Source organism: Pseudomonas brassicacearum, from assembly GCF_009601685.2.
In the GTDB taxonomy this organism is placed as follows: domain Bacteria; phylum Pseudomonadota; class Gammaproteobacteria; order Pseudomonadales; family Pseudomonadaceae; genus Aquipseudomonas; species Aquipseudomonas kilonensis_B.
Genome location: NZ_CP045701.2, coordinates 114,377 through 170,249 on the forward strand (window position 1 = coordinate 114,377; position 55,873 = coordinate 170,249).

Annotated in this window: 53 protein-coding genes (2 of these 53 cut by a window edge); 25 read left to right on the forward strand and 28 right to left on the reverse strand. The window is 59.3% G+C overall.

Annotation, left to right across the window (positions count from 1 at the left end):
* Window positions 1-1,448, forward strand: partial view of a M10 family metallopeptidase C-terminal domain-containing protein gene (locus tag GFU70_RS00510; protein ID WP_153387449.1) — the 3' portion only. It extends 541 nt beyond the left edge of the window; the window shows 1,448 of its 1,989 coding nt (coding positions 542-1,989); its start codon lies off the left edge, out of view; its stop codon occupies window positions 1,446-1,448.
* A gap of 120 nt (window positions 1,449-1,568) precedes the next feature.
* On the opposite strand, the gene GFU70_RS00515 is transcribed toward GFU70_RS00510, so the two are convergent.
* On the reverse strand, window positions 1,569-2,162 hold the full coding sequence (locus GFU70_RS00515; protein WP_081264421.1) for a papain-like cysteine protease family protein: 594 nt from the start codon (window positions 2,160-2,162) through the stop codon (window positions 1,569-1,571).
* Window positions 2,163-2,831: 669 nt separating this feature from the next.
* On the opposite strand from GFU70_RS00515, the gene GFU70_RS00520 reads away from it, so the two are divergent.
* The gene (locus tag GFU70_RS00520; RefSeq protein WP_153387450.1) at window positions 2,832-3,227 is read left to right on the forward strand and encodes a hypothetical protein; all 396 of its coding nucleotides are present in this window, start codon (window positions 2,832-2,834) and stop codon (window positions 3,225-3,227) included.
* Entirely contained in the window at window positions 3,200-3,769 is a 570-nt protein-coding gene (locus tag GFU70_RS00525) for a hypothetical protein (protein ID WP_153387451.1), read from the forward strand. The genes GFU70_RS00520 and GFU70_RS00525 overlap by 28 nt, the downstream gene beginning before the upstream one ends.
* 259 nt (window positions 3,770-4,028) lie before the next feature.
* On the opposite strand, the gene GFU70_RS00530 is transcribed toward GFU70_RS00525, so the two are convergent.
* On the reverse strand, window positions 4,029-4,982 hold the full coding sequence (locus GFU70_RS00530) for a hypothetical protein (RefSeq protein ID WP_153387452.1): 954 nt from the start codon (window positions 4,980-4,982) through the stop codon (window positions 4,029-4,031).
* 531 nt (window positions 4,983-5,513) lie between these two features.
* Window positions 5,514-6,395 (reverse strand): hypothetical protein, encoded by an 882-nt coding sequence (locus tag GFU70_RS00535; protein WP_153387453.1) that lies wholly within the window; start codon window positions 6,393-6,395, stop codon window positions 5,514-5,516.
* A 709-nt stretch (window positions 6,396-7,104) separates the two neighbouring features.
* Here GFU70_RS00535 and GFU70_RS00540 point away from each other — a divergent pair.
* Together GFU70_RS00540 and GFU70_RS00545 are read left to right on the forward strand one after the other, a co-directional pair.
* A complete protein-coding gene (locus GFU70_RS00540; protein ID WP_058542476.1) occupies window positions 7,105-7,953 on the forward strand; it encodes an exonuclease domain-containing protein in 849 nt (282 codons plus the stop codon).
* Window positions 7,954-8,055: 102 nt separating this feature from the next.
* Window positions 8,056-8,640 (forward strand): hypothetical protein, encoded by a 585-nt coding sequence (locus GFU70_RS00545; RefSeq protein ID WP_058542475.1) that lies wholly within the window; start codon window positions 8,056-8,058, stop codon window positions 8,638-8,640.
* Window positions 8,641-8,873: 233 nt separating this feature from the next.
* On the opposite strand, the gene GFU70_RS00550 is transcribed toward GFU70_RS00545, so the two are convergent.
* Together GFU70_RS00550 and GFU70_RS00555 are read right to left on the reverse strand one after the other, a co-directional pair.
* Window positions 8,874-9,452: a hypothetical protein gene (locus tag GFU70_RS00550; protein ID WP_153387454.1), complete on the reverse strand. Its 579-nt coding sequence runs from the start codon at window positions 9,450-9,452 to the stop codon at window positions 8,874-8,876.
* 230 nt (window positions 9,453-9,682) lie between these two features.
* Window positions 9,683-10,123 (reverse strand): helix-turn-helix domain-containing protein, encoded by a 441-nt coding sequence (locus GFU70_RS00555; protein WP_058542487.1) that lies wholly within the window; start codon window positions 10,121-10,123, stop codon window positions 9,683-9,685.
* 79 nt (window positions 10,124-10,202) lie between these two features.
* Here GFU70_RS00555 and GFU70_RS00560 point away from each other — a divergent pair, with 79 nt between their 5' ends.
* The gene (locus GFU70_RS00560; RefSeq protein ID WP_058542472.1) at window positions 10,203-10,718 is read left to right on the forward strand and encodes a DUF2938 domain-containing protein; all 516 of its coding nucleotides are present in this window, start codon (window positions 10,203-10,205) and stop codon (window positions 10,716-10,718) included.
* A 112-nt stretch (window positions 10,719-10,830) separates the two neighbouring features.
* Here the strand turns inward: GFU70_RS00560 and GFU70_RS00565 are convergent, their stop codons facing one another.
* Window positions 10,831-11,193, reverse strand: coding sequence for a DUF6124 family protein (locus GFU70_RS00565; protein WP_153387455.1), 363 nt, complete (start codon window positions 11,191-11,193; stop codon window positions 10,831-10,833).
* Window positions 11,194-11,761: 568 nt separating this feature from the next.
* Here GFU70_RS00565 and GFU70_RS00570 point away from each other — a divergent pair.
* Together GFU70_RS00570 and GFU70_RS00575 are read left to right on the forward strand one after the other, a co-directional pair.
* A complete protein-coding gene (locus tag GFU70_RS00570) occupies window positions 11,762-12,412 on the forward strand; it encodes a DUF2459 domain-containing protein (RefSeq protein WP_153387456.1) in 651 nt (216 codons plus the stop codon).
* 191 nt (window positions 12,413-12,603) lie between these two features.
* The gene (locus tag GFU70_RS00575; protein ID WP_058543185.1) at window positions 12,604-13,596 is read left to right on the forward strand and encodes a hypothetical protein; all 993 of its coding nucleotides are present in this window, start codon (window positions 12,604-12,606) and stop codon (window positions 13,594-13,596) included.
* 415 nt (window positions 13,597-14,011) lie between these two features.
* Here the strand turns inward: GFU70_RS00575 and GFU70_RS00580 are convergent, their stop codons facing one another.
* The 5 genes from GFU70_RS00580 to GFU70_RS00600 are packed head-to-tail and all read right to left on the reverse strand — an operon-like array spanning window position 14,012 to window position 17,917.
* The gene (locus GFU70_RS00580) at window positions 14,012-14,647 is read right to left on the reverse strand and encodes an SCO family protein (RefSeq protein ID WP_058543184.1); all 636 of its coding nucleotides are present in this window, start codon (window positions 14,645-14,647) and stop codon (window positions 14,012-14,014) included.
* Window positions 14,644-15,543 carry a heme o synthase gene (cyoE, locus tag GFU70_RS00585; protein ID WP_058543183.1) on the reverse strand — a complete coding sequence of 300 codons (900 nt, stop codon included), beginning with the start codon at window positions 15,541-15,543 and terminating at the stop codon, window positions 14,644-14,646. Before cyoE ends, GFU70_RS00580 begins: the two co-directional genes overlap by 4 nt.
* Window positions 15,531-16,610, reverse strand: a complete 1,080-nt coding sequence (locus GFU70_RS00590; RefSeq protein WP_153387457.1) for a COX15/CtaA family protein — start codon at window positions 16,608-16,610, stop codon at window positions 15,531-15,533. Before GFU70_RS00590 ends, cyoE begins: the two co-directional genes overlap by 13 nt.
* A gap of 10 nt (window positions 16,611-16,620) precedes the next feature.
* The gene (locus tag GFU70_RS00595; RefSeq protein ID WP_058543187.1) at window positions 16,621-17,214 is read right to left on the reverse strand and encodes a hypothetical protein; all 594 of its coding nucleotides are present in this window, start codon (window positions 17,212-17,214) and stop codon (window positions 16,621-16,623) included.
* Window positions 17,180-17,917, reverse strand: a complete 738-nt coding sequence (locus GFU70_RS00600) for an SURF1 family protein (RefSeq protein WP_153387458.1) — start codon at window positions 17,915-17,917, stop codon at window positions 17,180-17,182. Before GFU70_RS00600 ends, GFU70_RS00595 begins: the two co-directional genes overlap by 35 nt.
* Before the next feature lie 70 nt (window positions 17,918-17,987).
* Between GFU70_RS00600 and GFU70_RS00605 the strand changes: the two genes are divergently transcribed.
* Window positions 17,988-18,191, forward strand: a complete 204-nt coding sequence (locus tag GFU70_RS00605) for a twin transmembrane helix small protein (protein WP_058543180.1) — start codon at window positions 17,988-17,990, stop codon at window positions 18,189-18,191.
* Window positions 18,192-18,198: 7 nt separating this feature from the next.
* Here the strand turns inward: GFU70_RS00605 and GFU70_RS00610 are convergent, their stop codons facing one another.
* The 4 genes from GFU70_RS00610 to coxB all read right to left on the reverse strand — a co-directional run bounded on the left by GFU70_RS00610 (window position 18,199) and on the right by coxB (window position 22,498).
* A complete protein-coding gene (locus tag GFU70_RS00610; RefSeq protein WP_153387459.1) occupies window positions 18,199-19,086 on the reverse strand; it encodes a cytochrome c oxidase subunit 3 in 888 nt (295 codons plus the stop codon).
* Window positions 19,087-19,110: 24 nt separating this feature from the next.
* Complete coding sequence (locus tag GFU70_RS00615; protein WP_116643486.1) at window positions 19,111-19,662, reverse strand: cytochrome c oxidase assembly protein; 552 nt, start codon at window positions 19,660-19,662, stop codon at window positions 19,111-19,113.
* 33 nt (window positions 19,663-19,695) lie between these two features.
* Window positions 19,696-21,288: a cytochrome c oxidase subunit I gene (gene ctaD, locus GFU70_RS00620; protein ID WP_116643485.1), complete on the reverse strand. Its 1,593-nt coding sequence runs from the start codon at window positions 21,286-21,288 to the stop codon at window positions 19,696-19,698.
* Between the two features lie 82 nt (window positions 21,289-21,370).
* A complete protein-coding gene (coxB, locus tag GFU70_RS00625; RefSeq protein ID WP_058544162.1) occupies window positions 21,371-22,498 on the reverse strand; it encodes a cytochrome c oxidase subunit II in 1,128 nt (375 codons plus the stop codon).
* Between the two features lie 374 nt (window positions 22,499-22,872).
* On the opposite strand from coxB, the gene GFU70_RS00630 reads away from it, so the two are divergent.
* Window positions 22,873-23,523 carry a hypothetical protein gene (locus GFU70_RS00630; protein ID WP_058544163.1) on the forward strand — a complete coding sequence of 217 codons (651 nt, stop codon included), beginning with the start codon at window positions 22,873-22,875 and terminating at the stop codon, window positions 23,521-23,523.
* A 129-nt stretch (window positions 23,524-23,652) separates the two neighbouring features.
* Here the strand turns inward: GFU70_RS00630 and GFU70_RS00635 are convergent, their stop codons facing one another.
* The 3 genes from GFU70_RS00635 to GFU70_RS00645 all read right to left on the reverse strand — a co-directional run bounded on the left by GFU70_RS00635 (window position 23,653) and on the right by GFU70_RS00645 (window position 27,267).
* A complete protein-coding gene (locus GFU70_RS00635) occupies window positions 23,653-25,182 on the reverse strand; it encodes a SulP family inorganic anion transporter (RefSeq protein WP_153387460.1) in 1,530 nt (509 codons plus the stop codon).
* Window positions 25,183-25,274: 92 nt separating this feature from the next.
* Window positions 25,275-26,006 carry a carbonic anhydrase gene (locus GFU70_RS00640; protein ID WP_058544165.1) on the reverse strand — a complete coding sequence of 244 codons (732 nt, stop codon included), beginning with the start codon at window positions 26,004-26,006 and terminating at the stop codon, window positions 25,275-25,277.
* 202 nt (window positions 26,007-26,208) lie between these two features.
* Window positions 26,209-27,267, reverse strand: coding sequence for a PA0069 family radical SAM protein (locus GFU70_RS00645; protein WP_058544166.1), 1,059 nt, complete (start codon window positions 27,265-27,267; stop codon window positions 26,209-26,211).
* 182 nt (window positions 27,268-27,449) lie between these two features.
* On the opposite strand from GFU70_RS00645, the gene GFU70_RS00650 reads away from it, so the two are divergent.
* Window positions 27,450-28,130 (forward strand): dual specificity protein phosphatase family protein, encoded by a 681-nt coding sequence (locus GFU70_RS00650; RefSeq protein ID WP_153387461.1) that lies wholly within the window; start codon window positions 27,450-27,452, stop codon window positions 28,128-28,130.
* A 3-nt stretch (window positions 28,131-28,133) separates the two neighbouring features.
* On the opposite strand, the gene GFU70_RS00655 is transcribed toward GFU70_RS00650, so the two are convergent.
* From GFU70_RS00655 to prlC, 3 genes are all read right to left on the reverse strand, one after another.
* Entirely contained in the window at window positions 28,134-30,122 is a 1,989-nt protein-coding gene (locus tag GFU70_RS00655; protein ID WP_153387462.1) for a M3 family metallopeptidase, read from the reverse strand.
* 111 nt (window positions 30,123-30,233) lie between these two features.
* Window positions 30,234-30,515 carry a YheV family putative zinc ribbon protein gene (locus tag GFU70_RS00660; RefSeq protein WP_046064694.1) on the reverse strand — a complete coding sequence of 94 codons (282 nt, stop codon included), beginning with the start codon at window positions 30,513-30,515 and terminating at the stop codon, window positions 30,234-30,236.
* Window positions 30,512-32,590, reverse strand: coding sequence for an oligopeptidase A (gene prlC / locus GFU70_RS00665; protein ID WP_193034270.1), 2,079 nt, complete (start codon window positions 32,588-32,590; stop codon window positions 30,512-30,514). Before prlC ends, GFU70_RS00660 begins: the two co-directional genes overlap by 4 nt.
* A 72-nt stretch (window positions 32,591-32,662) precedes the next feature.
* Between prlC and GFU70_RS00670 the strand changes: the two genes are divergently transcribed.
* Together GFU70_RS00670 and GFU70_RS00675 are read left to right on the forward strand one after the other, a co-directional pair.
* A complete protein-coding gene (locus GFU70_RS00670; RefSeq protein WP_153387463.1) occupies window positions 32,663-33,208 on the forward strand; it encodes a gamma carbonic anhydrase family protein in 546 nt (181 codons plus the stop codon).
* A 103-nt stretch (window positions 33,209-33,311) separates the two neighbouring features.
* Window positions 33,312-33,962 carry an HAD family hydrolase gene (locus GFU70_RS00675; RefSeq protein WP_116643481.1) on the forward strand — a complete coding sequence of 217 codons (651 nt, stop codon included), beginning with the start codon at window positions 33,312-33,314 and terminating at the stop codon, window positions 33,960-33,962.
* Between the two features lie 384 nt (window positions 33,963-34,346).
* Here the strand turns inward: GFU70_RS00675 and GFU70_RS00680 are convergent, their stop codons facing one another.
* From GFU70_RS00680 to aspA, 5 genes are all read right to left on the reverse strand, one after another.
* The gene (locus tag GFU70_RS00680; RefSeq protein ID WP_081264419.1) at window positions 34,347-34,805 is read right to left on the reverse strand and encodes an REP-associated tyrosine transposase; all 459 of its coding nucleotides are present in this window, start codon (window positions 34,803-34,805) and stop codon (window positions 34,347-34,349) included.
* 165 nt (window positions 34,806-34,970) lie between these two features.
* Window positions 34,971-35,963, reverse strand: a complete 993-nt coding sequence (locus tag GFU70_RS00685) for an AraC family transcriptional regulator (RefSeq protein WP_116643480.1) — start codon at window positions 35,961-35,963, stop codon at window positions 34,971-34,973.
* A 215-nt stretch (window positions 35,964-36,178) separates the two neighbouring features.
* Entirely contained in the window at window positions 36,179-37,183 is a 1,005-nt protein-coding gene (locus tag GFU70_RS00690; protein WP_153387464.1) for an asparaginase, read from the reverse strand.
* A gap of 132 nt (window positions 37,184-37,315) precedes the next feature.
* Window positions 37,316-38,767, reverse strand: coding sequence for an alanine/glycine:cation symporter family protein (locus GFU70_RS00695; RefSeq protein ID WP_058544173.1), 1,452 nt, complete (start codon window positions 38,765-38,767; stop codon window positions 37,316-37,318).
* Window positions 38,768-39,255: 488 nt separating this feature from the next.
* On the reverse strand, window positions 39,256-40,680 hold the full coding sequence (gene aspA / locus GFU70_RS00700) for an aspartate ammonia-lyase (protein ID WP_003196363.1): 1,425 nt from the start codon (window positions 40,678-40,680) through the stop codon (window positions 39,256-39,258).
* 179 nt (window positions 40,681-40,859) lie between these two features.
* On the opposite strand from aspA, the gene GFU70_RS00705 reads away from it, so the two are divergent.
* The 5 genes from GFU70_RS00705 to GFU70_RS00725 all read left to right on the forward strand — a co-directional run bounded on the left by GFU70_RS00705 (window position 40,860) and on the right by GFU70_RS00725 (window position 44,713).
* On the forward strand, window positions 40,860-41,777 hold the full coding sequence (locus tag GFU70_RS00705; protein ID WP_058544174.1) for a LysR substrate-binding domain-containing protein: 918 nt from the start codon (window positions 40,860-40,862) through the stop codon (window positions 41,775-41,777).
* 373 nt (window positions 41,778-42,150) lie between these two features.
* Window positions 42,151-42,642 (forward strand): 5-(carboxyamino)imidazole ribonucleotide mutase, encoded by a 492-nt coding sequence (gene purE / locus GFU70_RS00710; RefSeq protein ID WP_003196369.1) that lies wholly within the window; start codon window positions 42,151-42,153, stop codon window positions 42,640-42,642.
* Between the two features lie 12 nt (window positions 42,643-42,654).
* Entirely contained in the window at window positions 42,655-43,737 is a 1,083-nt protein-coding gene (locus tag GFU70_RS00715; RefSeq protein WP_058544175.1) for a 5-(carboxyamino)imidazole ribonucleotide synthase, read from the forward strand.
* A gap of 104 nt (window positions 43,738-43,841) precedes the next feature.
* Window positions 43,842-44,087 (forward strand): GlsB/YeaQ/YmgE family stress response membrane protein, encoded by a 246-nt coding sequence (locus tag GFU70_RS00720; protein WP_058544176.1) that lies wholly within the window; start codon window positions 43,842-43,844, stop codon window positions 44,085-44,087.
* Window positions 44,088-44,176: 89 nt separating this feature from the next.
* On the forward strand, window positions 44,177-44,713 hold the full coding sequence (locus tag GFU70_RS00725; protein WP_058544177.1) for a DUF3299 domain-containing protein: 537 nt from the start codon (window positions 44,177-44,179) through the stop codon (window positions 44,711-44,713).
* Window positions 44,714-44,831: 118 nt separating this feature from the next.
* Here GFU70_RS00725 and GFU70_RS00730 read toward each other — a convergent pair whose 3' ends face one another.
* Both GFU70_RS00730 and GFU70_RS00735 read right to left on the reverse strand, forming a co-directional pair.
* Window positions 44,832-45,731: a D-hexose-6-phosphate mutarotase gene (locus GFU70_RS00730; protein ID WP_058544178.1), complete on the reverse strand. Its 900-nt coding sequence runs from the start codon at window positions 45,729-45,731 to the stop codon at window positions 44,832-44,834.
* Between the two features lie 57 nt (window positions 45,732-45,788).
* The gene (locus tag GFU70_RS00735; RefSeq protein ID WP_003177184.1) at window positions 45,789-46,193 is read right to left on the reverse strand and encodes an acyl-CoA thioesterase; all 405 of its coding nucleotides are present in this window, start codon (window positions 46,191-46,193) and stop codon (window positions 45,789-45,791) included.
* A gap of 378 nt (window positions 46,194-46,571) precedes the next feature.
* Between GFU70_RS00735 and GFU70_RS00740 the strand changes: the two genes are divergently transcribed.
* From GFU70_RS00740 to GFU70_RS00770, 7 genes are all read left to right on the forward strand, one after another.
* A complete protein-coding gene (locus GFU70_RS00740) occupies window positions 46,572-47,870 on the forward strand; it encodes an MFS transporter (RefSeq protein ID WP_058544179.1) in 1,299 nt (432 codons plus the stop codon).
* Window positions 47,871-48,038: 168 nt separating this feature from the next.
* The gene (locus GFU70_RS00745; RefSeq protein WP_058544180.1) at window positions 48,039-49,037 is read left to right on the forward strand and encodes a phosphate ABC transporter substrate-binding protein PstS; all 999 of its coding nucleotides are present in this window, start codon (window positions 48,039-48,041) and stop codon (window positions 49,035-49,037) included.
* Between the two features lie 405 nt (window positions 49,038-49,442).
* A complete protein-coding gene (locus GFU70_RS00750) occupies window positions 49,443-51,476 on the forward strand; it encodes an ABC transporter permease subunit (RefSeq protein WP_175360682.1) in 2,034 nt (677 codons plus the stop codon).
* Window positions 51,477-51,491: 15 nt separating this feature from the next.
* Window positions 51,492-53,162, forward strand: coding sequence for a phosphate ABC transporter permease PstA (pstA, locus tag GFU70_RS00755; protein WP_058544182.1), 1,671 nt, complete (start codon window positions 51,492-51,494; stop codon window positions 53,160-53,162).
* Window positions 53,163-53,317: 155 nt separating this feature from the next.
* Window positions 53,318-54,151, forward strand: coding sequence for a phosphate ABC transporter ATP-binding protein PstB (gene pstB / locus GFU70_RS00760; RefSeq protein ID WP_058544183.1), 834 nt, complete (start codon window positions 53,318-53,320; stop codon window positions 54,149-54,151).
* A gap of 97 nt (window positions 54,152-54,248) precedes the next feature.
* Window positions 54,249-55,010 carry a phosphate signaling complex protein PhoU gene (phoU, locus tag GFU70_RS00765; RefSeq protein ID WP_003196388.1) on the forward strand — a complete coding sequence of 254 codons (762 nt, stop codon included), beginning with the start codon at window positions 54,249-54,251 and terminating at the stop codon, window positions 55,008-55,010.
* A gap of 168 nt (window positions 55,011-55,178) precedes the next feature.
* Window positions 55,179-55,873, forward strand: the 5' portion of a protein-coding gene (locus GFU70_RS00770) for a response regulator (protein WP_058544184.1). The gene runs 226 nt beyond the window's last position; 695 of the gene's 921 nt are visible here — the first part of the coding sequence; its start codon is at window positions 55,179-55,181; its stop codon lies off the right edge, out of view.

The window sequence follows — 55,873 nt, forward strand, 5'->3', positions numbered from 1 at the left end:
GGGCCTTGGTCTCGTCTTTTGGAGAGGCTGGGATCCTGTACCTACCAGCGACCATCGGCATTCACCCCAGTAGCACGTTCGACGTTTCGCTGCAGGGAGACGGGAAGGTATTGGTCACGGGGCAAGATACCCTGACCCGCCTCAACCCGGACGGTACGCTGGATAACAGCTTTGCGAACGGGGGCAACCTGGCCCTGGATGTTCACGCAGACGCCCTCGTCATCCAGGATGACGGCAAAATCCTGCTGGCAGGCGCCTCGGGCGGCGTGGCGAGCGTCATCCGACTCAATGCCGACGGCTCACTCGACACCGATTTCGGCGATCAGGGGCGGGTAAGTTGGGGCTCGGAAAGCGCTCCGTTCGCATTCGCCGACATGATCGTGCGGGCCGACGGCAAGCTATTGATTGGTGGAAGCCAAGGTACGAGCGCGGACGGCTATCTGGCCGCCTTGGTTCAGTTGAACCCCGACGGTAGTGTGGACCACAGCTTTGGCAATCCCGACGACGGCTATTACCACCTTGACGGTGGCGACGATGCTGACTTCTTGCTCGGTACCGCCTCGTTCGATGATGCGATCTTTGGCGGGGCCGGTAACGATCTGCTCGACGGCCAGCAAGGTCGTGACCTGCTGACGGGCGGTGCCGGGGCCGATACGTTCCGTTACCAGTCAGTCACAGACAGTTTCCGAACCGCAACCGCGGCCCATAGCGACCGAATCACTGACTTCGACCCCAGCACCGATACGCTCGACCTTTCCTCCCTGGGCTTCCTCGGGCTGGGCAACGGACATGACGGAACGCTGGCGATACGCGTCAATGAAGGCGGGACGCGGACCTACCTCAAAAGCTTCGAGGCCAACGCGGATGGGGAACGCTTCGAAGTGGTCTTCGACGGTAACTTGGGCCAAACGCTGAATGAAACCAACCTCCTGTTCCAGCAAGCCAGGTTGATGGGCACCGAAGGCGCCGATCGATTACAAGGCAACGCTCGAGGAGAAATCATCGAAGGGTTCGCGGGCGATGATCGCCTGTATGGAGCGCTAGGCAATGATGTATTGGTTGGCGCAGAGGGCCGGGATCTATTGGCGGGTGGCGGCAACAACGATGTGTTCCGCTTCGACGCACTGAGCGACAGCTACCGTACCGCCACCGAAAACCACACTGACCGCCTGATTGACTATGCCGTGGGTGAAGACACGATCGATTTGTCCGCCTTGGGCTTTACCCGACTGGGAAATGGTTACAACGGCACGTTGGACGTGATTTTCAATGAAGCCAAGAACCTGACTTACTTGAAGAACTACGAAACCGACGCCTCTGGGGCTCGATTTGAGTTGAGCTTGGTGGGGGACCATTCCGGTTACGGTAACTTGAACATCATCTTCGCCGAGCCTGCGGAAGAGGAGGCTATTCAATTGGTTGGAGTGGCTAACGACGTCTGGGTGTAAAACGCCGTCAGTGGTAGTCGCTGATGCTACCGCCTCACTGCAATGGGAAGTGTTCAACTATGCGGCCGACGCAGAACTTGGGGGCAACCCCGAATTCTGCTCGTGTCACATTTAGAAGTCTCAAGCGCTCTCAATATTGACAAGCCAGTGTCCAACTACTTTCGACACGTACTGCTGTCCGGTCATCAGATGGATGTCGCCGTCAAAAGGATCGATGTAGTAAACGCTGTTCAGTTCGTCTTGCTGTCCGGGTCTCGCAAGCACGTTGGCAACATAAGCGATTACCACGTGATCCATGGTCGGCGACAGGCGCAACTTCAGAATGACAGGACGCTTGGCTCGCAGCTCGGAAACAGTCAATTCAGGCGAAGGCGATCCCTTAGAAAATTTAGCTGATGATCGCCAAGGTACGCCTCCATGAGTGAATCCCCACGAATTGAGGAATGCTGACATCTCATCATCGGTTGCTGTTTCGATGGTCACATGCCCCTTCATGGCTGCGACGATTTCAGGCTGGCTCCACTCGATACCCCGATAGTCCAGTAGGGTCTGAATAACAGCTGCCCAGCACCAGACTGGCGTGAGTTGTTGTCTCGCGTGCTTTTTGAAGCCAGGCATGCCAACAGGCTCAGCATTAGCTATCGGAACAAATGCCGCTAGCATCGCGCCGACCCCTGCGATTATCACGTTCCTTCGTGTAAGTGAAGTACTCATATTCCCTATTCCTCAGACGTTGGCTGCGAGAAGTGTTGCGCGGGGGCGGATAACAGAGGGGCGCTGCTTCTATCGCAGCCCATCATTTCTCTGTATAGCAGTTCTGCGGCCGGTCGTTGGGGTTGATCTCAGGGATTAAAAATTGTCGAAATCTGCGCAGCCTTCCTCGGCCGCTGTCATTTTCGAAGCCAAACAAGCGTGAAGACGGTTTATCTAGCAGCGCTTTCCAGGAGCACTCGGTTTGGACCATTCAATGGACGTTGTCAGGCCATCGGTATTCCTCGTGAATTAAGCATGCCGCCATTGGAACCATTCGGTTGGAGCAGCCCAAGCCCTTAAGCTTTTGTCGACCGACTGGACAGGGGCGCTCACTGGCTGAATTTGGTCGATTGCGGTCGCTAACGAACGACAGCAATCGGCCAAAAGCGGACGGTTGCGTTATATTCACTCTAGAGGAGGCACATGGAGGGTTATGTCCAACCTATCGATTCTCAGTCGGCTGGAGGACTCGCTGGCAGCCTACAGCAGTGGATCGTTGGCTCGCGGTGTCTTCGTAGCCCTCCTTAGCAACAGCATTTGTGCGCTGGAAGGTGTAGCGCTAAGCAGAGGCAACTTTTAGCCACTACTTGACAACTAACCATGAGCAAAAAATTTCTTGGATAACTACATATGCCAACAGTAACCACATCAAGACTTCCTGCCCCCACATCTTGGGAAGAATTCGAAGATATTTGCAAAACTTCGTTTGGGCTCAGGTGGAACAATCCCAATTTGTCGAGGCATGGCCGGCAAGGGCAACAGCAAGACGGCGTAGATATCTATGGACACGATAGCCTACAATATTTTGTCGGTGTGCAATGCAAAAATACGACTAGGACAATTACCGAGCAACTCATCACAAGTGAGTGCTCGAAAGCGGAAAAGTTTACACCCGCGATACAAGCGCTTTACATTGCAACCACCGCGGAGCGCGATGTTCATATTCAAGCTTTTGCAAGAAAATTGTCCAGCGAGAGGCTGGCGAAAAAAAATTTCCTGTGGAAGTGGTGTTTTGGGCAGATGTGACATCCGATTTGGCAAAAGATGCCACTGCGGTGCGCCAGCATTTTCCTCAGTTTTTTAATCAAAACTCTGTAACGCAGGCAGATTTGATTCGCAGCAAGGATGTGTCAAATCTGATGGCCGTTCTGCGAGTGCTTGATTTGACCTCCATCGCGGACCATTTCCACTATGGAGCGAAATACATACATTGCTCAGTTCTCGAACAGTATAATCAACTCGTCGACGTACAAAACAGAGCAACGTTTAAAGTTCACGATCAAGCATTGTCTGTCGCACTTACGAAGATGACGGGTGAGTGGCAACAGTTGTATGCATTAATTCAGAGTGCTCCTTATAATTTTATCCCTCAGCGCAATGAACTTAGCTTTATTATGCCTTTAGATTTTTGCAGAAATAAGGAAGAAAATGATTTGTACGACGAAATTGATCTGCAAATCGAACGATTCTTAATCGAGGTAGGGGTGTTTTGTCGGGTTATTAATGAGACCTACCATGAGGTGAACTTGGATGACACCAGCATGATCGCCAGACGTCTTTACAATTGAATGGTAGATTTTTATTGTTGGGCCTGGACCGGGCCCTGCAAGTTATAAATTTTTGGCGTTGTAGAGTTAAGAGGGACAAGTGAGCATCAAGGCCAATGACAGTGGCAGCTCCTTTCGCCCAATAGCGGTCGCTGGCCAAAGGCCGAAATCGGCCAGAAGCAGCCATTGACTGCTGCCTATGCGACTCCTCAATGGGCTACCCCAGCTCCGGTAGACATCCCTGGTTTACACCTGCTGTACCTGGGCTCCCTCTAGATACTTAAAGTATCTTCTTGTTGGAGGTTTCATCATACCAATCACATGGTCTAGGCCACTCTACTCTTTTCTGAGAAAGCTCAGAGATGAGAGCATTTACCAGGGGCTTTCCACCAGGGAATGGGATGTATAAACCAACCACACGAGGGTACTTTCCAACATCAGACGAATACAAAAGAGTCTTAATAGAGGCAACAGCAACTATCGCATTCTGCGCAGTAGTTCTATTAAGCTCACTTTGAACCGGCAATGCACCAGTTATCGATTTTCCACTCACGCCAAGAGTTTGAACGATCAAAGTTCCACTTAAGCGTTTATCCTCCGCCTCTGCACCGATAACACCAATACCAGAGATGTTTGCCTTGGACTCCAAAACACGAACATCAGCAATAGCGCGCAGCCCGACACCAACATAAATCGGGACATTATATTTAGTGTAGCCACTATCCCCTGGATCAGTCCTAGACACCCGATACTGCTCAGAGCCTGAAGCATATCTAAAGAAGCTTGGCAACTCAGCTAGAGGCACCTCAACTCTCTTACCTTCTCGAGTCAACATCGTCTTGGATATCCAGAACTCTTGATTTACCGTGTCGGCATTAATGTAGTCCACTGTCACACGATAACTTTCCGCTTTACCTCCAACCTTACCTGCGCCATATGAGACATTGCCTTTACTATCAAATTGCTCAACAAGCATCCTGACTGAGTTGTCTGGAAGTGATCCCATTATTTCTCTGTAAACAGGCTTCCCATCAAGAAGGAAGCCTTTTTCTACCGGAAAATTTGAATGAAGCTCCTCCCTCTTACAGCTATCTCCCGGCACAGTTTGAACCGAGAACGGATCAACTGGAATGTATGTATACCCCGACGATAACTCCCCAAGAGTTTGAGGTCGCATAGATTGACAACCAGTCAAAAAGCTAAATCCAAGTAATAACGCAAGCATCTTTTCCATTTGATGTTTCCTTGTCGTAGCCGCAGGCACATTGCCACTACACTTATAGACGACTGGCAGCGATCTTTCCAATTCGAAAATTGCTCCGCAGCATTACTAGCAGCGGTGCTTTTACTCATGACCTAGCTTCTGCCCACCCTTGGCGGCGAGCAGACGACCATCTTCTGAGCTACATATGAACCGCCAGGCCGACCTTTTTTCACAACGAACCAGCATGACCATCACCAACGGGGCCGCCCGCAGCGGCATCGAGACGGTCAGTTGCGCCTGGCACCAGTTTGGAACTGGTGAATCGCTCCTCATTTTGTAGTCAACTAAGGGCCGCTTTTGGCCGATTCTGGCCGTGGCTGACTCTCCTATCTGCTGGTGAATGCCAATCGTCAAAATCGTCAAGATAACAACGCAGGTGTAGATAAGGGCGCCGGTACCTTGCTAGGAGCTTCAGTTTTGCCTAAAAAAGCAGCACATCTTCCGAGTAATATGAAGGCACTAAAACCCAGCATTAGCTCCTTGCGACCTCATATTACCCAACTAGCATTTTTCGTCGCAAAATGGATAACTTCTAGTTGATATACTGCAGCATGGTCTACTAGGCAGTTTCAACCCTGTGTCGGATGATAAGCAAGAGAAAGATGGAGAAGCTCTAACGGAGTTGCACTGCGAATCATTACTTGCCTGGTCCTGAGATTTTTCTAGGGAATAAATGGCAGGCCTTGCTGTATAGTCTGAAAATGCAAGGACTATAGGTGGTTCGCCAAGGTATGAATTGACTTTCTCTTTACTTAGACTCGGCGGTATAAACAAGATGCGTGTGGATTCTGTTTTAGCGATACCATCGGCCTGAACTGTAACTCCAATCGTAACCCATTGACCCGCCGCAAGGCTAGAGGGGCTCAGCCAGGTCACAGAGCTTTCGTCATCGTCTAGCAGTATTCCGGCCGAAGCCGTCCATTTATATGAGTCTGGCTTTACCGACTCATCCAACGTAGCCTTGAACTCGATGGTTTCATCTGGAACTGCTACAGGTTTGCTAAAAGTAATATCTATTGTTTTAAAATTAGGTTGCCTGAAATCGGACGCGTTAATGATAGCAAATGAGGCAAACGCGATTGCTGCCACTGAGAATGTAAGAGTAGCCATTCCGTATGCTTTGTGATACCTCGGCCAGTTGGTTTTGTTTCTTAGTGCGATACATCGACTGTTGGCGTCGGCAACGAGGAATGCGATCGTAGCAAATAGAAGTGATAGCGCACTTAATCCAGCACTTGTTGCTATCAGCCAAAATGCGTCATGCGGCAGTTTAAAGTTATTAATGAAGCCCGGAAGTAATAGCAGCAATCCTCCGGAAATGCCAACTACCGTTTTAGCCCGTTTATCGGCAGCTTCTGCAAATGCCACTGTGTCTTGGTTCATGATTGCTCTCCTCAAAGTCAATCGATGCAAAAACGCCCTTACAACCGTAGCTGAGCTAACCAATATTTGCGTCTCCCTTCGGCGCTTGGGCTGGGCGGCCCGCGACCGATGGTCGCTACGCAGTCGGGCGCTGAACCGAGCTACACCTCAGGTTCTCACCCGTGCGTTACCGAAAGTGTTGGTACTGATTGCGGAAGCCGAATCCGACCTAACATCAGAACCTCGCTATTTGAGCTTATCGGATGCGCAGGAAGTCGCCTCGGATTTCCTAGACCCTCGATGTCGGCTTTCGGCCGATTCTGTTGAAAAAGTCGATCATGGTTTCCACGGCAGAAAAGTACGCGTCCGAGATTGAAATCTTTACTTTTGGCAGAGGTTTCCAGACGCAGATTTCACGCAGCAGCGTGCAAAAATGGCGTTCTCACTAGGCAATGGCCAAGCAGTTTTGGATAACCGACTTTTTCAACAGAATCGGCCAAAAGTGGACGGTGGACACGGTGATGGCATATGGGTAGGGTCACTGATGCTGCTTCCGACTCTAGAAGGTAGCAGGGCTTGCCGTCATCTATGTCGCGTTTCCCCCTGAGCAATGTCGCGTATGCCGCGACCACCTCTGAGCTAGACAAGGACTTACAGGACGACAAGGAACGTTATTCGACACGCCATCGCGACAAGAAACGCGATATGGCATGTCGCCTAAGGAGGCACCATGGATTTCGTAGTCATTGACGTTGAAACCGCCAATCCCGACCTCGCTAGCATCTGCCAAGTTGGCATCGCCGTTTTCTCAAACGGACAATTCTCAGAGTCATGGAGCACGCTCGTTAATCCAAATGACTACTTTGATTCTCACAACGTTTCAGTTCATGGCATAAATGAGGAAATGGTTACATCGGCACCGCATTGGATAGAAGTACATGATCGCCTGAAAGCTAATTTCTCTAATCAAATATTAGCTAGCCATACGCCATTCGACAGAACTGCAATTCGTAGGGCCTGTGAAAAGTCTTCAACAACCTCACTAGATTGCCAGTGGCTTGATACGGCGCGAGTTGTTAGGCGCACTTGGCCTATTTTTTCGCAGTCTGGTTATGGGCTTGCAAATGTTGCCGCTCACTTCGGCATAAGCTTCAAGCATCACGACGCAGAAGAGGATGCGCGTGCTGCGGGTGAAATATTGCTTAGAGCAATTCAGGAAACTGGTTCAAGTGCTGCCGATTGGTGCTCTTTGGCATTGCGACCAACTGCTTCATTATCATCCTCCGAGGTTCGCACCACCAATCCAGACGGCCCATTATTCGGTAATGTGGTTGTGTTCACCGGAGCACTTTCAATACCGCGCCAAGAAGCTGCAAATGTTGCAGCGTTAGCAGGCTGCGATGTCGCAACTGGCGTCACGAAACATACCACTCTGCTTGTTGTCGGCGACCAAGACATTCGCATGCTGGCTGGCGCAGAAAAGAGCGCTAAGCATAGAAAGGCCGAAGAGCTTATGGCTAAAGGCCAGAAAATTCGCATACTCGGAGAAAGCGACTTTGGCCTCTTCATTGGTGCGTAGTCGTCATTAGCCATATGGCGCATAACAAGTTACTCAAGGATCGACGTTTTGGAATGCGCCAATACGTGCCCTTAATTCCAAAGATAGGATCAAGAGGATTGCATGGACAAACTTATATCATTGGTCTCAAGCCTAGAAGCAGCAATTCGCTACCTTCTGAGTGGCGCTGTGATTGCGACCTTCTTGGTGATGAGCCGGAATGACCCTTGGACCATCGTTCAATGGGCTCTGTCCAATCAAGTTCCCACTGCATTGTGTGTGGCTCTTATCGGATTTACAGCTTTCTCAATCTACCGACTCTTTCTGTGGGTTGTTTTCGATTTTATAGCTTGGAAAATGAAGGCGTCGGCGCCGGCATTGTTTTTTGTGGAAGGTGTTACCTATGCCAAGCCATACGCTAAGTTTCTTCGCTGGAGGCACTCAGAAGACCTGCCTCAGTCGCTTAGCGGATATCTAACCTACCGCTGGTCTGTCGCACATTTCGCCTTTGTTTCCGGCACGGCGGGTCTCGGCGCAGCATTCATTGGCCAAAGCAATTCCGTTATTGTCGACCATCGATGCATGGTAGTGCTCGTTTCACTTTGCATCGCTGCGTTCGGCTTCTTGCAGATTGCTTTTCTTTACCAAACGGAAAGGGAGTTGTGTCGTGATCACAAACCAGTTGCGGTGGAGCAAGAGCCTAACTAGCGGTTCAAGCCATTCGCTCCGCTCACTCAGGACGGACTAAAGCCTGCCCCTTAACTTGAACGTTATGAATGCCTGCAAAGGGTCGAATAATGACCACAACGCAACGTGACTGAACCACCCTTGTCCTCCCTCAACCTGGAGGACAAGCCATGAACTCAAGGCAAGTCCATGAGCGAAGCGAACGACTTGAGCCAGTTGTTAGGTATGAGTGGTCTTGAGTGAGGGGATAGGTATCACACCGGTACGACGGCTGTTCCTGTCTTGCTCTCGGTGGCAAATTTTATAAGCACTTGACCACACTTAGATCTTTCGATCATTTCCGGCGATACGGGAATCTTCAATCGGACCCATGTGCTATCCCTGCTGCCAGGGTCTAAGAGTGTGTAAGTGGTCTTGTTGTCCGTGCCGAACTTGATTTGCAGTGATTTCTTAAAGAGGCCGGACTTAAAGTTTGAAGCAACTGATGCACCAGCGCGCGAGAAGAAGAAAAATCTGCGCACACGCGGCCGGAATGCAGCAGCCGCTAAGAAAACTGGCGCGCCTGTCTGGTTGATGATCTGAATGCGAAGGACAGGTTGAGGGGAGTCGGGAGATGCTGCGCCAACCTGATCTTGGGGTTCGTTGAAGACGGCATGATCGACATATACCTGAGCAGTCAAACCTTTGAGGCCACGGCCTCGATAGTCGAGCAGAGTGGTTTGGAGGCGGAGCCAGACCCAAGCTAGTACCGCAATGGCCACGCCCACCAAGCCTTTCGCTACCTCGGCTGGAATCGACTCAAGGATTTTCTGTAGCAGTTCAGCCATGGTCATTGCTGCCATCTCCGACGGTTTGTTCAGAGTGATCTGGTGATGCCTAGCGTTCGCGGCCTCACATGGGACCGTTGGTTTGCAGCGAATGGTCAGGAATCAAGCCAGTCAAGTATTTCCTAGAAACAGCGGCATGGCCTCCGTGGAGATTAGAAAGCCTTTGGCAGTGTGTCCACAGCCTGCTTCTGGCCGACAGCTGACTATCGGAGCGTGTTGTTATCGATCCAAAGCATTCACACTCCACGTCTGCGCAGGTGCCCCCTTCCGGTTTTTCTCTTGATATTCCCCTTCCCGACAGCGTTCAACAATTTCTGGAACGTTGAGCATTCAATGTGACGAGCAGCAGGGCAGCACGCTACTCGACGAAGCTCGTCGCGTATGACGCTGAGTCGCTCGATAGTGCGGTCCAGTTCGTCTGCCTTTTCGTTAAGCCGCTGACGATCAATGTCAGGCTGCCCCTCTGCGTCCAGCATGGCGAGGAGATCGTCTAGTGAAAGCTCTGCCGATTGCCCGAGCGCGATCAAGGACAAACGCTGGAGTACATCGGCACGAAACACGCGAATCAGGCCACGACGACCGATTGAACTGATAAGACCTTTCTCTTCGTAGTAGCGCAGCGTTGAAGCCGGTAGACCGGAACGTCGTGCCACCTCACCAATATCCAGCTCTTTCATGCTTGACCTCAAGTCGACTTGAACTTGCAGACTGCTCGGATCAAACCGCCAAAACAGGCTCAAGGCAAGGAGCAATACCATGGGAATAGCCGAGACCGCACTGCGCATTCTGTTTGTTGGAATGGGGGCCACGCTGATTATGGACGTGTCGGGTTTTGTTCAAGCACGAGTGTTTGGTCTAGCGTCGTTTGACTATGGCTTGGTTGGTCGCTGGCTGGGTCACATGTTGCAAGGACGGTTTCGTCATGCCTCGATCATGGCGGCGCCTCCTATCAGGAATGAACGTCTGATGGGGTGGGTATTCCATTACATCACGGGTATCGTCTTCGCGATGGTGCTGATCGGTGCGAAAGGGCCTGCGTGGATCTGCAACCCCACGCTAGTACCTGCGCTGGTGATGGGGTTGTTCAGTGTGATTGCGCCTTTTTTCATCATGCAGCCCGCGCTCGGCTTCGGCGTTGCCGGTTCGAAGACAGGGGCACCTAGCGTGGCAAGGCGCAGGAGCGTCACTGCGCATCTGACGTTTGGACTGGGACTTTTTGTGGCGGCATCGCTGTTGATGATGCTCTTTCCAACATCGTTCTGCCTAAGTTGAGTGCTTTTGGTACAGCGCTAGTGCCTGCCTTTGGCCGTTTTCGGTCATTCTCGGAGGCGGAGGTAAAAAACCCGGCATAGAGCGCCGGGTTTTTTCATTGGCAAACGGTTACCTACTGCCGCGGCTCCACGTTATCCAACACCCGATTCGCCAATAACGAACTCAGTTCAATCAACTGCTGAATCCCCTGCGCCACATGACGTCTCGATCCTTCCAGATCAAACGCCAGGTCACTCACCATCGCATCAGCCGAAGCCAGCGTCTCGCTGAGGTTGGCAAGCAAACATTCGTTATCGAGGCCTTTCACGACGGCGTACAGCTGCCCTGGTTTGGGGGCGTCTTTGGATTTATCCGGTTTCGGTAGCAAGTAGTGATCGAGCACCCGTTTGGTGGTTTCGTCTTGCTGCTTGGCTTTGGATTTTGCCGATGTAGGGGTGGAACCTGCCTCTGGCGGATTCGGAGTTATTTTGAACATTGGTGTGATCCTCATAATGGGCCGCACCATCTCGCTACTAAACGAAAGGGTGGCGGCTGTGCGCAAGTTAGTAGACCGGTGAATCACACCAAAACCGGCGCGCCCGAAGGCGCCATGCGCACAGCCACCATCAAGAACAGGCAAGTGCCTGACTGATGAGACTTGTACAACCGAGGTGTGAACCGGGCTACTAAACCCGACCACTGATGGGCAGTGGCAGGAAGACAATAGAACCCAGGAACAAGGCGCACAAGCGGGCGGATTCTGGCGTAGTTGTAGGCAAAGGCGCAAGGATGCGTAGCTTGATAGAGGGGTGTAGGTGGGAGCTGTAGGAGGGAGTCTTTTTGGCGCTGCGGGCGGCTTGTTCCGCTCCGGAGCCGGGGCTAGATCGCGATAGCGGTCCAACTCCCAACCGGTCAATCACCGACCCACTTCCTGAACGCCTCGACGCCCAACCGGCCCACGAATGCCTGCCTGATGGCGCGAACCAGCTTCTATGCTTGTATACAGCGCCAACCCCCGCTGGGGTTTTCCCATGTTTCGTTAGCGAGCCTCCAAGCCCTTGTGTATGCGCATTGTAGTGCTGGCCCTGGTCCTCACGCTGTTCGGCTGCGCTACCGCGTCGGACCCGCCGAGGGGCGAGGGTGGCGATAGGCGGTCCTTCTATGTGGTGGATCATGGCCTGCATACCGGGTTGGTAATTGCGCGCCCCGATCTGCTTCAGGTGCTTCCCGCACTGGCTGAAGAATTCAGCGACGGCGACTTCGTTGAGTTCGGCTGGGGTGACGAGGATTTCTACCGAGCCCCACAGGCCACCTTGAGCCTGGCCCTGCGAGCCTTGTTCGGGTCGACGGCAACCGTGCTGCATGCGGTCAAGATTGACGGGGACCCCAGGCGGCGCTTCGCCGCAAGCGAGGTCATCGAGGTGCGGGTGACGGAGGACGGCTACCGACGACTGCTCGCGTTCGTGGCCGGGACCTTCACCCATTCGGCGACGGGCACCTTGGTGGTGCTCGGGCCTGGCCTGTATGGAGAGAGCCGGTTCTACCAGGCCGAGGGTCGCTATTCGCTGTTTTATACCTGCAATACCTGGGTCGCAGAGGCGCTGGCCGCGAGCAACTGTCCAATGTCGCCTGCCGCGGTGATTACAGCGGGGAACGTCATGTCGCAGTTGCGCCGGGCGACAGCGGTCGGTGCATCCTGCCTGGCTACCCGCTAACCCGTGCCTGACGGCGGTGTATTCCAGTGATGCTGACATCCAGTTTCAGTGAGTGTGACCCACCCAAAATCACGCGAAAAGTCTGCTAGCCTCATTGTGATATTGGATCCCCGGAATGGATCGCTCAGCTTCAGCCAGAGTCATCGCGTCGAGTGTTGGCTATAGCACCACGGCAGATAGAAGAGGTTCAAATGTCCAACGAATACTCGGTCTATCGCCGAAACGGGACCTACTACGTTCGCGACTTGAAAGGTAACCGCTGGACCGTGCAGCAAAGGTACGGAACCAGAGACCTTAGCGATGGCTCGCCCATCGATCCGTACGAAGAAATCTTGCTGGAGAATGATCGGTCGATCGTGCGTGTCATTCCCAAGACGGGCCGTGCCCCGACCTACGGACGCTTTTCCAACTACAAGAATGCCTCACCGGGAAAAATTACCAAACGCAGGTTTCGAGCCGTCAATCACGGGCTGATGAACTTCGTGCTGCTGCAAGGTTCATGGGCTTGGTTTGTGCCCTACGAGGGCAAGAAACAACCGCCGGTGCACGATCTGATGCATGGCTTCGTCGGTAAACGCATACACACTAAAAAAATGAAAGCTGCGACATTGGCAGAAGTGGGCGAGGAACTGTCTGCAACGCAGTACGCTCGCAAGGGGGGCACGCTCACCTTCAACAAGGGGCATTCGGCAATTCGGTACGACTGGTGCCATTTGGTCGGTCATGGGCTGCTGGGTAAAGACATTGCGGACAACATCGTAGCGGCAACCACTTTCCAAAATTCTGAACAGCTGATTCTCGAGACCGTCCTGCATGACTACCGGATGGAGGGAATGATGTTGAAAGTCGAAGCGAAACTAGCCTACGGCTGGAAACACCTGGCGGAGTCCATCTGGTTCAGGGTCATGCTGAATGGCGACACCATCTACTCACGAACCATGGATGCAAGACGGGCCACCAAGCCAGACTTCAACGAGTACACCGAAGTCTCGACGGATATGCGGCGTCAACTGAACCGTGGGCTCAAAAAGCATTACTCGGGCGACGACATGACCATGGACACCTTCGAGGCCATCGGCAATAAGTTGGGGATCGTTGACCCTTCACAATCCACCGGTCTCTGGAAGTCTCTTATGGAGACACTTCGCGGAGAGGACGAACTGGCTGCGGACTTGATGGACTGAACGTTCGAGGGGTGTGCAACTGGAAAAGTGAGCTTATTCGTCCGCATCTACGGATAGAAGAACCAAAACCCGACGCAAAACGTCGGGTTTTTTCGTTGGGAAAAAATACTGTTGTAGGCACATTCAGCACTGATGCAAGCTGACCCGCCGCTATCGCGAGCAAGCTCGCTCCCACAGTGGGTGTCTGGGCTGACGGTGTTCCTGAAACAACTGGATCGGTAGGAGCGGGTAGGAGCTGGTAGGAGCTGTCGAGTGAAACGAGGCTGCGATCTTGTCCCAGACAATTGAGTCATGAGTGAAAGATCAAAATCAAAAGATCGCAGCCTCGTTTCACTCGACAGCTCCTACACAGCTCCTACCAGCTTCCACACCGCTCCTACAGGTGGGGCGAGTCCCCGCTACAAAGGTTGCGCCGTTATTTACGCTTGAGCATCTCCGGCAACTGCGCCACCAACTTCTGGTTATTCAGCGGCGCACGAATAAACCCGCGCTGGGTGCCGTCCGGGCCGATGACGGCGAGGTTGCCGCTGTGATCGACCGTGTAGTTGGGTTTGCTGGTGTCCGCCGGGATGAACGGAATGCTCACCGCATTGGCGAGTGTTTGCAGGTCTTCCACCGAGGCGGCGGTCAGGCCGATGAACTGCGGGTCGAAGTAGCCCAGGTACTGCTTGAGTTGCTTGGGCGTGTCGCGGTTCGGGTCGACGCTGACCAGTACGATCTGCAACTTATCCACAGCCTCGGGCGGCAGTTCGCTCTTGATCTGGCGCAGTTGGGCGAGGGTGGTCGGGCAGATGTCCGGGCAGAAGGTGTAGCCGAAGAACAGCAGGCTCCATTTGCCTTTCAACTCGTCCATCGCCACGGGCTGGCCGTCCTGGTCGGTCATCTTCACGTCCGGCAGGTTGCGGCTTTGGGGCAGCAGGATGATGCCGGCATCGATCAGCGCCGTCGGGTCGCCCTGGCCTTTGCCGGACAGCACCTTGTTGATGGTCAGGCCGAGGATCAGCGCGATCACGGCCACGAGGATGAAGACGGTTTTCTGGGTTCGAGTCATAGGCTCAACAGTAAGTAGTGATCTACAAGCAGGGCGATGAACAGCAGGAACAAGTACCAGATAGAGTACTTGAAGGTGTTGATCGCCGCGTGCGGCCGACTGCCACGGTACAACACCACGGCCCATTGCAGAAACCTGGCGCCCAATACGAGCGCGCAGACAAGATAGAGCATGCCGCTCATATGGATCACGAACGGCATCAGGCTCACCGCCAGCAGCACCAGGGTGTACAGCAGGATGTGGATCTTGGTGTAGTGCTCGCCGTGGGTCACCGGCAGCATCGGAATGTCAGCCTTGGCGTATTCCTCCTTGCGGTGAATCGCCAGGGCCCAGAAGTGTGGCGGGGTCCAGGCGAAGATGATCAGCACCAGCAAGAGCGGTTCGGCGCTGACATGACCGGTGGCCGCGACCCAGCCCAGCAACGGTGGTGCCGCGCCGGCGAGGCCGCCGATGACGATGTTCTGCGGCGTCGCCCGTTTCAGGAAACCGGTGTAGATCACCGCGTAGCCCAGCAGCGAGGCCAAAGTCAGCCAGGCCGTCAGCGGGTTGGTGAACGCCAGCAGTAACGCTTGGCCGGCCACCGCCAGCGCGAGGGCGAAGGTCAGGGCGGCGGCGGGTGAGATTCGCCCTTCGGCCAATGGCCGTTTGTGGGTGCGGGCCATCACCGCGTCGATGCGTCGGTCCACCACATGGTTGACCGCCGCCGCGCCGCCGGCACACAGGGCGATGCCCAGGTTGCCGAACACCAAAACTGTCCACGGCACCCCGGCGCGGGTGGCGAGGAACATGCCGACCAGCGAGGTGATCAGCATCAGCACCACCACTTTGGGCTTGGTCAGCTCCAGGTAATCGCGCCAGATCGCTTGGCTGTGGCGTTCACCGGTCAAGGTTGCCATGGCATCTCTCCTTTTATTGTTATGGGGCTGACGCCGTGTTTAGGCGGGTTGAACCGCCAGCGCAGCGGGACTTGATGCTTGACCCGCACCAGGCTGGTACGGGCGTGATAGTTGACCAGCACCAGGGTCAGCAACAGTGCGGCGCCCCCGGCGTTGTGGGCGACGGCCACCGGCAGTGGCAGATGGAACAGCACGTTGCTGATGCCCAGGGTGATCTGCGCCGCGAGTGCGGCCAGCACCAGCCCGGCCAGCCGGGTCATGCCGACGGTTTTCAACTGCCAGGCCAGCCCCAGCAACACCACGGTCACCAGCAAGGCGCCGATGCGGTGGGTCAGGTGGATGGCGGTGCGGGCGTCGCTGTCCAGTTGCCCGCCCAGGTAGTTGGGGCCGATGTGCTGGGTCAGGTGGAAGCCGTTGGCAAAATCGGCCGGCGGTAGCCACTGGCCGTGGCAGGTGGGGAAGTCGATGCAGGCCACGGCGGCGTAGTTGGAGCTGACCCAACCGCCCAGGGCGATCTGGCCGATCACCAGCAGCAGCCCGGCCGTGGCCCAATGTTGCAGGCGCTTGGGCACGGTCAGCGCCGGCAGCACGCCGGACAAGCGCAAGGTGAGCAGAAACAGCAGGCTCAACGTCGCGAAGCCGCCGAGCAAATGCCCGGTGACCACTTGTGGCCAGAGCTTGAGGGTTACGGTCCACATGCCGAACGCCGCTTGCGCGAAGACCACGGCCAGTAGGAACAGCGGCAACTTCACAGGTTGGCCGGGGCGGCGACGGTTCATCCAGGCCCGGGCGGCCAGCACGGTAATCAACAGCCCCAGGGTCCCGGCAAAGTAGCGATGGACCATCTCATTCCAGCCTTTGTGGGCCTCCACCGGGGCGTCGGGAAAGTGCAGTTCGGCATGGGCCAGTTGGGCTTCGCTCTTGGGCACGCTGATAAAACCGTAGCAGCCGGGCCAGTCCGGGCAGCCGAGGCCGGCGTGGGTGAGCCGGGTGTAGGCGCCCAGCAGGACGACGATCAGTGCCAGCAGCGTGGCAAACAGCGCGAGGCGAAATCCAGGTTTGGCCATGTCGATGCCCTCATCCGATGTTCGACAGTTTCAGCAAGTGGCGCAGGTCGTTGAGCAGGTCCTTGCCCTTGACCCGGGCGTCGTAGCGCAGCACCAGGTTGCTGTGGGGATCGATGATCCACAGCTGGGCGCCGCCGGAGCCTTGGGCGCCTTTCTGATAGGCCGGCAGGTCCAGTGGGTAGCGTTGCAATTGCGGGTATTCGCGCTGCAGCTGGGCGTCGTACTCAGCGTCCAGCGGTTGAGCCACGGCCAGGGCATGGCTGGCGCGGGAGGCTTCGCGGCCCAGGCCGATCTGCACCTGCCGGGCCAGGTACACCAGTTGCCGGCAATCCACCGAACATTCCTGCGGTGCGGTGACCAGGATCTGCCAGCGCTGCTCGTCGGCCTGCACGCCAATCTCGGCGCGGGTCTGGCCGGTGCCGATCAGTTCGCCGTGGTAGCTGCGGCTGTCGGGCACCCAGAACTGGAATTTGTACATGCCGGTGGCCAGGATCATCGGGCCGACCACTCCGAGCACGATCAGCAGCAATTGCAGGCGTCCCTTGCGACGGTTGGGTGCCATAGGCGCCTCAGACGTGTTGGTTGGATTCATGGTGTTTCCCATGGTGTCTCCCTGCGTTGTGCCATCCGAGATAAAGGAACAGGCCGAACAGTGCCGCCGCCATGGCGAACCACTGCACGGCATAGCCGAGGTGTTTTTCCGGGCCCATGGCGACCACCGGCCAATCGGTCCGGTAGGCGCCGGGGCCGCTTTGTTGGCGCAGTTCATAGGCGAAGCCGTTGCGGCCCAGTTCGGCCCAGAGCTTGTCCGGTTCGATGGTGGTGACCAGTCGTGGCCACGGCGCGCCCGCCGGGTCGGCGTGAAGCTGGAAGGTGGCGCCCGGGGCGACGTAGACCCAGGCCTGGAGGTTCACCGGTTGTTGCGGTGTGTTGAAGACCGGCGGGGTGCGCCGGTCGGGCCAGGGCAGCCAGCCGCGATTGACCAGCAGCCACAGCCCGGTGCGGTGGTCGAGAAAAGGTTGCAGCAACTCGACGCCGACCTTGCCGTCGTGTTGGCGGTTGTCCAGCAGGATGCTGTGCTCGACGTCGAACTGGCCTTGCAGCGTGACCGGTCGAAAGGCCGGATCGCTGGTGTGCACAAGCTCGGTGCTGTCCATCGGCGGTGCCACGCGGCGCTCGGCGTAATTGTCCATGAGCACACGCTTGTGTTCGCCCCGGCTCAATTGCCAGAACCCCAGGCACACCATCACGGGCACCAGCACGGCCACCACCAGTGACGGCACGATGCCTGGCCGGAAGTGTTTCATGGCGCCGTCCGAAAGCCGTCGAACGGGATAGCTATACTCACGTGCATCGCGTCCCCCCGGAGTGTCCCTAATGCTAAAAGCAGCCATCGTCCTGATGCTGATTGCCACGGTTGTCAGCCTCTTCAGCGGCCTGTTTTTTCTGGTCAAGGACGACAGCAGTTCCAATCGCCTGGTCATCGCCCTGGCGATCCGGGTCAGCCTGGCCGCCGTCACCGTCGGCTTGATCGCCTGGGGTTTCTTCAGCGGCCAGTTGGTGTCCCACGCGCCTTGGTAGTCGTGCCTCAGAGCACGTAGACGAAGACGAACAAGCCGATCCACACCACATCGACGAAGTGCCAGTACCAGCTCGCCGCCTCGAAGCCGAACTGGTGCTCGTTGTCGAAGTGCCCGCGCATGATGCGCATCAGCATGACGAACAGGATGATCGTGCCGATGGTGACGTGGGCGCCGTGGAAACCGGTGAGCATGAAGAAGGTCGCGCCGTAGACGCCGGAGCCCAGGGTCAGGCCCAGTTCCTTGTAGGCGTGGATGTATTCCTCGGCCTGGAAGCCCAGGAAGGCGCAACCCAGCAGCACGGTGATCGCCAGCCAGATCTTCAGCGCACCGCGATGGCCCTTTTTCAGGGCGTGGTGGGCGATGGTGACGGTGACGCTGGAGCTGACCAGCAGGATGGTGTTGAGCAGCGGCAAGCCCCAGGGGCTGATCACATCCTTGGGTGCCGGGAAGAGTTTCGGGTCGGGGTTGTTCAGCAACGGCCAGGCGAACTCGAAACTCGGCCAGAGCATGTGTGACAGGCCCTTGGTGCCTTCACCCGCCAGGCCTGGTACCGAGATGTTGCGCACATAGAACAGCGCACCGAAGAACGCGATGAAGAACATCACTTCGGAAAAGATGAACCAGCTCATGCCCCAGCGGAACGAGCGATCGAGCTGTGCGCTGTACAGCCCGGCGCGGCTTTCCTTGACCACCGCGCCGAACCAGCCGAACAGCATGTAGGCCAGCAGAAGACCGCCGACAAAAAAGATCAGCGGCCCGTGGGAATCCGGGCGCGCCGCCTTAAGGTCGTTGAACCAGGTTGCCAGGCCATACACCGTGACGAACATCCCGACCGTAGCGATGATCGGCCATTTGCTCTGGGCCGGAACGTAATAGTGTTCGTGAGTTGCCATTTATTGTTCTCCTTATCGGGCACGCTATCGGTCAGTGTTTAGAGCCACCGGTGGATGACGAGCGGTGATATCGAACAGCGTGTAGGACAGCGTCAGGTGCTTCACTTCCTTGGGCATGTCCCGGTCGACGATGAAGCGCATGGGCATTTCGATGCGTTCGCCGGGTTGCAGCACTTGCTGGGTAAAACAAAAACATTCGGTCTTGTGGAAATACGCTGCCGCGTTGCTTGGCGAGATACTCGGCACCGCTTGGGCGCTCATCGGCCGGTTGGTGGGGTTGTGGGCGACGAACACCATCTCGTTCACCGCTCCTGGCTTGACCACCAGCTCATCGCCTTTGGGGTAGAAGTCCCAGACCATGTCCACCGAATTGGTCGACAGGAACTGCACCCGCACCTGGCGTGACTCATCGACGGTCTGCTCGCCTTCGTACTGCCCGCCGGTCTTGCCGTTGATGCCGAACGCCTTGCACATCACGTCATAGATCGGCACCAGGGCAAAGCCGAAGATGAACATGGCCATCACCACCAGCAACAGGCGGGTGACCAGTTTTTTCATCGAGATCGAATCAGCCATGATTTCCAGCCCCTACCCAGAACCCTGTGTCATCTATTTCACTTCCGGCGGCGTAGTGAAGGTGTGATACGGCGCCGGCGACGGCACGCTCCACTCCAGCCCTTCTGCCCCGTCCCACGGCTTGGCCGGTGCAGGCGGGCCGCCACGGATGGTCTTGATCACGATGAACAGGAAGAAGATCTGCGTAGTGCCGAACATGAAGGCGCCGATGGACGAGACCATGTTGAAGTCGGCGAATTGCAGGTTGTAGTCGGGAATCCGCCGGGGCATGCCCGCCAGGCCGACGAAGTGCATCGGGAAGAACGCCATGTTCATCCCCACGAACGACAGCCAGAAGTGCAGCTTGCCGAGGGTTTCGTCATACATGTGGCCGGTCCATTTCGGCAGCCAGTAGTAGGCCGAGGCGAAGATCCCGAAGATCGCGCCGGGCACCAGCACGTAGTGGAAGTGCGCGACCACGAAGTAAGTGTCCTGGTACTGGAAGTCCGCCGGGGCGATGGCCAGCATCAGCCCGGAGAAACCACCGATGGAGAACAGGATCACGAACGCCACGGCAAACAGCATCGGCGTTTCGAAAGTCAGCGAGCCTTGCCACATGGTGCTGGCCCAGTTGAACACCTTCACCCCGGTGGGCACGGCAATCAGCAGGGTGGCGTACATGAAGAACAGCTCGCCCACCAGCGGAATGCCGACCACGAACATGTGGTGCGCCCAGACGATGAACGACAGGAACGCGATGGCGGCCGTGGCATAGACCATCGAGGTGTAGCCGAACAACGGCTTGCGCGAGAACGCCGGGATGATCGAGCTGACGGCACCGAAGGCCGGCAGGATCATGATGTACACCTCGGGGTGGCCGAAGAACCAGAACACGTGCTGGAATAGCACCGGGTCACCGCCGCCGGCGGCACTGAAGAAGCTGGTGCCGAAGTGGATGTCCATCAGCATCATCGTCACGCAGCCGGCCAGCACCGGCATCACTGCGATCAGCAGGAACGCGGTGATCAGCCAGGTCCAGACGAACAGCGGCATTTTCATCAGGGTCATGCCAGGGGCACGCAGGTTGAGGATGGTGGCGATCACGTTGATCGCGCCCATGATCGAGCTGATGCCCATCAGGTGGATGGCAAAGATAAAGAATGTCACGCTTTCCGGCGCATACGTGGTGGACAGCGGCGCATAGAAGGTCCAACCGAAGTTAGGCCCGCCCCCCGCTGTGAACAGCGTTGACACCAACATCAGGAACGCCGCCGGCAACAGCCAGAAGCTGAAGTTGTTCATGCGCGGCAGGGCCATGTCCGGCGCGCCGATCATCAGCGGGATCATCCAGTTGGCTAGGCCGACGAACGCCGGCATGACTGCGCCAAAGACCATCACCAGGCCATGCATGGTGGTCATCTGGTTGAAGAATTCCGGCTGCACGATCTGCAGGCCGGGCTGGAACAGCTCGGCGCGGATCACCATGGCGAACGAGCCGCCCAACAGGAACATCGAGAACGCGAACCACAGGTACAGCGTGCCGATATCCTTGTGGTTGGTGGTCAGTACCCAGCGCATCAGGCCCTTGGCGGGGCCGTGGGCGTGGTCGGCGCCGGCATGACCGTGGTCATCGATCACAGCACTCATGTCCTGTCTCCTTCGAACGAGTGGGCTGGACGGCGCGGGGCGGTGAGCCCCGACCGGTTGCGGGAACGAACGTCAGGCCGGCTCATTGGCTTTCTGCCTGTTTGAGTTCCAGCACTTCTTTAGGCGTCACCATGTCGCCCTTGTTGTTGCCCCAGGCGTTGCGTTCATAGGTCACGACCGCGGCGATATCGACTTCCGACAACTGTTTGCCGAACGCGGCCATGGCGGTGCCGGGCTTGCCGTGGAAGACAATGCTCAGGTGATCCTTGATCGGCCCGGTGGCGATTTTCGAGCCCTTGAGGGCCGGGAACATCGGCGGCAGGCCCTGGCCTTCGGCCTGGTGACAGGCCACGCAGGTGGTGTGGTAGACCTTGTCGCCACGCTCGATGAGTTCTTCGCGCGTCCATTCCTTGCTGGTCAGCTCTTTAAGCTGCGCAGCTTCGGCCTTGCGTTCGCCCAGCCACTTCTCATAGTCGGGCTTGCTCTTGACCTCCACCACGATCGGCATGAAGCCGTGGTCCTTGCCGCACAGCTCGGCGCACTGGCCGCGATAAATGCCGGGCTTGTCGACACGGGTCCAGGCTTCGTTGACGAAGCCTGGGATCGCATCGCGCTTGACCGCGAAGGCCGGCACCCACCAGGAGTGGATCACGTCGGCGGAGGTCACCAGAAAGCGCACCTTGGCATCGACCGGCAGCACCAGCGGCTTGTCGACCTCCAGCAGGTAGTGCTCGCCCTTGGCGCTCTGGTTATGGATTTGTTCGGCGGGGGTGGCCAGGTTGCTGAAGAACTCGACGTCCTGGCCCAGGTACTTGTAGTGCCACTTCCATTGATAGCCGGTGATCTGGATATCGATGTCCGACTCGCTGGAGTCGTACATCTTGATCAGGGTGGCGGTGGCAGGGATCGCCATCAGCACCAGGATCAGGAAGGGCACGATGGTCCAGAGGATTTCGACGCGGGTGTTTTCGTGGAAATGCGCGGCGTTCTGGCCGGTTGAGCGGCGGTGCATCATCATCGACCAGAACATGGCGCCGAAGACGATGATGCCGATGACCACACAAATCCAGAAGATGGTCATGTGCAGGTCGAACACTGCGTTGCTGATCTGTGTCGCTCCAGGCGCCATATTCACAGTCCAGGCCGCTTGCGCCTGGCTGAAAATCGACCACAACAGGAGGCCCATCCATACGTGTGGATGTCGCGTCATTGCGGGTTCCCCTTATCGTTCTTGTTATCCCGTAGGCGTAAAGCCTGCGGCAAGGGATCGGCTATTCAGACTGCTTAATTGACTCGCCGCGCCTTGCTGCACATGCAATCGGGTGTCATCAGCTAACTCCATTCCAAACCGAGTATAGACAGCGCCTGCAACCTCGCAACGCGATGGCGTAAATCGTTTGAAACAGCCGGGGCTTGCGCTAGAGCCCACGAATGGAGAAGGATGCGAACCTGAGTGATGGCAAACCGATATAACTGTGGTGCTGCAAGGAAAGGGACGGTTATGAAAAATAGGTCTTAGGAGTGTTTTTGTGCCAGCTAAGTTATGTCTTCCCTATTTCATTGCCTTTGTTTCCTGGAGTTGTCATGAACACCGCCGCATTGCGCGAGCAGATCCAAAAAGCCCAACAACACGAAGCCGAGACCGGCCAATTGACCCGCCAGCTGGAGGCCCAGCTACCGCATCTGCACGCCGCGATCCAATTGCCGGACATTGACGCCAAGGGCGTCATGACCCGTTTTGTCACCGCTTACATCGAGCAAGTGCCGGACCTGCTGGACGCCGCCAACGAGGTGGCCCGCGAAGCCGGTATCGAATCGCAGATCAAGCCGGTACTGACAATCGCCGAACAGTTTTTTCTCCAGCCACCCAAGGTGATGGAAGGCCACGTTGGCCTGGACAGTTTGCTGGACGAAGCCTACCTGGCCCACCGGCTGGTGGAGGAGGTCAATGACCTGTATATCAAGCATTTCAGCCAGCCGCTGATCCCGCTGGACATGACGGTCGCCAACCTGATCGCTCACCATTTGATCGGTGAACCGTTCGCCAACCAGTTGGATGAAGCCGTGCATCACGCCGTGGACGAAATGCTCGACGAAGACAGCTTTGCGCTGGAATCGGTGGAGTCTTACCGGGAGAAACTCGGCAGCCCGGACACGGGCGCTGCCTGGAAGCGCTGGCCTTGCCTGTCGCGCCAGCTGGGCGTTGGGCTGGAACTGGATCAGCCAGCGGCCTGATCCAGCAGCAAAACATGAGCCCCCTGTGGGAGCGGGCTTGCTCGCGAAGACGGAGTGTCAGGCGGCCTATCAGCCAACTGACCCACCGCTTTCGCGAGCAAGCTCGCTCCCACATTGGGACTTGGGGTGTCAGGCAGAGGCTGCGCCAACCCCTACGGTGGTACGCAACCGCCCTTCCAATCGACGCTTGAGCCCGCGGGATTCGATCAGCAGCTTCGAACCCTTGCTGGCATTCGCTCGGCCCCATTCTTCCAGCAACTCCAGGCACGAGTGATCGATGTAGCTCAGGTTATTGAGCGGCACATGCACGGTCGCACCCGTCGGTATGGTACCCAGCACCTGGGTCAGCGCCGGGACCTTGAGGAAGGTGGCCGCGCCTATCAGCCGCAGCTCCATCTCGCCTTCCTGGGGCAGGTCGATCAAGCTGATTTTCAGCCGCGAGGCTTTCCATGCGAGTTTCGCCAGGGTCAGGCCGAAGCCGATCAGCACACCGGTCAGCAGGTCGGTGAAGATGATCGCCAGCGCCGTTGCGGCGTAGGTGAACATCGGCATCCGGCCATAGCGACCCAGGCTGCGAAACGCCTTGAGGTCCACCAGTTTGAAACCGGTATACACCAACACCCCCGCCAAGCTCGCCACCGGAATGCTTTGCAGCACGCTGGACAGCAACAGCACGAAGAGCAACAACCACAGGCCGTGGAAAATCGTCGACATCCGCGTGGTGGCCCCGGCCTGGACGTTGGCCGAGCTGCGCACGATCACCCCGGTCATCGGCAGGGCGCCGAGCAAGCCGCAGAGCATGTTGCCGATACCTTGCGCCGACAGTTCGCGGTCGAAGTCCGCACGATCACCGCTGTGCATGCGATCCACCGCAGCCGCCGACAGCAGGGTTTCAGCGCTGGCGATGAAGGCGACAGCGAAGGCTGCGATCAGCAGCGTCGGGTCGGCCAGGTTCAGCAGGTCCGCCGGGCGCAGCCAATCAATGGCTTCGGCGAGGTTCTCCGGCACTTCCACGCGTTTGACCTGCAAGGCCAGCAGCAGGCTGGCGATGGTCGCCAGGCCTACGCCAAGCAAGGCGCCGGGAATGAAGCGCAGGCTGTGGGGGCGAAATTTTTCCCACAGCCACATCACCGCAATCGTCGACAAACCGAGCAGGCCGGCCTGCCAGCCCAGGGACGGCAAGGCCTGGGCCACCGCCGCCGGGAACGCCGCCAGGTTATCCAGCCCTGACGGCTTGGGTGCCGCGTCGAGCATCACATGGACCTGGGACAACACGATCAGCACGCCGATACCCGCGAGCATCCCGTACACCACCGCAGGCGCGGTGACCCGGAACCAGCAGCCCAGGCGAAAGCGCCCGGCCAACAATTGCAACAGACCGGCCAGCAGCAGGATCGGCCCGAGCATGGCCACGCCATGCTGGCGCACCAATTCGAAGACCAACACCGCCAGCCCGGCGGCCGGGCCACTGACTTGCAGCTTGGAACCTGCCAGGAAACCCACCACCAGGCCACCGATGATGCCGGTGATCAGGCCTTTGGCCGGCGGTAGGCCGGACGCGATGGCAATGCCCATGCACAAGGGCAGCGCCACCAGGAACACAACCACCGAAGCCAACAGCTCCCGTGGCACAACAGCTTTTAATTGAGCAGCACGCATGGCGACTCTCCCGAAGTTTTCTTCAGGCATGGCGAGGCCCTACCGCGCAAAATAGCGGTAAGGCTGAACCACACAAGGATGTTTAGGAGTGGTTAGAAGCGCGCTTTGGGCGTCGCCACCGGTATCGGATGGCTGCCATCGAGCGGCAGGAAACGTCCCTGGTCCGCGTCGTAGGCTTTGATCTCGCTGGTCTCGATGTTGTACACCCAGCCATGGATGAACAATTGACCATTGGCCATGCGCGATGCGACCGAGGGATGCGTTCGCAAATGCTGCAACTGCGCGATCACGTTCTCTTCGGTGAGGATCGACATGGTCTGTTTTTCGTCGCCGCACGGACAGTTGTCGTGGACCATGGTCTTGGCCACTTCGGCGTGGCGCAGCCAGGCCTTTACCGTGGGCATCTTTTCCAGGGTGTCGGGGTTGAGCACGGCACGCATGGCGCCGCAATCGGAATGGCCGCAGACAATGATGTGCTGCACGCCGAGGGCCAGCACGGCGTATTCGATGGCGGTGGAGACGCCGCCGTTCATCTGGCCGTAAGGCGGCACGACGTTGCCGACGTTACGGGTCACGAACAGGTCACCGGGGGAGCTATGGGTGATCAACTCGGGCACGATGCGCGAATCGGCGCAGGTGATGAACATCGCCCGGGGCGCCTGGGCGGTGGCGAGTTTCTTGAAGAGCTCTTCCTGTTGCGGAAAGATCTCGTGATGGAAATGCAAAAAGCCGTCAACAATGTGCTGCAGCGCTGCATCGGCGGTTTCCGCCTCGGGTTGGGCTGAAGCCGACGCAGCCAACGGCTGTTTATCCTTGTCACTCATGATTCATCCTCTTTGACGTTGACGCCAGTGGCTGGTTAAAAAACGTCCAGGTCGAGGTGTTCGACCCGTCAGTCACTCGAAGAACAAGGTAGCGGCCGAAACTTAACTCAAACTGAAATCGAAGGCTCTAGGACAACGATTTCAGGGGTGGCGAAACACTGGCGCAGCTCATGTCCAGTGGCCTTTCCAAGGTCAACTTTAATCAAATCAACGACATCTGTCGGCCCGGCGGACAGAAGGCATCGCAATCGAGATTGTATCCGTCGCGGCGCTCAAGCCCCAAGCGCCTGAGGGCCTTGGCGAAACGCTGGGCCAGCAGGTCGGCGAACGGGCCTTCGCCGCGCATCCGCGCACCGAAGCGGCTGTCATACAGTTCGCCGCCGCGGCTCTGGCGGACCAGGCTCAGCACATGGGCGGCGCGCTGCGGGTAGTGCGCCTGCAACCACTGCTCGAACAGCGGCGCGACTTCCAGCGGCAGGCGCAGCATGACGTAGGCGGCATTCTGCGCGCCGGCGGCGTGGGCTTCGGCCAGCAGGCTCTCGATCTCGCTGTCGTTGATCATCGGGATCATCGGCGCACACAGCACCCCCACGGCAATGCCCGCCTCGCGCATGACCTTGATCGCCCGCAACCGCGCCTTGGGCGCCGCCGCGCGGGGTTCGAGAATGCGCTTGAGCTCATCGTCCAGGGTGGTGAGGCTGATCATCACGTGCACCAGGCGTTGTTGCGCCAGTTCGGTCAGCAGGTCCAGGTCGCGCAGGATCAGCGAACCCTTGGTGACGATGGTCACCGGATGCCGATAGCGCAGCAGCACCTCGAGAATCCGGCGGGTGATCCGTTGTTCGCGTTCGATAGGCTGGTAGGGATCGGTGTTGGACCCCAGCGCGATTGGCGCGCATTGATAGCCACGCCGGGACAATTGCTCTTCCAGCACATCGGCGGCATTGGTCTTGGCGATCAGCTTCGTTTCGAAATCCAGCCCCGGCGACAGGTCCCAATAGGCATGGCTGGGCCGCGCATAGCAGTAGATGCAGCCGTGTTCGCAGCCTCGGTACGGGTTGATCGAGCGGTCGAAGGGGATATCGGACGAGGTGTTGCGGGTAATAATGGTCTTCGCCATTTCGATGCGCACTTCGGTGCCCTGGGTCGGCGGGACTTCCTGGTACCAGCCGTCATCCTCGGCCACCGAGCGACTCGGGGCGAAGCGGTTGTGCGGGTTGGTCGCGGTGCCGCGGCCGCGAGGCGCAAGAGACGCTGGCATGGGAATACTCCGAAAGCTGTATGTGCATACAGTATTCGTTGCATTCGATTAAGGCCAGTGCCATTCAGCAGCCCGAGTCCCCGATCATCGTTCACAACGCTTTGACGTTCTCCTCACAGGCTTTTAACCGCAGCGAGCCGAAACTGTTGATCTCGCATTCCTTCGTTTTCGGTCGTCCGTGCATGCTCAAGCTCTGTTCCCGTTCACTGCTCTGCCTGGCCCTGCTCATCGGGTTCGCCGAGATCCCCGCCCAAGCGGCCGATACCCCTGACGCGAGGCCCGCTGAATGGGCGCAGCCGGTGGAAAAGGACTACAACCTCTACCAGATGTCTGCGACGCTCTACCGCAGCTCCCTGCCGGACGGCGCAGCGCTGCCCTTGCTGACCAAACTCAAGATCGGCACGGTGATCAACTTCCTGCCGGAGTCGGACAAGCGCTGGTTGTCCACCCCCGGCATCGAGCAAGTGCAACTGCCCTATCGCACCAATCATGTCGATGACAGCGACATCCTCAAGGCTTTGCGCGCCATCCAGGCGGCCGAAGCCAAGGGGCCGGTGCTGATGCATTGCAAGCACGGCTCGGACCGCACCGGGCTGGTCGCCGCCATGTACCGGGTGGTGGTGCAGGGCTGGAGCAAGGAGGATGCCTTGAACGAAATGACCGAAGGCGGCTTCGGTGACAGCCATCACTTCAAGGATGGGGTGCGCTACATGATGCAGGCCGATGTCGACAAACTCCGCGTGGCGCTGGCGAATGGCGATTGCAGCACCAGCGTCTTTGCCCTTTGCTCCCTGGAAAGCTGGGTCAACTCAACCACGACGGCGATTCACGTTGACCCTCAGGTTGTACTTCCCGAACGATGATCGCTACGTGCCCAGAAACGCCGCGATCGACTCGGACAGCGGTCGCGAATCGCCCGGCCCGAAAATCGTCTCGCGCAACGCCCGCCCGGTTTCCCGGTTGAACAGCCCATCGCGCTGGAATCTCTGGAACACGGTTTTCGCCAATTCCCTCGACCAGGCATAGGCATAGAGCCTGGCCCCATAGCCGGTCACCATGTAGTCCAGGCCATTGGGCCAGCGTTCGGTTGCAGACACCGGCAGATGCCCGACCTGTGCGCTGACTTGATCGAATACTTGTTGGGCGGTGCGTCCGTCACCGTGGCTGCGGTGCAATTGCATGTCGAACAGCGCATCGCGCAAGAACAGTGCGGTGTCCCAACTGGTCTGGGTATGGAGGTAGACCAGCAATTGATCGGCGATGGTGTCAGGCAAGGGCGCCCCGGTCTGGTGATGTTTCGATACCCGGATCAGGCAGGGCTTGGTGAAGCACCACTGCTCGAACAACATCCCGGCGAATTCGGCCGTATCCCGGGACAGCTCCGAGATGCCCGAAACGTCGCGGTATTCAGCCCGGGTCAAGACGTGATGCAAGCAATGGCCGAGTTCATGAAAGAGGATGCGCAGTTGCCGATGATCGAGCAACACCGGGCTTGCACCTGAGGCCCGTGGCAGCCAGCTATGCAAGACAGCGATGGGGTGTCGGGGCCGGCCTTCGGCGGTGATGCGCCGGTTGCGCAGGATGGTGGTACTGGGGAAACCGTCCTGGTTCGCCTCTGCAAACGGGTCGAAATAGAAGTAGCCCACGGTTTCTTCCCGCTCGCGGACTTCAAGAAGACGCACGTCCCGGTGCCAGGTCGGCACATCCCGGCGTTCAACGATGTCCACGCCGAACAGGTCCCTGGCGATCAGCAACAGTTGTGCAAAAGTCGACTCCAGTTCAAACCAGGCACTGGCGTCTTGCTCCGAAACCCCAGCCGTTTGCCGCCGAAGCTTTTCGACCAGGTATTGATAATCCCAAGGCTGGAGGCCGCTGAAGCCTTGTGTTGCGGCAAATTTTTCCAGTTGCTCGGTGTCCCGGGCAAATACGCCGCGCCGCTGGGCGAGCTGTTCTTGCAAGAACGACAGGACCTGTTCAGGTGACTCGGCCTGTTCCGGTTCGAGCGTCATTTGCGCGTAATTCGAATAACCCAGTAACGTCGCCTGCTGATGGCGATCCCTGAGCAACTGCGCGAGGACTTCGCCGTTGTCGAACAGGCCGGCATGGGGCCCCTGATCCGATGCGCGCGTGCTGAAGGCGACGTACATTTGCTTGCGCAAACCCTGATCGTCAGCGTAACGGGTGACGATACGAAACGACTCCTCGTTGAGCGTCAGCAACCAGCCCTTGCGTCCAGCCTCACGCGCCTGGTGGGCCATGCGTTGTTTGAAGGACGACGGCAGGCCGCTCAACTGTGCCTCGTCGTCAAACGCTTGGCTCCAGGCTTTATTGGCTTCTTGCAGGTGCTCCAGAAACAAGCTCCGGGCGCCTTGGATGCGCAGTTGCAGGTCTTTCAAGTCTGCCTGTGCGGTGTGCGTCACTGCGTTCTGGTGAAACCGCCGGAGGATTTTTTCCAGCGTTCGTTTTCTCGCGGGGGTGAAATGCCTGGCGATCTGGCTGTTGGCCAAGCGCTGGTAGAGTTGAAACAGTTCGGGGTTTCGCCGCAATGACCGTTGGTAATCGTGCAACCGTTCGCTGCAATCGAGCGAAGCCTGCGTCCAGGCGTCACCGGTCCTGGTCGAGGTCAGTCGTTCCAGCACATAGGCGAAGCTCTTTAAGCGGGCGTGGATCTCGTCCATTGCCAACACGAGGTCGTCCCAGGTGGGGAATGGTGCCTGTGTCCGGATAATGTCGGCCACTTGGGCGCGACTCTCGGCAAGAATCCGGTCGAGGGCCGGCGAGAAGTGCCTGGCCTGGATCTGGGAAAAAGGCGGCAGGTCATGGACCTGCAATAGCGGATTGTTTTCGGTGGGCATCGGAAGCCTTCCATGGACTGAACGGAATGGACAGTCTGGGCAGGCCGCTGTGGGAAATGGCGATATATATGTATCGCTTCCGGGCCACAGGGCCCGGAAGGTGATACCGGATCATTCCGTCGGTTTTTTCTTCAGCTTGGGGTTGGGGAAAAACTGCACTGCCTGGACCTTGGCGTCCGGCACCTTGAGCGCCGAGGTATTGACCCGGGTACCCAATTCCTTGGGCACTGACAGGCCTTGCTCGTTGAGTGTGTCGCAATAACCGCAGGCCACACATTCACGGTGCGGCACGCCGTCTTCGTTCCACATCATCAACTTGTCCGGCTCGCTGCAGGCCGGGCAGACCGCCCCGGCGATAAAGCGTCGCTTGGTAATCACTGGTCCCTCGCTCATGCTGCCGCGTCCTCGGTCAGGCCGCTGTGGCGCAAGAGTGCGTCAATCGACGGCTCACGGCCACGGAAGTCGACGAACAGCACCATCGGCTCCTGGGAGCCACCGCGCGCCAGGATCGCCTCACGGAAGGCACGCCCGGTGTCAGCGTTGAGCACGCCGTCCTCTTCGAACCTGGAGAACGCATCGGCCGACAACACTTCCGCCCATTTGTAGCTGTAGTAGCCCGCCGCGTACCCGCCGGCGAAGATGTGGGCGAAGCTGTTGGGGAAGCGGTTGTAGGCCGGTGGACGCATGACCGACACTTCGTCGCGCACGCCCTCGAGCACTTGCAGCACGCTACGGCCGTCGCCGTGGGTGGCGTGCAGCTCGAAGTCGAACAGCGAGAACTCCAGTTGGCGGACCATCATCAGGCCGGACTGGAAGTTTTTCGCCGCGAGCATTTTCTCCAGCAGGTCCTGGGGCAGTGGCTCGCCGGTTTCGTAGTGGCCGGAGATCAGCGCCAGGCCTTCAGGCTCCCAGCACCAGTTTTCCATGAACTGGCTCGGCAGCTCCACGGCGTCCCAGGCCACGCCGTTGATGCCGGACACACCGGCGTGTTCGACGCGGGTCAGCAGGTGGTGCAGGCCATGGCCGAACTCGTGGAACAGGGTGGTGACTTCATCGTGGGTCAGCAGGGCCGGTTTGCCACTGTCAGCCGGGGTGAAGTTGCACACCAGGTTGGCGACCGGGCTCTGCAGGACGCCGTCGATGGTGCGACGACGGTCGCGGGCGCCGTCCATCCAGGCACCGCCGCGCTTGTTGGCGCGGGCGTAGAGGTCGAAGAAGAAACGACCGACGTGCTGGCCGTTCTCCTTGATTTCGAACAGGCGCACGTCCGGGTGCCAGGTGTCGAAGCCTTTCAGTTCGGCGATCTCGATGCCGTAGAGGCGCTGCACGATGGCGAACAGGCCGCCCAGTACCTTGTCGATCGGGAAGTACGCACGCAGGGCTTCCTGGGCGACGCTGTAACGCTGTTGGCGCAGTTTTTCACCGTAGAAACCGCTGTCCCAGCTTTGCAGGTCGGGGCAGCCCTGCTCGGCGGCGAAGGCCTTGAGCTGTTCCAGGTCCAGGGCGGCGAACGGCTTGCTGCGCTTGGCCAGGTCCCGCAGGAAACTGAGGACCTGATCGCTGGATTCAGCCATTTTGGTCGCCAGGCTCAGTTCTGCGAAGTTGGCGAAGCCGAGCAATTGGGCCAGTTCCTGGCGCAGGTCAAGGATCTGCTCCATCACCGGGCCGTTGTCGTTCTGGCCGGCATTCGGGCCCTGGTCCGACGCCCGGGTGCAGTAGGCGGCGTAGACTTCTTCACGCAGGGCGCGGTCTTCGGCGTAGGTCATCACCGCGTAATAGCTGGGGAATTCCAGGTTGATCAGCCAGCCGTCCAGTTCCTTGGCCTGGGCGGTCGCGGCCATTTGTGCCTTGGCCGAGTCGGTCAGGCCGGCGAGGGCGGCCTCGTCGGTGACGTGCTTGGTCCAGGCCTGGGTCGCGTCCAGCAGTTGATTGGAGAAGCGGCTGCCCAGTTCGGACAGTTTGCTCTGTACTTCGGCGTAGCGCTTCTGCTGCTCCGGCGGCAGGTCGATACCCGACAGGCGGAAGTCACGCAGGGAATGTTCCAGGATGGTTTTCTGCGCGACGTCGAAACCGGCGGCTTCAGGGCTGCTCGCCAGGGCTTCGAAGGCCTGGAACAATTCGCGGTTCTGGCCCAGCTCGGTGGAGTAGGCACTCAGCGCCGGCAGGCAGGCCTCGTAGGCTTCGCGCAGTTCTGGGCTGTTGCGCACGGCGTTCAAATGGCTGACCGGGCTCCAGGCAGCGCCCAGTCGATCATTGAGCTCGTCCATCGCCAATACCAGGCCGGCCCAGGTAGGCTGCTGGACTTGGGTCTTGAGGAGCTCGGCGATGGCGGCGCGGTTGTCAGCCAGGATCTGCTCGATGGCCGGTTGCACGTGTTCGGCACGGATCGCCGAGAATGGCGGCAGGTCATAGGGCTGTAAAAGAGGGTTGTTCACGCTCACGGTCGACACCTTGGCTGGAAGAAACATGGGCCCATCTTAATTACAATCGACGTTCACCGCAGCTAGCAGCGCCTATCACCGGATAAGAGAGAGCCTATCGTGACCCTTCGCACGTACCAGAACCACCGCCCGCGGCTAGCCCGTGGCGCTTTTGTCGACAGCACCGCGGTGGTGATCGGCGACGTTGAAATCGGCGAAGACAGCTCCGTCTGGCCGCTGACGGTCATTCGCGGCGACATGCACCGCATCCGTATCGGTGCGCGTACCAGCGTCCAGGACGGTTGCGTGCTGCACATCACCCACGCTGGGCCGTTCAATCCCGAGGGCTTCCCGTTGCTGATCGGCGACGACGTGACCATCGCCCACAAGGTCATGCTCCATGGCTGCTCCGTGGGCAGCCGGGTCCTGATCGGCATGGGCAGCATCGTCATGGACGGCGCGGTGGTCGAAGATGATGTGATCATCGGTGCCGGCAGCCTGGTACCGCCGGGCAAGCGCCTGGAAAGCGGCTTTTTATATGTGGGCAGCCCGGTGAAGCAGGCCCGGCCGCTGACGGACAAGGAGCGCGCCTTCTTCACTTACAGCGCGGCGAACTACGTGAAGCTCAAGGACCTGCATCTGGCCGAAGGCTACGACCAGGTCTGACGGGGTCGCCTGCCACCTCTATTCATCGTGGCGAGGGAGCTTGCTCCCGCTGGGCCGGTCCGACGCTTCGGGCGCAGCAGCCCCATTACTCCCAGGAACTGCAATGCATTACCAGACTGTACTCTTCGACCTCGACGGCACCCTCACCGACCCCCGCGAGGGCATCACCCGTTCGATCCAGTTCGCCTTGAGCAAACTGGGTATCGACGAACCCGACCTGACCCGCCTCGAGCATTTCATCGGTCCGCCGCTGTTGCAGGCCTTCATGCAGTTTTACGACTTCGACGAAGCGAAGGCCTGGGAGGCGGTGAATTTCTATCGCGAACGGTTCAAGGTCACCGGTCTTTATGAGAACCGTGTCTTTGACGGCGTGATGCCGTTGCTGGAAACCTTGGGCGGCCAAGGGCGCCAGTTGTACATCGCCACTTCCAAACCCTGGGTCTTCGCCCGGGAAATCGCCCGCCACTTCGACTTCGCCCGGCACTTCAAAGTGATCTACGGCAGCGAACTGGACGGTACCCGCACCAATAAAGTCGAGCTGATCGCCCACCTGCTGGCCGAAGAAGGCCTCGACCCGACCGGCACCCTGATGATCGGCGACCGCAAACACGACCTGATCGGCGCCCGCAGCAATGGCCTGGATGCCGCGGCGGTGGGGTATGGCTTTGGCAGCCATGAAGAACTCAGCGCCGAGGGCCCGGCGTATCACTTCGAGACGGTGGATGCGTTGCATCAGGCGTTTTTGCGGGGTTAGTCATATTGCCATCGCGGGCAAGCCTTGCTCCCACAGGACCGCGGCTTGAATGCTATTGGGGGCAAGGCTTGCTTCCCCCTCAAAAGCAGCATTTGTAATGCCTGTGGAAGCAGACTTGTTCCTCCAAGTAGCAGCATTTGGAGTGCCTATGGAAGCAGACTCGCCCCCCCTTCAAAGCAGCATTTGGAATGCCTGTAGAAGCAGACTTGTTCCTCCAAGTAGCAGCATTTGGAGTGCCTATGGAAGCAGGCTCGCCCCCCTTCAAAAGCAGCATTTGGAATGCCTATGGAATCAGGCTTGCTCCCCCCAAAAAACAGAATTGGAATACCTGTGGGAGCAAGGCTTGCCCGCGATGAGGCCGTCGTCGACGCCGCTCAAATCGAATCAGACCCATATCGCGTCCCACAATGGATAGTCCCCTATTTTTGTAACTAAACCGGCTCGCAGCGGGTTTGCCACGACATATCGAGCGACTGTTTGCAGATCCTCCTCCTTGCGAATGGCTCGGTCATGAAATCCTTCCTGCCAAAGCGATCCTTCCCGCTGCGTCAATCGATTGAAGACAACCGTGGTCCGAGACTTCGTTCGCGCAATCAGTTTGGAAAGGTCTATCCCCTGCAATTCGATCAGCCAGTGAAAATGGTCTGGCATCACCACCCAGGCCAACGAGTGGGCAAATTGCTCTTCCTGAGCCTTTCGGAAGGCATCAACGACTAAGCGTCCTGTCTCGAAGCGGCTAAAAAGCGGCTCGCGATCGCGCGTATTCACGGTCAGTAAATAGATTTGTCCAGGCTGCGAATATCGTCCGGAACGCAACCCTTGGGAATGAGGCCGTGTTGTCACAAATGATCGTCCTTAATCTGTCCTTTATTTCAAGGCTAGGACAGCAGAAGCGGATCCGACTTGGAATGTTGGAGCAGGATGTGTCTGGGTTGACGCCATCGCGGGCAAGCCTTGCTCCCACAGGGGTAAGGTGTCGTACATGAAGGAGGTGATTCCCTGGGAAGGTCAGGCCCTGAACTGGCTGGGCGCCACCCCGCTCCAGCGCACGAAGGCATGGCGGAAGCTGGCGGTTTCGCTGAAACCCAGTCGTTCGGCGATTCGATAGATCGGCAATTGGTCCTCGCAAAGCATCTGCTTGGCCCGTTCGAAGCGCAATTCGTCCAGCAGCTCCTGGTAGCTGCAGCCCAGGTCCTTGAGGTGGCGCCGCAAGGTACGCGCCGAGCAGTTCATCTGTTCGGCCAGGCCTTCCAGCCCGGGGGCGGCGTTCAGTTGGGCGTCGAGCAACTGACGGATCCGCCCCAACCAGGCCTGGCGTCCGGTGAATTCAGTGTTCTGCCGGCGGCAACGTTCGGCCATGGCGTGATGGGTGATGGGGTCGGCCAGGGGCAGGGGGTGGTCGAGCCAGTGGCGCTCGAAAGCGAACGCGTTATCGATGCTGTCGAAGCGCACCGGACAATCGAAGAGCGCTGCGTAGCGCGCCTGGTAATCGGGCGCTGGATGTTCGAAGCGTGCCGCACGCAAGGGCAGTGCATGACCAAGGAGGTCATTGCAGATCACCTTCAGCGAAACCATGCAGAACTCGGCATTGAACACCGCCAGGGCCGGATTCTCCCGATAATCGCCGGCACTGAACCAGATGTGCTCGCCGTCATCGTCCAGGTTCAGTTCGAAGAGTGTTCCCAATAGCGCCGGATAGCGCAGCGCCAGGCGCAAGGCGTCACCTAAGGTGGCACTGGTGAGCAGCGCATAGCCGAGCATGCCGTAGGACGAAACGTGCATGCGCAGGCCCAGCTCCAGGCCGATGTCGCGCTTGAGGGCCACGGCGTTGGCGCAGACCTGCATCTCCTGGTTGGTGGTGATACGCGTATCGGCCCGGCTCAGGTCCGCCGCGCTGATGCCGCTGCCGGCCAGCAATGCATCGCTGGGCAACCCTGCGCTTTTAAAGGTACTAAGGACCAGTGAGACGGCATTGAGGGTGGTGAGGTGGGAATGCAGCATGTCCGTTTCCAGCCTGGGGAAGGCTGGAGATGGAGCAAGTTATATGCCGGATGAAAATCGAAGGTTCAACACAACCTCTAGTGTGGGAGTAAACCTGTGGGAGCAAAGCTTGCTCGCGAAGAACGATGACGCGACCTTACAGTTGACCTGTGTCGCCTGCATCGCGAGCAAGCTTTGCTCCCACAAGTGTCCCCTCCCACAGGTTTTGCAGTGTGTCAGCTCAGTTCGCCACACAGGTCCAGCTCTACCAGCCGCCGAACCTCTTCCACCGGCAACCCCGCGCCAATCAGCGCCTGCAACTTGCCGAACGCCGCCTCGCGGGTCATGCCACCGCCGGACAGCACGCCAACGCCACGCAAGCGACTGCCAGCCTCGTAAACGTCCAGCTCGACGCCACCTTCATGGCATTGGGTCACCGCCACGACCACCACGCCGCTGTCCCGCGCCCGCTCGAGGCTGGCGAGGAAGGCCGGGTTGTCGCTCGGCCCGGTGCCGCTGCCGTAGCACTCCAGCACCAGGCCCTGGATGCCGCTGCCCAGCAGGCCATCGAGGACCTGTGCGCTGATGCCGGGAAACAGCGGTAACACGGCGATGTTCGCCAATTGCTTGGGCTGGTTGTAGTTCAACTGCGCCGGCAGCGAGGAGGCTTTGACGCCGCCGCCCTGGCGTTCCAGGCGCTTGAACGGGTGGCGACCGAAGCTGCGCACCTTGGCGCAACGGGTCGGCGCCAGCAGCTCACCGTGGAAGTACAGGTGCACGCCCGGCGCCAGGCCCTGGCCGAGGGCGACCAGCGCGCCGCTGAGGTTTTCCCAGGCGTCGCTGTCGGTCACGCCGGCGGGCAGCATGGAGCCTGTGAAGCAGACCCGTGCATGCAGGCCCAGCAACTGGAAGCTCATCGCCGCGGCGCTGTAGGCCAGGGTATCGGTGCCGTGCAGGATCAGTACGCTGTCGCAGCCCTGCCCATCCACGGCATCGACCACCGCTTCGCGCAGTTGTTGCCAATAGGCCGGGGTCATGTTGGCGCTGTCGATCAGCGGCGACATTTCCCGGAAGCGCCATTGCGGCACGACGAGTTCGGGTTGGTTGTGCAGGTAGTCACGCATCCGCGCTTCGAAACCGGATGCCGGGGTCAGGCCGTGGGCGCTGGCCTGCATGCCGATGGTGCCGCCGGTATAGAGCACCATGACGTGCTGGGCGGCAGGGTAGGTCAAGCCATTCATGGGGTTGTTCTCCGAGGACGAAAACGGCAGCTTGGGTCAGCTGCCACAACATAAGGTCGAGCATGACGCCGACCTTAGGCTGTGTCACGCCGGGCGCAGGGGATGCGCCCGGTTTTTTTCCTTGATTACCGATCAGCGTTGCGCTGCGGCCACGCCAGCAGTCTTGGCGTCAGGTTTGGTAACCGGCGCCGATGGGTTGGCCGGCCAAGCCTTGCGGTCCAGATCCAGGTCCGGGAACTTGCTGGAGTCGAAGACAGGGGTCTTGATGCCGGCCGAACGCTGGTCATCGTAGTCACGCAGGATGCGCATGCCGACCTTGAACAGCAGGAACAGCGCGATCAGGTTCACGAACGCCAGCAGGGTCATGGTGATGTCGGCGAAGGCGAACACGGTGCCGAGGTTTTCGATGGCGCCCCAGAAAATCAGGACCAGAACCAGTGTGCGGTAGGCGATCAGGGCCTTGCGGTTTTCACCCAGCATGAAGCGCAGGTTGTTCTCGCCCAGGTAGTAGTTGTAGAGGATCGAGGTGAACACGAACAAGGACAGGGCCACGGAGATGAATATCCGGCCCCAGTCACCCACGACGGCCGCCAGGGAGTTCTGGGTCAGGGCAATGCCGTCGCCTTCGAAGCCCGGGGTGTAGAAGCCCGACAGCAGGATCAGCAGTGCGGTGCAGGTGCAGATCAGGAACGTGTCGAGGAACACGCTGAACGCCTGAACCACGCCCTGGGCTACCGGGTGCTCGACCGACGCGACGGCGGCCACGTTTGGCGCACTGCCCAGGCCGGCTTCGTTGGCGAACACGCCACGCTTGACGCCCATGACGATGGCGCTGCCGATCAGGCCGCCAAAGGCCTGGTCCAGGCCGAAGGCGCTTCTGACGATGGTCGCCAGCATGTCCGGTACGTGTTCGAACTGCAGCACGATGACATAGAGGGTCACGCCGATGTACGCCAGGGTCTTGACCGGTACCAGCAGGTCGGCCACCTTGGCGATACGCTTGATCCCACCGATGAACACCAGGCCCAGCAGCACCGCCAGGCCCAGGCCGGTGTAGGTGGTGTCGAAGCCGAAGGCGTTGTTCAGGGAATGGGTAACTGCGTGGGCTTGCAGGCCGTTGAAGGCGAAGCCGAAGGTGACCAGCAGCAGGACCGCCATGACCATGCCCAACCAGCGCTTCTGCAGGCCGTGCTGGATGTAGTAGGACGGGCCGCCACGGAACTGGCCTTCGGCGTCGCAGCGCTTGTAGAGCTGGCCGAGGGAGCACTCGAAGAAGCTGCTGGACATGCCGACCAGCGCGGTCACCCACATCCAGAACACTGCACCAGGACCGCCGAGGGTCACGGCGATGCCGACACCGGCGATGTTGCCCGCGCCGACACGACCGGCCAGGCTGAGCATCAGCGCCTGAAATGAGCTGAGCTGGTCAGTGCTGCTTTTCAAACTGTCACGGAACACCGCGAACATGTGAAAGAAATGACGGAACTGGACGAAACGCGAGCGGATCGTGAAGTAGCTCCCGAGCCCGACAATGAGCACGATCAGCACTTTCCCTGAGAGGAAGTCGTTGATGACTTCAAGCATGAGTATTCCTCGCTGTTTTTTGTTTAAGCAAATGCTGGCCATTTGGAAACATCGCGTTACATCGGTCGGCGCGCGGCCCGACAGGTGAGGCGATGTTTCGTCCCGGTCCATTTTCGCGGGTTTGTTATTAGTTCGGTTTTCGCATGTTTAAGGGTCTCGCTGCAGACGACCGCTCATGCGAAGAGGGGCGGCACTATACCTATCAGTGCGGTGCCCGTCTGCACAGTTGTGGTGCGTCCGACGAAGCGGACCCTTTGAAACACCTGGCCTTTCGGTCAGGTTATTGTGGGGGCGAGCCTGCTTGCGTTGGCTGGCGACGCGGTTTACAACGGGCAGCGCGTCGTCGTTTATCACGAGCAGGTTCCTTCCCACAGGTTCGGTCATCCTTTGCTGCTATCAATTAAAAAAAGGGCTTGGGGAAGATCCCCAAGCCCTCAAAAGGTGAGAGGTGTCTAGTCCCTCGACCTGGTGAGCGGTGGTCGTGTCGATCACGCTTTGAGCGGGACCAGACGCGGAGCAATCATGTTTTCCGGGCGCAGGATGTCGTCGAGCATGGCGTCGTCGAGCAAGCCTTCTTCGCGCACCAGTTCCAGCACGCCGCGGCCACTTTCCAGGGCAACACGGGCGATGCGGGTGGCGTTTTCATAGCCGATGTACGGGTTCAGGGCGGTGACCAGGCCGATCGAGTGCTCGACCAGTTCACGGCAGCGCGCTTCGTTGGCGGTGATGCCGACGATGCAGTGCTCGCGCAGCATGTCCATGGCCCGTTGCAGCAAGCGGATCGAGTCGAAGATCTTGAAGGCGATCAGCGGCTCCATCACGTTCAGTTGCAGTTGGCCGCCTTCGGCCGCGATGGTCAGGGCCAGGTCGTTGCCGATGATCTGGAATGCCACCTGGTTGACCGCTTCAGGGATCACCGGGTTGACCTTGCCGGGCATGATCGAGCTGCCTGGCTGACGGGCCGGCAGGTTGATTTCGTTGATGCCGGTGCGTGGGCCGCTGGACAGCAGACGCAGGTCGTTGCAGATCTTCGACAGCTTGACTGCGGTGCGCTTGAGCATGCCGGAGAACAGCACGAAGGCGCCCATGTCGGAGGTGGCTTCGATCAGGTCGGCGGCCGGGACCAGCGGCTGGCCGCTGATGGTTGCCAGACGCTGTACGGCCAGGGCCTGGTAGCGTGGGTCGGCGTTGATGCCGGTGCCGATGGCGGTGCCGCCCAGGTTCACTTCGGTGAGCAGTTCAGGCGCCAGGGTTTTGAGGCGCGCCAGGTCTTCGCTCAGGGTGGTGGCGAAGGCGCGGAATTCCTGGCCGAGGGTCATCGGCACGGCGTCTTGCAGCTGGGTACGACCCATTTTCAGGACGTGGCTGAACTCTTCACCTTTGGCCGCGAACGCCTGGATCAGGCTGTCGAGGCTGGCCAGCAATGCGTCGTGGCCCAGCAGCAGACCCAGGCGGATCGCGGTTGGGTAGGCGTCGTTGGTGGACTGCGCCATGTTCACGTCGTTGTTGGGGTGCAGGTATTGGTACTCGCCTTTCTGGTGGCCCATGGCCTCCAGCGCGATGTTGGCGATGACTTCGTTGGCATTCATGTTGGTCGACGTGCCAGCGCCGCCCTGGATCATGTCCACCACGAATTCTTCGTGGAAATCGCCGCGGATCAATCGTGCACAGGCTTCACTGATGGCGGCGTGCTTGGCTTCGCTGAGCTGGCCCAGTTCGCGGTTGGCGTCAGCGGCGGCCTGTTTGACCATTGCCAGGCCGACCACCAGCTTGGGGTAATGCGAGATCGGGACGCCGGAGAGACGGAAATTGTTTACCGCTCGTAGGGTCTGGATGCCGTAATACGCTTGCGCTGGTACTTCGAGTACGCCAAGCAGGTCTTTTTCTGTGCGGAATGATGCAGCGGAGGACATGATGGAAATCATCTCGATAAGGACCCGGTCTGAGCCGGAACGCTGCGAATCCTAGGCTCTCGAAAAAAAATGGGCCAATGCTGTTAAGCACTGCCCTATGCATATTCGGCATAATGTCGGTGTGACGTCGACAGTGCGACGAACGTGTGACCTGTTTTGGTGCGTGTAAGGGAGGCGTGATGAATCTTGAAAGCAAATGGCTTGAGGACTTCAGTGCCCTGGCCGCTACCCGCAGTTTCTCCCAGGCGGCCGAACGGCGATTCGTGACGCAACCGGCGTTCAGCCGGCGAATCCGCAGCCTTGAGGCGGCGCTGGGGCTGACCCTGGTCAACCGCTCCCGCACGCCGGTCGAGCTGACGGCAGCGGGGCAACTCTTCTTGGTGACGGCGCGCACGGTGGTCGAGCAACTGGGTGAAGTGTTGCGCCATTTGCATCACCTGGAAGGCGGACAGGGCGAAGTCATACAGGTGGCCGCCGCCCACTCTCTGGCGCTGGGCTTCTTCCCACGCTGGATCGCGCAATTGCGCAACGAGGGCATGAACATCGCCACGCGGCTGGTGGCGACCAACGTCGGCGACGCCGTCCACGCCTTGCGTGAAGGGGGCTGCGACCTGATGCTGGCCTTCTACGATCCGGACTCGGCCATGCAGATGGACCCGGAGATCTTCCCGTCGCTGCACCTGGGCCAGACCGAAATGCTCCCGGTGTGCGCCGCCGATGCCAACGGTAATCCGCTGTTCGACCTTGAGGGCGAGGCCAGCGTGCCGCTGCTGGCCTACAGCGCCGGGGCTTTCCTCGGGCGTTCAGTCAACCAGTTGTTGCGCCAGCGGGCGCTGCGTTTCACCACGATCTACGAGACGGCCATGGCCGACAGCCTCAAAAGCATGGCCCTGGAAGGCCTGGGCATCGCCTGGGTGCCGCACCTGAGCGTACGCGCCGAACTGGCCCGGGGCGAACTGGTGATCTGCGGCGGCCCGCAATGGCACGTGCCGCTGGAGATCCGCCTGTACCGCTGCGCCCTGGTGCGCAAGGCCAATGTGCGGTTGTTGTGGCGCAAGCTTGAAGGTGGTGCGGCGCAGGGCGCCGCCGGATCTTGAAACCAGCGCAGAACCCCTTGTGGGATGCCACTGATATCGGGGTCATCACCGAACCCTTGTGGGAGCGAGCTTGCTCGCGATGACGGACTGGCATTCACGGTTGCATTGACTGACCTATCGCTATCGCGAGCAAGCTCGCTCCCACAAGGGATTTGTGTCGTTGCTCTGCTGACCTGCAAGTCAATAAAACCGCCACTTCACCGCAAATGACAGATGGTCGGCGAAAGTGCGTTTAACGCACCATTTTCGGTATACTGCCCGGCCTTCGGTCGGTTCGCCCGGCCATAATTCGTACAACAAGCCACGCCGGTCTCCTGCGTGGCTTGTTGTTTTTTGACGCGCCTGCGGGCGCCCAGAGAGAAGAGGCACGACGATGAGTGCACTGGTTGGCGTGATCATGGGCTCCAAGTCCGATTGGTCCACCCTTAGCCACACCGCCGATATGCTGGAAAAGCTCGGCATCCCTTACGAGGTGAAAGTGGTCTCCGCCCACCGTACCCCGGACCTGCTGTTCCAGTACGCCGAAGAGGCCGAGGCGCGTGGCATCGAGGTGATCATCGCCGGTGCCGGTGGCGCCGCCCATTTGCCAGGCATGTGTGCGGCCAAGACCCACCTGCCGGTGCTGGGCGTGCCGGTTCAGTCTTCGATGCTCTCGGGCGTCGATTCGCTGCTGTCGATCGTGCAGATGCCGGCCGGTATCCCGGTCGCGACCCTGGCCATCGGCAAGGCTGGCGCGATCAACGCGGCCCTGCTCTCGGCGAGCATCCTGGGCGCCAAGCACCCACAATTTCATACCGTGCTGAAAAAATTCCGCGCTGAGCAGACAGACAGCGTCCTGGACAATCCAGACCCACGCATTGCCTGAGGTTGTTGACGAATGAAGATCGGTGTAATCGGTGGCGGCCAGTTGGGTCGCATGTTGGCCCTGGCAGGTACGCCGCTGGGGATGAACTTCGCTTTCCTTGACCCGGCGCCGGACGCCTGCGCCGCGGCATTGGGTGAACACCTGCGGGCCGACTATGGCGACCAGGATCACCTGCGCCAATTGGCCGATGAAGTCGACCTGGTGACCTTCGAGTTCGAAAGCGTCCCGGCCGAGACCGTGGCCTTCCTGTCCCAGTTCGTCCCGGTCTACCCGAGCGCCGAAGCCTTGCGGATCGCCCGTGATCGCTGGTTCGAAAAGAGCATGTTCAAGGACCTGGGCATCCCCACGCCGGCTTTTGCCGACATTCAGTCCCAGGCCGACCTCGACGCTGCCGTCGCTACCATCGGCCTGCCCGCCGTGCTCAAGACCCGTACCCTGGGTTACGACGGCAAGGGTCAGAAAGTCCTTCGCAAGCCTGAAGACGTGGTCGGTACGTTCGCCGAACTCGGCAGCGTGGCCTGCCTGCTGGAAGGCTTCGTGCCATTCACTGGCGAAGTCTCGTTGATTGCCGTGCGTGCCCGCGACGGTGAGATCCGTTTCTACCCACTGGTGCACAACACTCACAAGGACGGCATCCTCAAGCTGTCCGTCGCCAGCACCGACCATCCGTTGCAGGCCCTGGCCGAAGACTATTCCAGCCGGGTGCTCAAGCAGCTCGACTATGTCGGCGTGATGGCATTCGAGTTCTTTGAAGTGGACGGTGGCCTCAAGGCCAACGAAATCGCGCCTCGGGTACACAACTCCGGGCACTGGACCACCGAAGGCGCCGAATGCAGCCAGTTCGAAAACCATCTGCGGGCGGTGGCCGGGCTGCCGCTGGGGTCGACCGCCAAGGTCGGTGAAAGCGCGATGCTCAACTTCATCGGCAAGGTCCCGGACAGCGAGAAAGTCCTGGCGATTGCCGACTGCCATCTGCATCACTATGGCAAGGCGTTCAAGGCTGGGCGCAAGGTCGGTCACGCCAACCTGCGTTGCGCTGACCGGGCGACGCTGGCCCAGCAGATCATCAAGGTCGAGACGCTGATCGCCGAGTAATAGTCTGGAGTCGGTGGAACCATTCGTCGGCCAACTTCTCTGATTAGCTAGGCGCCAAATCTGACCGGATTCTGGCTCTAGCTATTCAACGAGAGGGAAATGCCATGGGAATCATTGGAACCATCTTTATCGGCCTGATCGTCGGCCTGCTGGCACGCTTCCTGAAACCGGGCGATGACAGCATGGGCTGGATCATGACCATCCTGCTCGGTATCGGCGGTTCGTTGGCAGCCACTTACGGCGGCCAGGCCCTGGGCATCTACCATGCCGGCGAAGGCGCTGGCTTCATTGGTGCCCTGGTGGGCGCGGTGGTGTTGCTGGTGATCTACGGCCTGATCAAAAGAAACTGATTCAAATGCGACAAAGCCCCCTCTGCGTGGCGCGCAGAGGGGGCTAGAATGCCCGGCGTTGCACTTCCTACTCATTGCCGAGCCCATTCATGCGCCGTCTAGTGTTGACCCTTCTTTTGCTGGGCAGTGGCCTGGCCCACGCCGCCGAGCTGCCGGAAACCGACTGGCTCGAACTGATGCCCAAGTCGGACCAGAAAGCCCTCGAGGCCATGCCCGAGATCGACCATAATTCCCCCGAAGCCAACGGTACGTTCACCGAGAAAGGTGGCCTGAAGCAAAGCAAGGGCTTGCCGGCGGTGATGTATTCGACCAAGACCGTGGCGTCGATGAACGACAAGCACATCCGCATCGGTGGTTACCCGGTGCCCCTGGAAACCGACGCCAAAGGCCGCAGCACGCTGTTTTTCCTGGTGCCTTACCCCGGCGCCTGCATCCACGTCCCGCCACCGCCGCCTAATCAACTGGTGCTGGTGCGCTATCCCAAGGGCTTGAAGCTGGACGACATCTATACACCGCTGTGGGTGACCGGCACGCTGAAGATCGAAAAGGTCGACAATGATCTGGCGAGTGCGGCGTATGCGCTGGATGCGGAGAAGGTGCGGGTGGTGCAGGAGGCGGATTTGTAATAGATCCCAATGTGGGAGCGGGCTTGCTCGCGAAGGCGGTCGGTCAGTTGATACTTATGTTGACTGACACACCGCTTTCGCGAGCAAGCCCGCTCCCACAATGGTTTTGTGGTGTGGCTTAGAGCGGCTTGCTGCAGAGGCTCACACCCAGGGTATGACTGGCCTGCGGCACCAACGTCACCACATCGTCCATCACATTGGCCGTCTCGATGCACAGCATGTGTTGCCAGCCGTCGTCGGCCATGTCGCTGAAGGCCTTGGCGCGTTCGGTCCATGGGTTCCAGATCACTGCCGAGCGCGAACCACTGCTGGTCAGCTCGATCCGTCGTTGCCACTGGGGGTCGACGATGCTCAGCTTCGGCGGGGTATTGAGGTAGATGCGGTCGGTCTCGCCAGCAAAGTGCAAGTCGCCGGCCTGGGTGACGGTTTTCCAGTCGTCCAGGGTCTCGATGTAGCTCAAGCCATCCACACCTTCGACCTGTACGTTGCGCACGTCGCTCACGGCAAAGTAGCTGTGCAGCGCCTGGCTGAGGCTGACGGTTTCGCTGCCGCGGTTATGGCTGGTGAGGCGGATGTGCAACTGCTCGTCCATCACGATGGCCAGCGTCAGGTCTACCTGATGGGGCCAGCCTGAGAGGCCGTTTTCGGGGTAGGGCAGCACGAATTCCACTTTCAGGCTTTCGCCCTGGGCTTCGATGCCCTTGAGCTCCCAATCCATCGCCCGCACCAGGCCGTGGGCGGTGGCCGGGTCGTTGCTCACGCGCATGGCCTGTACGCTGTCGGGGTTGCGTGTCAGGTTGCCGAACCACGGCCAGCACACCGGCACGCCCGCGCGGATGCTCTTGCCGGCCTTGAACGTGGCCTGGTCGTTGAGCCAGATCAGCGGCGGCTGGCCGTCCACTTGATAGCTGAGGATATGCGCGCCTTGTTGGGCCACCAGCAGCTCGGCCTGACCGTGGCGGATGCGCCAGGCGTTAAGTTCATCCAGCTTGACGGCTTCGACGTTGGGCGTAGGCATGTTGCAAATCTCGCTCGGGAACAGGGACTGCAATGGACCGCAAAACGGCCGCCGTGTTTAACGGGCGCGCGGCGGAACCGAGCGGGTGCGGCCGCTGCCGTCGATGGCGACGAAGACGAATACCGCTTCGGTCACCTTGCGCCATTCACTGGACAGCGGGTCGTCGCTCCAGACTTCGACCATCATCTGGATCGAACTGCGGCCGATTTCCAACGCCTGGGTATAGAACGACAACTGCGCGCCCACCGCCACCGGCACCAGGAACGCCATGCGATCGATCGCCACGGTGGCCACGCGTCCGCCCGCCACTTTACTGGCCATGGCGGTGCCGGCCAGGTCCATCTGGGACACCAGCCAGCCGCCGAAGATATCGCCGAAACCGTTGGTCTCGCGAGGGAGCGCGGTGATTTGCAGGGCCAGGTCGCCTTGCGGGATTGGATCTTCTTGTTCGAGCTCTATCATGCCGGGGGTGCCTCTGACCCGTAACGCTGTCTTGTACTTCAGGTGAATAGCCGTCTTTGTAAAAAACGATTCAGCCCGAACATACTGCGTTCGTCACGTTTTTCGTAAAGGCGTGCCAAAGGGAAACTCTGCGAAATCGGCTGGTTCTGGTACTACGCCACCAACGACGTTTTCGCACAGCAACCCCTTACAGAGTACTGCAAGGTTGCGAGTATATCGGGCGATAGGCGTCGAGACGACCACTCGGTTCCGATTTTGACTATCAAATACGCACCTCTATGTGCTTTTTCGAACAATTTGCTATCGTGCCGGACCTGCCCAGGCCCCCAACCCCGTGTTGCCAGGGTTGCAGAACCCACTATAAGAGAAGCCCTTGCCATGACCACTGCGCCTTCGAGCACGGCAACGCCCGCACAACCGGCACGTCCATTGACCCGCAACGATTACAAGACCCTGTCGCTTTCTGCCTTGGGCGGTGCGCTGGAGTTCTACGATTTCATCATTTTCGTGTTCTTTGCCACCGTGGTCGGCAAATTGTTCTTCCCTGCCGAAATGCCCGAGTGGCTGCGCTTGATGCAGACGTTCGGCATTTTTGCCGCCGGTTACCTGGCCCGCCCCCTGGGCGGGATCGTCATGGCCCACTTTGGCGATCTGCTGGGGCGCAAGAAGATGTTCACCTTGAGCATTTTCATGATGGCCGTGCCGACCCTGATCATGGGCCTGCTGCCCACGTACGCACAGATCGGCATGTGGGCGCCCATTCTGCTGTTGCTGATGCGGGTGATCCAGGGCGCGGCCATTGGCGGGGAAGTGCCAGGTGCCTGGGTATTCGTTTCCGAACACGTTCCGGCGCGCCACATCGGCTATGCCTGCGGCACGCTGACCTGCGGTCTGACGGCGGGGATTTTGTTGGGTTCGCTGGTCGCCACGGCGATCAACAGCATTTATACACCGGTGGAAGTGGCCGATTACGCCTGGCGGATCCCGTTCCTGCTGGGTGGCGTGTTCGGGCTGTTTTCGGTGTACCTGCGTCGCTGGTTGCACGAAACCCCGGTGTTCGCCGAGCTGCAACTGCGCAAAGCCCTGGCCGAGGAAGTGCCGCTGCGGGCCGTGCTGCGTGACCATCGCGGCGCCATCGCCATTTCCATGCTGTTGACCTGGCTGCTGTCGGCCGGCGTCATTGTGGTCATCCTGATGACACCGACCGTGTTGCAGACGGTGTACCACTTCAGCCCGACCACCGCGTTGCAGGCCAACAGCCTGGCGATCGTGTTCCTGAGTTTCGGTTGCATCGGTGCCGGTGTGCTGGCCGACCGTTTCGGCGCCGGGCGGGTGTTTGTCTTCGGCAGCAGTTTGCTGATGATCACTTTCTGGACCTTCTACCACTGCCTGTTCGACCACCCCGAGTGGCTGTTCCCGCTGTATGCCTTGAGTGGCTTGCTGGTAGGCACCATCGGCGCGGTGCCCTATGTCATGGTCAATGCCTTCCCGGCGGTGGTGCGCTTCAGCGGCCTGTCGTTCTCCTACAACCTGGCCTATGCAATCTTCGGCGGGTTGACGCCGATGATCGTGACCTTGCTGTTGAAAGAGAGCTCGATGGGGCCCGCGTACTACGTGGTGGTCATCTGTGGGATCGGGATTGTGGTGGGTGGGTATCTCTGGAAGAAGGGACGCTGATCAGCGCTGGACAGGCCTCTGTGGTGAGGGGATAAATCCCCTCGCCACAACATCTTGTAAAACTCGATACTGGCCTTTCATCCAATTGTCATATTTCAGCCATAGAGTGTTCACACGGCTTACCGATACTTGGCCGACTTAACACACTCTATCTGCTAGGAGTAAGGCATGAAACTGAAGCGTTTGATGGCGGCAATGACTTTTGTCGCTGCTGGCGTAGCGACTGCCAGCGCGGTTGCCGCTGGTGTTGACCCGGCAATTCCGGCTTACACCAAGACCACTGGTGTGTCGGGCAACCTCTCCAGCGTCGGCTCCGATACCCTGGCCAACCTGATGACCTTGTGGGCCGAGAACTACAAGAAAGAATATCCGAACGTAAACATCCAGATTCAAGCGGCCGGTTCCTCCACCGCGCCACCCGCGCTCACCGAAGGCACCTCCAACCTGGGCCCGATGAGCCGCAAGATGAAGGACAACGAGCTGCAGGCTTTCGAACAGAAATACGGCTACAAGCCAACCGCTATCCCGGTTGCCGTGGACGCCCTGGCTGTGTTCGTACACAAGGACAACCCGATCAAAGGCCTGACCATGGCTCAGGTCGATGCGATTTTCTCCTCGACTCGTCTGTGCGGCGCCAAGGCCGACGTCAAGACCTGGGGTGACCTGGGCGTGACCGGTGACCTGGCCAACAAGCCAGTGCAACTGTTCGGCCGTAACTCCGTGTCCGGCACCTACGGCTACTTCAAGGAAGAAGCCCTGTGCAAAGGCGACTACAAGCCAAACGTCAACGAACAGCCGGGTTCGGCTTCGGTTGTGCAGTCGATCAGCAGCTCGCTTAATGGCGTCGGCTACTCGGGTATCGGCTACAAGACCGCCAGCGTGAAAACCGTTGCCTTGGCCAAGAAAGAAGGCGGCGAGTTCATCGAAGACAGCGAAGAGAACGCCCTGAACGGCAAGTACCCGCTGTCGCGCTTCCTCTACGTTTACGTCAACAAAGCCCCGAACAAGCCTCTGGCCCCGCTGGAAGCCGAGTTCGTGAAGCTGGTCCTGTCCAAGCAAGGCCAGGAAGTCGTGGTCAAGGACGGCTACATCCCACTGCCAGCCAAAGTAGCCGCCAAGGCACTGGCTGACCTGGGTCTGTCGGAAGGCAGCGTCGCCAAGAAGTAATACCTGAGTCCGGGCCAACGCCCGGACTTCTGTGGGAGCGAAGGTTGCTCCCACAACCCAAATTCCTGTCCGCTGCCGCTTCCTGCTGGCGGCGGATTTGCTGCGTCACTGCATTGTCATCTTTCTGTCATACAGGATCGCTAGGGTGTGCGCATGAATGATCTGGCCAATTCCACAATGACTACGACTTCCCCTCCCAAGCGCATTGACTTCAATACGCCTGAGCTTCAACGCAAGCGCCGCATTCGCGCGCTCAAGGATCGCCTGACCCGCTGGTACGTGCTGATCGGCGGCCTCGCCGTCCTCGGTGCGATCACCCTGATTTTCTTCTTCCTGGGCTATGTGGTGCTGCCCCTGTTCCAGGGCGCGGACCTGACCGCCAAGGACTCGATCACGCCGGCCTGGATGCAAGACGCCGGCAAACCCTTGATGATCTCCATCGAAGAACAGAACCAAGTCGCCATGCGGGTTTCCGACAAGGGCCAGGCGCTGTTCTTCGACGTCCGCAGTGGCGCCGAACTGCGTCGTGTCGACCTGCCGATTCCGGCCGGTGCCAGCGTAACGTCCATTGGTGAAGACCAACCCGGCAGCCCGCTGGTGGCGATCGGCCTGTCCAACGGCCAGGCCCTGGTATTTCGTCACACCTATAAGGTCACCTACCCGGACGGCAAGAAAACCATCTCGCCTGCCGTCGAATATCCTTACGGCGAGACGCCGATCGTATTGAACGAGCAGGGCGCCGCCCTGGAACATGTCAGCCTCAACGCCTCTGATACGACCTTGCTGTTGGCCGGTTCCAGCGGTGCTCAATTGCATGTGCTGTCGCTGACCAGCGAAGAAAACATGATGACCGGTGAGGTCACCAGCGAGCAGACCCGCATTGACCTGCCGCAGATGACCGAGCCGGTGAAGAGCATCTTCGTGGACCCGCGCCAGCAATGGCTGTATGTGGTCAACGGGCGTGCCCAGGCCGATGTGTTCAGCCTGCGGGACAAGAGCCTCAACGGTCGCTACAAACTGCTCGAGGACGCCGACGCCCAAGTCACCGCCGTCACCCAGCTGGTGGGCGGGATCTCGCTGATCATCGGCGACTCCAAGGGCGGCCTGGCCCAATGGTTCATGGCTCGCGATCCGGACGGCGAGCTGCGCTTCAAACAGATTCGTACCTTCCAGATGGGCAGCGCGCCGATCGTTGAGATCAGCGCCGAAGAACGTCGCAAGGGCTTCGTTGCGCTCGACGCCGCCGGCAAGCTTGGCGTATTCCACAGCACCGCCCACCGCACCCTGCTGGTGGACCAGGTGGTCGATGGCCAGGGCCTGTTCGGCATGTCGCCACGGGCCAACCGCCTGATCGTCGAGCAGGGCGGCAAGCTGCAACCGCTGACACTGGACAACCCGCACCCGGAAGTGTCGTGGAGCGCGTTGTGGGGCAAGGTTTGGTACGAGAACTACGACGAGCCTCAGTACGTCTGGCAATCGACCGCCGCCAACACCGACTTCGAACCCAAGATGAGCCTGTCGCCGTTGACCTTCGGCACCCTGAAAGCAGCGTTCTACGCGATGCTGCTGGCCGCACCGCTGGCGATTGCCGCCGCGATCTACACCGCCTACTTCATGGCCCCGGGCATGCGTCGCAAGGTCAAGCCGGTGATCGAATTGATGGAAGCGATGCCGACGGTGATCCTCGGCTTCTTCGCCGGGCTGTTCCTGGCGCCGTACGTCGAAGGGCACTTGCCGGGTATCTTCAGCCTGCTGATGTTGTTGCCGGTGGGCATTCTGGTGGCCGGTTTCGTCTTCAGTCGCTTGCCTGAGTCCGTGCGTCTGAAGGTACCAGAGGGCTGGGAAAGCGCGATGTTGATCCCGGTGATCCTGTTCGTGGGCTGGCTCTCGCTGTACATGAGCCCGTACATGGAGGCCTGGTTCTTCGGCGGCGACATGCGCATGTGGATCTCCCATGACCTGGGCATCACCTACGACCAGCGCAACGCCCTGGTGGTCGGCCTGGCGATGGGCTTCGCGGTGATTCCGAACATTTATTCCATCGCCGAAGACGCCGTGTTCAGCGTGCCCCGCGGCCTGACCCTGGGCTCTCTGGCCCTCGGCGCCACGCCGTGGCAGACCATGACCCGCGTGGTGATCCTCACCGCCAGCCCTGGCATTTTCTCGGCGCTGATGATCGGCATGGGTCGTGCGGTCGGCGAAACCATGATCGTGCTGATGGCGACCGGTAACACGCCGGTCATGGAAATGAACCTGTTCGAAGGCCTGCGTACCCTGGCGGCCAACGTGGCGGTGGAAATGCCGGAGTCGGAAGTTGGCGGCAGCCATTACCGCGTGCTGTTCCTGTCGGCCCTGGTGCTGCTGTTGTTCACCTTCATCATGAACACCCTCGCCGAGCTGATCCGTCAGCGTCTGCGCAAGAAATATTCGTCGCTTTAAGAAAGGTAGAAGTCTGTGAAACAGAACTCCCTGAAAGGATGGTTCAAGAGCGGCGCCCCCGGCGTCTGGATCAGCGGTGGCGCGGTGTCCATCGCGGTCATCATGACCATTGGCCTGCTGGCGGTGATCGCCGTGCGCGGCCTGGGCCACTTCTGGCCGGCGGACCTGGTCCACGCCAGCTACGAGGTGCCGGGCATGCCTGCGCACCTGGTGGTCGGCGAAATCGTGCAGAAAGAAGAAGTGCCTCGCGAGCGCCTGAAAAGCGCCGGCCTGCCGGTGCCGGACGAAGGCCCGGAGTTCATGACTCGCGAGCTGATCAAGGTGGGTAACCGGGACCTGAACGGCACCGATTTCACCTGGATCGTCGGTGACTGGCTGACCAACCAGACCACGCCGCCGGAGCTGATGGCCATCGAGCGTCGTGAGTGGGGCAACTTCTACGGCTACCTGGTCAACGTCAAGCAGGACGGCAAGGTCATTGCCGAAGGCGAGGCGGCCTGGCCGGAGCTGCAAGCCCGCGTTCAGCGGGTCAACCAATTGGCCGCCGAGCTCAAGACCCTGGAAAAAAGCGACATCGGTGCAATCAACGCCGGCCTGGAGCGCATCCGCCTGCACGGTCGCAAACTGGAGCTCAATGGCAAGCTCGATGCCGCCGCTCAAGCGGACCTGGAAAGCGAACGTGCCGAACTCAATGCCCGTTACAAGGACATCGAAGCGCGCCTGTCCGACCTGCATGCACAATTCAACCGCGACAGCCTGACCGCCCGCGATGCCAACGGCAAGGAAGTGGAGATCGGCATCGGCAAGGTGGTACACGCCTATCAGCCGAACGGCATGGGCACGTTTGCCAAGCTCGGCTTCTATTTCAGCAAGGTCTGGGAATTCCTCAGCGACGACCCCCGTGAAGCCAACACCGAAGGTGGCATCTTCCCGGCGATTTTCGGCACTGTGATGATGACCCTGATCATGGCGATGATCGTCACGCCGTTCGGCGTGCTGGCGGCGGTCTATCTGCGTGAATACGCCCGCCAAGGCCCGATGACCCGCCTGATCCGTATCGCGGTGAACAACCTGGCCGGCGTTCCAGCCATCGTCTACGGTGTGTTCGGCCTGGGCTTCTTCGTCTACGTGCTGGGTGGTTCGGTCGACCGGTTGTTCTTCCCCGAAGCCTTGCCGGCGCCGACCTTCGGTACCCCGGGCCTGCTCTGGGCATCCCTGACCCTGGCGCTGCTGGCGGTGCCGGTGGTGATCGTAGCGACCGAGGAAGGCCTGGCGCGGATCCCGCGGACCGTGCGCGAAGGCTCCCTGGCCCTCGGCGCGACCAAGGCCGAGACCCTGTGGAAAATCGTTCTGCCCATGGCGAGCCCGGCGATGATGACCGGGATGATCCTCGCCGTGGCCCGTGCCGCTGGCGAAGTGGCGCCACTGATGCTGGTGGGCGTGGTGAAACTGGCCCCGTCGCTGCCGCTGGACGGCAACTACCCCTACCTGCACCTGGACCAGAAGATCATGCACTTGGGCTTTCACATCTATGACGTGGGCTTCCAGAGCCCGAACGTCGAAGCGGCACGACCGCTGGTGTACGCCACGGCGCTGTTGCTGGTGCTGGTGATCGCCACGCTCAACCTGTCGGCGGTGTGGATCCGTAATCACCTGCGCGAGAAGTACAAGGCACTGGATAGCTGATGGTCTGTGGGAGCGAGCTTGCTCGCGAAGCTTTGGCTGCCTTGATGGCCCCTTCGCGAGCAAGCTCGCTCCCACACTGATCGGCGTTCACCGGAATTTTATGGGGCCGCCACAAAGGCGTTCCGAACCGAATTTGTTAGCACAGGGAGCCTCCCATGCAACACGAAGCACATACACACGGCATCAACATGTCGGCCCTGGGCCGCGACAAGCAGAGCCTGGACCTGGCTCAGGAAACCGTCGCCATCGAAGTGCCCGGCCTGAGTCTGTTCTACGGCGAGAAGCAGGCGCTGTATGACGTCAGCCTGAACATCCCGAAACAGCGCGTCACCGCGTTTATCGGCCCGTCGGGCTGCGGCAAGTCGACCTTGCTGCGCACTTTCAACCGCATGAACGACCTGGTGGACGGATGCCGCGTCGAGGGGGAAATCAACCTCTACGGCAACAACATCTACCGCAAGGGCGAAGACGTGGCCGAGCTGCGTCGTCGCGTGGGCATGGTGTTCCAGAAGCCCAACCCGTTCCCGAAAACCATCTACGAAAACGTGGTCTACGGCTTGCGCATCCAGGGCATCAACAAGAAGCGCATCCTCGACGAAGCCGTGGAATGGGCCCTCAAGGGCGCGGCGTTGTGGGATGAGGTCAAGGACCGCCTGCATGAATCGGCCCTGGGCTTGTCCGGTGGTCAGCAGCAACGTCTGGTGATCGCTCGCACCATTGCCGTGGAACCGGAAGTGCTGCTGCTCGACGAGCCCTGCTCGGCCCTGGACCCGATCTCGACGCTGAAAGTCGAAGAGCTGATCTACGAGCTCAAGTCCAAGTTCACCATCGTCATCGTGACCCACAACATGCAACAGGCGGCGCGGGTTTCCGACTACACCGCGTTCATGTACATGGGCAAGCTGGTGGAATTCGGCGACACCGATACCCTGTTCACCAATCCGGCCAAGAAACAGACCGAAGACTACATCACTGGTCGTTACGGCTAGTCGAGGCTGCTGCATAGCCGCACTGCGCTATCAGGATCAACATTTAACTGCTTGAAGCTTGCAGCTTGAAGCTTGCAACTTTCGCGGAGCGAACAAAATGATTTCGAAGGAAGGCCTTACTCACCACATTTCCGCACAGTTCAACGCTGAGCTTGAGGAAGTGCGCAGTCACTTGCTGGCCATGGGCGGGCTGGTGGAAAAGCAGGTCAACGACGCGGTGACCGCGCTGATCGAGGCCGACTCCGGCCTGGCCCAGCAGGTGCGCGAAATCGATGACCAGATCAACCAGATGGAGCGCAACATCGACGAGGAGTGCCTGCGTATCCTGGCCCGTCGTCAGCCGGCGGCTTCCGACCTGCGGCTGATCATCAGCATCTCCAAGTCGGTGATCGATCTTGAGCGTATCGGCGACGAAGCCACCAAGATCGCTCGTCGTGCCATTCAGTTGTGCGAAGAAGGCGAGGCACCGCGCGGTTACGTCGAGGTTCGCCACATTGGCGACCAGGTGCGCAACATGGTTCGCGATGCGCTGGACGCCTTTGCCCGCTTCGACGCCGACCTGGCGTTGTCGGTGGCCCAGTACGACAAGATCATCGACCGCGAATACAAGACCGCCCTGCGCGAGCTGGCGACTTACATGATGGAAGACCCGCGCTCCATCTCTCGGGTGTTGAGCATCATCTGGGTGCTGCGTTCTCTGGAGCGTATCGGCGATCATGCACGCAACATCTCGGAACTTGTCATCTACCTGGTGCGCGGCACGGATGTGCGGCATTTGGGGCTCAAGCGGATGAAGCAAGAAGTTGAGGGCACCCCGTCCGAAACTGCTAATGTTCCGGGCGAAACTGACGATAAGTAAGATTGCCAAGAAAAGCGCCCGGCCTTCTGGTCGGGCTTTTTTTTGGATTTTTTTTAATCGAAAGCAGCACCCCGCGAACGAAAAGTCCCGGCGTGACTGAAGGTTTTTTGGCAATGTGCCATCAGTAAAAGCGGTATGCTTGCCGGGATTTTTTAGAGGTGTATCTGGATGAGTAAGGTCAGTGTGTTGGTCGTGGACGATGCTTCGTTCATTCGTGACCTGGTGAAGAAGTGCCTGCGCAACTACTTCCCGGGCGTGCGCATCGAAGACGCGGTGAACGGCAAGAAAGCCCAGGCCCTGCTGGCTCGCGAAGCGTTCGACCTGGTGTTGTGCGATTGGGAAATGCCGGAAATGTCCGGCCTGGAACTGCTGACCTGGTGCCGCCAGCAGGACAACCTCAAGGGCATGCCGTTCGTGATGGTCACCAGCCGCGGCGACAAGGAAAACGTGGTCCAGGCGATCCAGGCCGGCGTTTCCGGCTATGTCAGCAAGCCGTTCACCAACGAACAGCTACTGACCAAGGTCAAACAGGCCCTGCATAAGGTCGGCAAGCTCGATACGCTGATGAACAGTGCCCCGACCAAGATGAACTCGGCGTTCGGCAATGACTCCTTGAGCGCCCTGACAGGCGGCAAGGCTCCGGTCGCCGCTGTTGCTTCGGCCCCCGCTGCTGCCCCAGCTGCAGCCGCTCCGGCGCGTGGCCTGCTCAACAGCCCACCGGTCAAGGCGCCGGCCGCCGCCGCTCCGTCGACCAACCGCGGCCAAGGCCAGTTGCGCCTGTCCAGCGGCACCCAGCAATGCGTGATCAAGGCCCTGAGCCTCAAGGAAGCGCTGCTGGTGGTCAAACGCACCGACACCCTGCC

What these genes read in the sequence shown, in the direction of transcription:
- GFU70_RS00640 (WP_058544165.1), bottom strand. Translation starts at nt 26,006, where the DNA reads ATGAGTGACAAGGATAAACAGCCGTTGGCTGCGTCGGCTTCAGCCCAA.
- GFU70_RS00685 (WP_116643480.1), bottom strand. Translation starts at nt 35,963, where the DNA reads ATGCTGCATTCCCACCTCACCACCCTCAATGCCGTCTCACTGGTCCTT.
- phoU (WP_003196388.1), top strand. Translation starts at nt 54,249, where the DNA reads ATGATTTCGAAGGAAGGCCTTACTCACCACATTTCCGCACAGTTCAAC.
- GFU70_RS00555 (WP_058542487.1), bottom strand. Translation starts at nt 10,123, where the DNA reads ATGAAAGAGCTGGATATTGGTGAGGTGGCACGACGTTCCGGTCTACCG.
- GFU70_RS00745 (WP_058544180.1), top strand. Translation starts at nt 48,039, where the DNA reads ATGAAACTGAAGCGTTTGATGGCGGCAATGACTTTTGTCGCTGCTGGC.
- GFU70_RS00645 (WP_058544166.1), bottom strand. Translation starts at nt 27,267, where the DNA reads ATGCCAGCGTCTCTTGCGCCTCGCGGCCGCGGCACCGCGACCAACCCG.
- GFU70_RS00725 (WP_058544177.1), top strand. Translation starts at nt 44,177, where the DNA reads ATGCGCCGTCTAGTGTTGACCCTTCTTTTGCTGGGCAGTGGCCTGGCC.
- GFU70_RS00595 (WP_058543187.1), bottom strand. Translation starts at nt 17,214, where the DNA reads ATGGGAAACACCATGAATCCAACCAACACGTCTGAGGCGCCTATGGCA.
- GFU70_RS00695 (WP_058544173.1), bottom strand. Translation starts at nt 38,767, where the DNA reads ATGCTTGAAGTCATCAACGACTTCCTCTCAGGGAAAGTGCTGATCGTG.
- GFU70_RS00730 (WP_058544178.1), bottom strand. Translation starts at nt 45,731, where the DNA reads ATGCCTACGCCCAACGTCGAAGCCGTCAAGCTGGATGAACTTAACGCC.
- GFU70_RS00580 (WP_058543184.1), bottom strand. Translation starts at nt 14,647, where the DNA reads ATGACTCGAACCCAGAAAACCGTCTTCATCCTCGTGGCCGTGATCGCG.
- GFU70_RS00740 (WP_058544179.1), top strand. Translation starts at nt 46,572, where the DNA reads ATGACCACTGCGCCTTCGAGCACGGCAACGCCCGCACAACCGGCACGT.
- prlC (WP_193034270.1), bottom strand. Translation starts at nt 32,590, where the DNA reads ATGTTTCTTCCAGCCAAGGTGTCGACCGTGAGCGTGAACAACCCTCTT.
- GFU70_RS00535 (WP_153387453.1), bottom strand. Translation starts at nt 6,395, where the DNA reads ATGAACCAAGACACAGTGGCATTTGCAGAAGCTGCCGATAAACGGGCT.
- GFU70_RS00600 (WP_153387458.1), bottom strand. Translation starts at nt 17,917, where the DNA reads ATGAAACACTTCCGGCCAGGCATCGTGCCGTCACTGGTGGTGGCCGTG.
- GFU70_RS00570 (WP_153387456.1), top strand. Translation starts at nt 11,762, where the DNA reads ATGCGCATTGTAGTGCTGGCCCTGGTCCTCACGCTGTTCGGCTGCGCT.
- GFU70_RS00720 (WP_058544176.1), top strand. Translation starts at nt 43,842, where the DNA reads ATGGGAATCATTGGAACCATCTTTATCGGCCTGATCGTCGGCCTGCTG.
- GFU70_RS00565 (WP_153387455.1), bottom strand. Translation starts at nt 11,193, where the DNA reads ATGTTCAAAATAACTCCGAATCCGCCAGAGGCAGGTTCCACCCCTACA.
- GFU70_RS00545 (WP_058542475.1), top strand. Translation starts at nt 8,056, where the DNA reads ATGGACAAACTTATATCATTGGTCTCAAGCCTAGAAGCAGCAATTCGC.
- GFU70_RS00560 (WP_058542472.1), top strand. Translation starts at nt 10,203, where the DNA reads ATGGGAATAGCCGAGACCGCACTGCGCATTCTGTTTGTTGGAATGGGG.
- GFU70_RS00715 (WP_058544175.1), top strand. Translation starts at nt 42,655, where the DNA reads ATGAAGATCGGTGTAATCGGTGGCGGCCAGTTGGGTCGCATGTTGGCC.
- GFU70_RS00750 (WP_175360682.1), top strand. Translation starts at nt 49,443, where the DNA reads ATGCAAGACGCCGGCAAACCCTTGATGATCTCCATCGAAGAACAGAAC.
- pstB (WP_058544183.1), top strand. Translation starts at nt 53,318, where the DNA reads ATGCAACACGAAGCACATACACACGGCATCAACATGTCGGCCCTGGGC.
- GFU70_RS00630 (WP_058544163.1), top strand. Translation starts at nt 22,873, where the DNA reads ATGAACACCGCCGCATTGCGCGAGCAGATCCAAAAAGCCCAACAACAC.
- GFU70_RS00690 (WP_153387464.1), bottom strand. Translation starts at nt 37,183, where the DNA reads ATGAATGGCTTGACCTACCCTGCCGCCCAGCACGTCATGGTGCTCTAT.
- coxB (WP_058544162.1), bottom strand. Translation starts at nt 22,498, where the DNA reads ATGACGCGACATCCACACGTATGGATGGGCCTCCTGTTGTGGTCGATT.
- GFU70_RS00615 (WP_116643486.1), bottom strand. Translation starts at nt 19,662, where the DNA reads ATGGCTGATTCGATCTCGATGAAAAAACTGGTCACCCGCCTGTTGCTG.
- GFU70_RS00605 (WP_058543180.1), top strand. Translation starts at nt 17,988, where the DNA reads ATGCTAAAAGCAGCCATCGTCCTGATGCTGATTGCCACGGTTGTCAGC.
- GFU70_RS00590 (WP_153387457.1), bottom strand. Translation starts at nt 16,610, where the DNA reads ATGGCCAAACCTGGATTTCGCCTCGCGCTGTTTGCCACGCTGCTGGCA.
- GFU70_RS00530 (WP_153387452.1), bottom strand. Translation starts at nt 4,982, where the DNA reads ATGGAAAAGATGCTTGCGTTATTACTTGGATTTAGCTTTTTGACTGGT.
- cyoE (WP_058543183.1), bottom strand. Translation starts at nt 15,543, where the DNA reads ATGGCAACCTTGACCGGTGAACGCCACAGCCAAGCGATCTGGCGCGAT.
- GFU70_RS00735 (WP_003177184.1), bottom strand. Translation starts at nt 46,193, where the DNA reads ATGATAGAGCTCGAACAAGAAGATCCAATCCCGCAAGGCGACCTGGCC.
- GFU70_RS00515 (WP_081264421.1), bottom strand. Translation starts at nt 2,162, where the DNA reads ATGAGTACTTCACTTACACGAAGGAACGTGATAATCGCAGGGGTCGGC.
- GFU70_RS00635 (WP_153387460.1), bottom strand. Translation starts at nt 25,182, where the DNA reads ATGCGTGCTGCTCAATTAAAAGCTGTTGTGCCACGGGAGCTGTTGGCT.
- GFU70_RS00650 (WP_153387461.1), top strand. Translation starts at nt 27,450, where the DNA reads ATGCTCAAGCTCTGTTCCCGTTCACTGCTCTGCCTGGCCCTGCTCATC.
- ctaD (WP_116643485.1), bottom strand. Translation starts at nt 21,288, where the DNA reads ATGAGTGCTGTGATCGATGACCACGGTCATGCCGGCGCCGACCACGCC.
- purE (WP_003196369.1), top strand. Translation starts at nt 42,151, where the DNA reads ATGAGTGCACTGGTTGGCGTGATCATGGGCTCCAAGTCCGATTGGTCC.
- GFU70_RS00575 (WP_058543185.1), top strand. Translation starts at nt 12,604, where the DNA reads ATGTCCAACGAATACTCGGTCTATCGCCGAAACGGGACCTACTACGTT.
- GFU70_RS00655 (WP_153387462.1), bottom strand. Translation starts at nt 30,122, where the DNA reads ATGCCCACCGAAAACAATCCGCTATTGCAGGTCCATGACCTGCCGCCT.
- GFU70_RS00550 (WP_153387454.1), bottom strand. Translation starts at nt 9,452, where the DNA reads ATGACCATGGCTGAACTGCTACAGAAAATCCTTGAGTCGATTCCAGCC.
- GFU70_RS00660 (WP_046064694.1), bottom strand. Translation starts at nt 30,515, where the DNA reads ATGAGCGAGGGACCAGTGATTACCAAGCGACGCTTTATCGCCGGGGCG.
- GFU70_RS00540 (WP_058542476.1), top strand. Translation starts at nt 7,105, where the DNA reads ATGGATTTCGTAGTCATTGACGTTGAAACCGCCAATCCCGACCTCGCT.
- GFU70_RS00610 (WP_153387459.1), bottom strand. Translation starts at nt 19,086, where the DNA reads ATGGCAACTCACGAACACTATTACGTTCCGGCCCAGAGCAAATGGCCG.
- GFU70_RS00705 (WP_058544174.1), top strand. Translation starts at nt 40,860, where the DNA reads ATGAATCTTGAAAGCAAATGGCTTGAGGACTTCAGTGCCCTGGCCGCT.
- GFU70_RS00675 (WP_116643481.1), top strand. Translation starts at nt 33,312, where the DNA reads ATGCATTACCAGACTGTACTCTTCGACCTCGACGGCACCCTCACCGAC.
- GFU70_RS00520 (WP_153387450.1), top strand. Translation starts at nt 2,832, where the DNA reads ATGCCAACAGTAACCACATCAAGACTTCCTGCCCCCACATCTTGGGAA.
- aspA (WP_003196363.1), bottom strand. Translation starts at nt 40,680, where the DNA reads ATGTCCTCCGCTGCATCATTCCGCACAGAAAAAGACCTGCTTGGCGTA.